The sequence below is a fragment of the Algoriphagus kandeliae genome, assembly GCF_004571135.1.
Lineage (GTDB): Bacteria > Bacteroidota > Bacteroidia > Cytophagales > Cyclobacteriaceae > Algoriphagus > Algoriphagus kandeliae.
Map to the genome: position 1 here is coordinate 807,400 of NZ_SPSB01000002.1, position 57,037 is coordinate 864,436.

General features: G+C 41.0%; 56 protein-coding genes and 1 tRNA gene (2 of these 57 running past the window's edge). 32 read left to right on the forward strand and 25 right to left on the reverse strand.

Annotated elements, in window-relative coordinates; all coding sequences use genetic code 11:
- A protein-coding gene (locus E4S40_RS08085) for a DsrE family protein (RefSeq protein ID WP_135072836.1) crosses the window boundary here: on the forward strand, positions 1-72 show its end. The gene continues 507 nt to the left of window position 1, outside the view; 72 of the gene's 579 nt are visible here — the last part of the coding sequence; its start codon lies off the left edge, out of view; it ends in the stop codon at positions 70-72.
- Between the two features lie 70 nt (positions 73-142).
- On the opposite strand, the gene E4S40_RS08090 is transcribed toward E4S40_RS08085, so the two are convergent.
- The 4 genes from E4S40_RS08090 to E4S40_RS08105 form a co-directional block, all read right to left on the reverse strand.
- On the reverse strand, positions 143-3,082 hold the full coding sequence (locus E4S40_RS08090) for a S9 family peptidase (protein ID WP_135072838.1): 2,940 nt from the start codon (positions 3,080-3,082) through the stop codon (positions 143-145).
- A gap of 187 nt (positions 3,083-3,269) precedes the next feature.
- Positions 3,270-4,127, reverse strand: a complete 858-nt coding sequence (locus E4S40_RS08095; RefSeq protein ID WP_135072841.1) for a hypothetical protein — start codon at positions 4,125-4,127, stop codon at positions 3,270-3,272.
- A gap of 203 nt (positions 4,128-4,330) precedes the next feature.
- Entirely contained in the window at positions 4,331-6,034 is a 1,704-nt protein-coding gene (locus E4S40_RS08100; protein WP_135072843.1) for an amidohydrolase, read from the reverse strand.
- 63 nt (positions 6,035-6,097) lie between these two features.
- Entirely contained in the window at positions 6,098-8,164 is a 2,067-nt protein-coding gene (locus tag E4S40_RS08105) for a T9SS type A sorting domain-containing protein (protein WP_135072845.1), read from the reverse strand.
- A gap of 93 nt (positions 8,165-8,257) precedes the next feature.
- Here E4S40_RS08105 and E4S40_RS08110 point away from each other — a divergent pair, with 93 nt between their 5' ends.
- Both E4S40_RS08110 and E4S40_RS08115 read left to right on the forward strand, forming a co-directional pair.
- Positions 8,258-9,553, forward strand: a complete 1,296-nt coding sequence (locus E4S40_RS08110; protein WP_135072847.1) for a UDP-N-acetylmuramoyl-tripeptide--D-alanyl-D-alanine ligase — start codon at positions 8,258-8,260, stop codon at positions 9,551-9,553.
- 56 nt (positions 9,554-9,609) lie between these two features.
- The gene (locus tag E4S40_RS08115; RefSeq protein WP_135072849.1) at positions 9,610-10,287 is read left to right on the forward strand and encodes a DUF2461 domain-containing protein; all 678 of its coding nucleotides are present in this window, start codon (positions 9,610-9,612) and stop codon (positions 10,285-10,287) included.
- Between the two features lie 10 nt (positions 10,288-10,297).
- Here the strand turns inward: E4S40_RS08115 and E4S40_RS08120 are convergent, their stop codons facing one another.
- From E4S40_RS08120 to E4S40_RS08140, 5 genes are all read right to left on the reverse strand, one after another.
- Entirely contained in the window at positions 10,298-10,558 is a 261-nt protein-coding gene (locus E4S40_RS08120) for a hypothetical protein (RefSeq protein ID WP_135072851.1), read from the reverse strand.
- 18 nt (positions 10,559-10,576) lie between these two features.
- A complete protein-coding gene (locus E4S40_RS08125) occupies positions 10,577-11,002 on the reverse strand; it encodes a hypothetical protein (protein WP_135072853.1) in 426 nt (141 codons plus the stop codon).
- Between the two features lie 159 nt (positions 11,003-11,161).
- Positions 11,162-11,238: transfer RNA gene (locus E4S40_RS08130), tRNA-Ala, on the reverse strand.
- 128 nt (positions 11,239-11,366) lie between these two features.
- Positions 11,367-11,987 carry a recombination mediator RecR gene (recR, locus tag E4S40_RS08135; protein ID WP_135072855.1) on the reverse strand — a complete coding sequence of 207 codons (621 nt, stop codon included), beginning with the start codon at positions 11,985-11,987 and terminating at the stop codon, positions 11,367-11,369.
- A 12-nt stretch (positions 11,988-11,999) separates the two neighbouring features.
- The gene (locus tag E4S40_RS08140) at positions 12,000-12,284 is read right to left on the reverse strand and encodes an ATP-dependent Clp protease adaptor ClpS (protein ID WP_135072857.1); all 285 of its coding nucleotides are present in this window, start codon (positions 12,282-12,284) and stop codon (positions 12,000-12,002) included.
- A gap of 63 nt (positions 12,285-12,347) precedes the next feature.
- Here E4S40_RS08140 and E4S40_RS08145 point away from each other — a divergent pair, with 63 nt between their 5' ends.
- Positions 12,348-13,793: a sodium:solute symporter gene (locus E4S40_RS08145; protein WP_135072859.1), complete on the forward strand. Its 1,446-nt coding sequence runs from the start codon at positions 12,348-12,350 to the stop codon at positions 13,791-13,793.
- Here E4S40_RS08145 and E4S40_RS08150 read toward each other — a convergent pair.
- Positions 13,790-14,128 carry an MGMT family protein gene (locus tag E4S40_RS08150; RefSeq protein ID WP_135072861.1) on the reverse strand — a complete coding sequence of 113 codons (339 nt, stop codon included), beginning with the start codon at positions 14,126-14,128 and terminating at the stop codon, positions 13,790-13,792. The genes E4S40_RS08145 and E4S40_RS08150 overlap by 4 nt on opposite strands.
- Positions 14,129-14,212: 84 nt before the next feature.
- On the opposite strand from E4S40_RS08150, the gene E4S40_RS08155 reads away from it, so the two are divergent.
- The 7 genes from E4S40_RS08155 (at position 14,213) to E4S40_RS08185 (ending at position 22,061) form a co-directional block, all read left to right on the forward strand.
- The gene (locus E4S40_RS08155) at positions 14,213-14,890 is read left to right on the forward strand and encodes an SDR family NAD(P)-dependent oxidoreductase (protein ID WP_135072863.1); all 678 of its coding nucleotides are present in this window, start codon (positions 14,213-14,215) and stop codon (positions 14,888-14,890) included.
- Positions 14,877-15,350, forward strand: coding sequence for a nuclear transport factor 2 family protein (locus E4S40_RS08160; RefSeq protein WP_237563149.1), 474 nt, complete (start codon positions 14,877-14,879; stop codon positions 15,348-15,350). Before E4S40_RS08155 ends, E4S40_RS08160 begins: the two co-directional genes overlap by 14 nt.
- A gap of 2 nt (positions 15,351-15,352) precedes the next feature.
- On the forward strand, positions 15,353-15,808 hold the full coding sequence (locus E4S40_RS08165; RefSeq protein ID WP_135072865.1) for a GreA/GreB family elongation factor: 456 nt from the start codon (positions 15,353-15,355) through the stop codon (positions 15,806-15,808).
- 364 nt (positions 15,809-16,172) lie between these two features.
- A complete protein-coding gene (gene thrA, locus E4S40_RS08170; protein WP_135072867.1) occupies positions 16,173-18,620 on the forward strand; it encodes a bifunctional aspartate kinase/homoserine dehydrogenase I in 2,448 nt (815 codons plus the stop codon).
- Positions 18,620-19,552, forward strand: a complete 933-nt coding sequence (locus E4S40_RS08175; RefSeq protein ID WP_135072869.1) for a homoserine kinase — start codon at positions 18,620-18,622, stop codon at positions 19,550-19,552. The genes thrA and E4S40_RS08175 overlap by 1 nt, the downstream gene beginning before the upstream one ends.
- A 4-nt stretch (positions 19,553-19,556) precedes the next feature.
- Positions 19,557-20,855, forward strand: coding sequence for a threonine synthase (gene thrC, locus E4S40_RS08180; RefSeq protein WP_135072870.1), 1,299 nt, complete (start codon positions 19,557-19,559; stop codon positions 20,853-20,855).
- Positions 20,856-20,984: 129 nt separating this feature from the next.
- On the forward strand, positions 20,985-22,061 hold the full coding sequence (locus tag E4S40_RS08185; RefSeq protein WP_135072872.1) for a glycoside hydrolase family 43 protein: 1,077 nt from the start codon (positions 20,985-20,987) through the stop codon (positions 22,059-22,061).
- 22 nt (positions 22,062-22,083) lie between these two features.
- On the opposite strand, the gene E4S40_RS08190 is transcribed toward E4S40_RS08185, so the two are convergent.
- Complete coding sequence (locus E4S40_RS08190; RefSeq protein WP_135072874.1) at positions 22,084-23,058, reverse strand: polyprenyl synthetase family protein; 975 nt, start codon at positions 23,056-23,058, stop codon at positions 22,084-22,086.
- Between the two features lie 145 nt (positions 23,059-23,203).
- Between E4S40_RS08190 and E4S40_RS08195 the strand changes: the two genes are divergently transcribed.
- The 3 genes from E4S40_RS08195 to E4S40_RS08205 all read left to right on the forward strand — a co-directional run bounded on the left by E4S40_RS08195 (position 23,204) and on the right by E4S40_RS08205 (position 26,494).
- Entirely contained in the window at positions 23,204-23,683 is a 480-nt protein-coding gene (locus E4S40_RS08195) for a DUF4199 domain-containing protein (protein WP_135072876.1), read from the forward strand.
- 77 nt (positions 23,684-23,760) lie between these two features.
- Positions 23,761-25,458: a 1-acyl-sn-glycerol-3-phosphate acyltransferase gene (locus E4S40_RS08200; protein WP_135072878.1), complete on the forward strand. Its 1,698-nt coding sequence runs from the start codon at positions 23,761-23,763 to the stop codon at positions 25,456-25,458.
- Positions 25,436-26,494: an NAD(P)H-dependent glycerol-3-phosphate dehydrogenase gene (locus E4S40_RS08205; protein ID WP_135072880.1), complete on the forward strand. Its 1,059-nt coding sequence runs from the start codon at positions 25,436-25,438 to the stop codon at positions 26,492-26,494. The genes E4S40_RS08200 and E4S40_RS08205 overlap by 23 nt, the downstream gene beginning before the upstream one ends.
- Positions 26,495-26,529: 35 nt before the next feature.
- Here E4S40_RS08205 and E4S40_RS08210 read toward each other — a convergent pair whose 3' ends face one another.
- Positions 26,530-27,690: a PQQ-dependent sugar dehydrogenase gene (locus tag E4S40_RS08210; RefSeq protein ID WP_135072882.1), complete on the reverse strand. Its 1,161-nt coding sequence runs from the start codon at positions 27,688-27,690 to the stop codon at positions 26,530-26,532.
- Positions 27,691-27,756: 66 nt separating this feature from the next.
- A complete protein-coding gene (fbp, locus tag E4S40_RS08215; protein ID WP_135072884.1) occupies positions 27,757-28,794 on the reverse strand; it encodes a class 1 fructose-bisphosphatase in 1,038 nt (345 codons plus the stop codon).
- Between the two features lie 57 nt (positions 28,795-28,851).
- Here fbp and E4S40_RS08220 point away from each other — a divergent pair, with 57 nt between their 5' ends.
- Positions 28,852-30,138 (forward strand): aspartate kinase, encoded by a 1,287-nt coding sequence (locus E4S40_RS08220; RefSeq protein WP_135072886.1) that lies wholly within the window; start codon positions 28,852-28,854, stop codon positions 30,136-30,138.
- A gap of 31 nt (positions 30,139-30,169) precedes the next feature.
- Complete coding sequence (locus E4S40_RS08225; protein WP_135072888.1) at positions 30,170-31,276, forward strand: Gfo/Idh/MocA family protein; 1,107 nt, start codon at positions 30,170-30,172, stop codon at positions 31,274-31,276.
- Between the two features lie 21 nt (positions 31,277-31,297).
- Here the strand turns inward: E4S40_RS08225 and E4S40_RS08230 are convergent, their stop codons facing one another.
- From E4S40_RS08230 to E4S40_RS08240, 3 genes are read right to left on the reverse strand one after another with little or no spacing between them, the layout of a single operon-like run.
- Positions 31,298-31,795, reverse strand: coding sequence for a GNAT family N-acetyltransferase (locus E4S40_RS08230; RefSeq protein ID WP_135072890.1), 498 nt, complete (start codon positions 31,793-31,795; stop codon positions 31,298-31,300).
- On the reverse strand, positions 31,795-32,667 hold the full coding sequence (locus tag E4S40_RS08235; protein ID WP_135072892.1) for a fructosamine kinase family protein: 873 nt from the start codon (positions 32,665-32,667) through the stop codon (positions 31,795-31,797). The genes E4S40_RS08230 and E4S40_RS08235 overlap by 1 nt, the downstream gene beginning before the upstream one ends.
- On the reverse strand, positions 32,660-33,145 hold the full coding sequence (locus E4S40_RS08240) for a low molecular weight protein-tyrosine-phosphatase (RefSeq protein ID WP_135072894.1): 486 nt from the start codon (positions 33,143-33,145) through the stop codon (positions 32,660-32,662). Before E4S40_RS08240 ends, E4S40_RS08235 begins: the two co-directional genes overlap by 8 nt.
- Positions 33,146-33,312: 167 nt before the next feature.
- On the opposite strand from E4S40_RS08240, the gene E4S40_RS08245 reads away from it, so the two are divergent.
- The 4 genes from E4S40_RS08245 to panB are packed head-to-tail and all read left to right on the forward strand — an operon-like array spanning position 33,313 to position 36,851.
- On the forward strand, positions 33,313-34,548 hold the full coding sequence (locus E4S40_RS08245; RefSeq protein ID WP_135072896.1) for a 3-deoxy-D-manno-octulosonic acid transferase: 1,236 nt from the start codon (positions 33,313-33,315) through the stop codon (positions 34,546-34,548).
- A gap of 1 nt (position 34,549) precedes the next feature.
- Positions 34,550-35,476, forward strand: coding sequence for a ribosome small subunit-dependent GTPase A (gene rsgA / locus E4S40_RS08250; protein ID WP_135072898.1), 927 nt, complete (start codon positions 34,550-34,552; stop codon positions 35,474-35,476).
- A gap of 56 nt (positions 35,477-35,532) precedes the next feature.
- The gene (locus E4S40_RS08255; RefSeq protein WP_135072900.1) at positions 35,533-36,024 is read left to right on the forward strand and encodes a phosphoribosyltransferase family protein; all 492 of its coding nucleotides are present in this window, start codon (positions 35,533-35,535) and stop codon (positions 36,022-36,024) included.
- Between the two features lie 5 nt (positions 36,025-36,029).
- The gene (gene panB, locus E4S40_RS08260) at positions 36,030-36,851 is read left to right on the forward strand and encodes a 3-methyl-2-oxobutanoate hydroxymethyltransferase (protein ID WP_135072902.1); all 822 of its coding nucleotides are present in this window, start codon (positions 36,030-36,032) and stop codon (positions 36,849-36,851) included.
- Between the two features lie 135 nt (positions 36,852-36,986).
- Here panB and lipA read toward each other — a convergent pair whose 3' ends face one another.
- Complete coding sequence (gene lipA / locus E4S40_RS08265) at positions 36,987-37,865, reverse strand: lipoyl synthase (RefSeq protein WP_135072904.1); 879 nt, start codon at positions 37,863-37,865, stop codon at positions 36,987-36,989.
- A 54-nt stretch (positions 37,866-37,919) separates the two neighbouring features.
- Positions 37,920-38,654 (reverse strand): hypothetical protein, encoded by a 735-nt coding sequence (locus tag E4S40_RS08270; RefSeq protein WP_135072906.1) that lies wholly within the window; start codon positions 38,652-38,654, stop codon positions 37,920-37,922.
- Between the two features lie 130 nt (positions 38,655-38,784).
- On the opposite strand from E4S40_RS08270, the gene sdaAA reads away from it, so the two are divergent.
- Positions 38,785-39,693, forward strand: coding sequence for an L-serine ammonia-lyase, iron-sulfur-dependent, subunit alpha (sdaAA, locus tag E4S40_RS08275; protein ID WP_135072908.1), 909 nt, complete (start codon positions 38,785-38,787; stop codon positions 39,691-39,693).
- On the opposite strand, the gene E4S40_RS08280 is transcribed toward sdaAA, so the two are convergent.
- The 5 genes from E4S40_RS08280 to E4S40_RS08300 form a co-directional block, all read right to left on the reverse strand.
- On the reverse strand, positions 39,682-40,140 hold the full coding sequence (locus tag E4S40_RS08280) for a hypothetical protein (RefSeq protein WP_135072910.1): 459 nt from the start codon (positions 40,138-40,140) through the stop codon (positions 39,682-39,684). The two genes, sdaAA and E4S40_RS08280, sit on opposite strands and share 12 nt — an antisense overlap.
- Positions 40,137-41,078, reverse strand: a complete 942-nt coding sequence (locus E4S40_RS08285) for a calcium/sodium antiporter (RefSeq protein WP_135072912.1) — start codon at positions 41,076-41,078, stop codon at positions 40,137-40,139. Before E4S40_RS08285 ends, E4S40_RS08280 begins: the two co-directional genes overlap by 4 nt.
- 6 nt (positions 41,079-41,084) lie before the next feature.
- On the reverse strand, positions 41,085-41,729 hold the full coding sequence (gene upp / locus E4S40_RS08290) for a uracil phosphoribosyltransferase (protein WP_135072914.1): 645 nt from the start codon (positions 41,727-41,729) through the stop codon (positions 41,085-41,087).
- Between the two features lie 69 nt (positions 41,730-41,798).
- Positions 41,799-43,100: an OmpA family protein gene (locus E4S40_RS08295; protein WP_135072916.1), complete on the reverse strand. Its 1,302-nt coding sequence runs from the start codon at positions 43,098-43,100 to the stop codon at positions 41,799-41,801.
- A 119-nt stretch (positions 43,101-43,219) separates the two neighbouring features.
- Positions 43,220-44,506, reverse strand: coding sequence for an OmpA family protein (locus E4S40_RS08300; RefSeq protein WP_135072918.1), 1,287 nt, complete (start codon positions 44,504-44,506; stop codon positions 43,220-43,222).
- A 171-nt stretch (positions 44,507-44,677) separates the two neighbouring features.
- Between E4S40_RS08300 and E4S40_RS08305 the strand changes: the two genes are divergently transcribed.
- The 9 genes from E4S40_RS08305 (at position 44,678) to E4S40_RS08345 (ending at position 52,703) form a co-directional block, all read left to right on the forward strand.
- Positions 44,678-45,586: an aminopeptidase gene (locus E4S40_RS08305; RefSeq protein WP_135072920.1), complete on the forward strand. Its 909-nt coding sequence runs from the start codon at positions 44,678-44,680 to the stop codon at positions 45,584-45,586.
- Between the two features lie 2 nt (positions 45,587-45,588).
- Positions 45,589-46,128, forward strand: a complete 540-nt coding sequence (gene hpt, locus E4S40_RS08310; RefSeq protein WP_135072922.1) for a hypoxanthine phosphoribosyltransferase — start codon at positions 45,589-45,591, stop codon at positions 46,126-46,128.
- Between the two features lie 12 nt (positions 46,129-46,140).
- A complete protein-coding gene (locus E4S40_RS08315) occupies positions 46,141-46,713 on the forward strand; it encodes an adenylate kinase (RefSeq protein WP_135072924.1) in 573 nt (190 codons plus the stop codon).
- 65 nt (positions 46,714-46,778) lie between these two features.
- Positions 46,779-47,774, forward strand: coding sequence for a GTPase ObgE (gene obgE / locus E4S40_RS08320; RefSeq protein ID WP_135073107.1), 996 nt, complete (start codon positions 46,779-46,781; stop codon positions 47,772-47,774).
- Positions 47,775-47,850: 76 nt separating this feature from the next.
- Entirely contained in the window at positions 47,851-48,423 is a 573-nt protein-coding gene (locus E4S40_RS08325) for a nucleotide exchange factor GrpE (RefSeq protein ID WP_135072926.1), read from the forward strand.
- Positions 48,424-48,429: 6 nt separating this feature from the next.
- A complete protein-coding gene (gene dnaJ, locus E4S40_RS08330) occupies positions 48,430-49,536 on the forward strand; it encodes a molecular chaperone DnaJ (protein WP_135072928.1) in 1,107 nt (368 codons plus the stop codon).
- 79 nt (positions 49,537-49,615) lie between these two features.
- The gene (locus E4S40_RS08335) at positions 49,616-50,503 is read left to right on the forward strand and encodes a hypothetical protein (protein ID WP_135072930.1); all 888 of its coding nucleotides are present in this window, start codon (positions 49,616-49,618) and stop codon (positions 50,501-50,503) included.
- Positions 50,504-50,509: 6 nt separating this feature from the next.
- On the forward strand, positions 50,510-51,403 hold the full coding sequence (locus tag E4S40_RS08340; protein WP_135072932.1) for an ABC transporter ATP-binding protein: 894 nt from the start codon (positions 50,510-50,512) through the stop codon (positions 51,401-51,403).
- Entirely contained in the window at positions 51,396-52,703 is a 1,308-nt protein-coding gene (locus E4S40_RS08345) for an ABC transporter permease (RefSeq protein WP_135072934.1), read from the forward strand. Before E4S40_RS08340 ends, E4S40_RS08345 begins: the two co-directional genes overlap by 8 nt.
- A 38-nt stretch (positions 52,704-52,741) precedes the next feature.
- Here E4S40_RS08345 and E4S40_RS08350 read toward each other — a convergent pair whose 3' ends face one another.
- Positions 52,742-53,212, reverse strand: a complete 471-nt coding sequence (locus E4S40_RS08350; RefSeq protein WP_135072936.1) for a Dps family protein — start codon at positions 53,210-53,212, stop codon at positions 52,742-52,744.
- Between the two features lie 148 nt (positions 53,213-53,360).
- Here E4S40_RS08350 and E4S40_RS08355 point away from each other — a divergent pair, with 148 nt between their 5' ends.
- Positions 53,361-54,596, forward strand: coding sequence for a sensor histidine kinase (locus tag E4S40_RS08355; protein WP_135072938.1), 1,236 nt, complete (start codon positions 53,361-53,363; stop codon positions 54,594-54,596).
- A gap of 172 nt (positions 54,597-54,768) precedes the next feature.
- On the forward strand, positions 54,769-56,349 hold the full coding sequence (locus E4S40_RS08360; protein ID WP_135072940.1) for a peptide chain release factor 3: 1,581 nt from the start codon (positions 54,769-54,771) through the stop codon (positions 56,347-56,349).
- Between the two features lie 38 nt (positions 56,350-56,387).
- Here the strand turns inward: E4S40_RS08360 and ade are convergent, their stop codons facing one another.
- Positions 56,388-57,037, reverse strand: partial view of an adenine deaminase gene (ade, locus tag E4S40_RS08365; protein WP_135072942.1) — the 3' end only. It continues 973 nt past the right edge of the window; the window shows 650 of its 1,623 coding nt (coding positions 974-1,623); its start codon lies off the right edge, out of view — the gene reads right to left on this strand; it ends in the stop codon at positions 56,388-56,390.

Sequence of the window (57,037 nt, forward strand, 5' to 3'; positions counted from 1 at the left end):
GCGATATCAGCAAAATTTTCCTTTGTCACCTTGGACAAACAAGGCTATACCTATCTGAATATTAGTAATTAGGTTCGGAAAACTTATTTAAAAAAAATCCCCCGATTTTACTTCGGGGGATTTTCATTTTTTAATCTTTTTATCAGAATGCTCTTTCCTTCAAATGATCATCTAGGTTTAGTAATTCCACTCCTTTTTCCAACCAATCTGGAGCAGCTTCACCTTTCAAGTGATGATTGAAGAATTCCATCATCCGTACGCTGTAGTCCTTTCGATTTTCCAGCTTACTCAAACCGTGGTTTTCCCCTTTGTATTGCACCAAAACCACTGGTTTTTTCAACCTTCTCAGGGCAGAATAATATTCGATTCCCTGCGTAAAGTCCACCGCTCCGTCTTTGTCATTATGAAGCATCAAAAGAGGAGTCTTGACATTTTTCACATGGTAAACTGGGCTGTTTCGCTCGTATGCTTCCCAGTTTTCCCAAGGTCCACCTCGGAATCTACCTTGTGAAGCTTCGAAGATGGACATATTTCCACTTCCTGAATTCCAATAGATCAAATCGTACATGGAAATCATATTGGTCAATGGAGCTCCTGCAGCGGCAGCCTTGAACATATCAGTTTGCGTGATCAGGAAGGAAGTTTGATAACCTCCCCAAGAGTGGCCATGAATACCGATGTTATTTTCGTCGATGACACCTGTTTTGATAGCTTCTTTTACCGCAGGGATTACACACCAAACTGCGGACATGCCTGGATCGTCGAGCTTGTAAACGATGTCTGGAATAAAGACTGCGAAACCATTGGAAGTATACACGTTTGGATTCCAACCCGTTCCGCTATACCCTGGATTGGACCAATTGTGACGGGTTTGGGAAAGCTTTTCGTAATAGTACACAACGGTCGGGTACTTTTTGCCCTCTTCGTATTCGGCTGGTAAGAAAAGCGTACCTTGAAGTTTATCCCCTTTATCGGAGACATAATCTACTAGCATAGTACCTTCAGACCAAGCATATTTTTTCGCATCAGGAGCATTTTCCGTTACTTGCTGAAGGGAAGAAATGGAGGCGTCCGTCAAGTAAACTTGGGTAGGCTCATTGAATTTCTCCTTGTATAGATAATAGGTTTCCGAATTCTTGGCTTTAGAGAGTGTTCCGAAATTAGCATCATCCCAAATCAATACCTTGGCTCCGGCCATCATTCCGCCTTTTTTCGCTGGAGAAAGCTGTGCAATTCCAGATTTTTTCGTCCATTCCCCATACATGCGGATATAGGCAGGCTTGCTGAGATCGATGCCTTTTTCCTCAGGATCCAAGGTGAATCGATACTGATAGCGGATTTGATCTTCTCTTCCGTTTACTGTCAAATTAACAGGGCTTTCTTTAGTAGAAGCCACTGGAACTTGCCAAATGTCCCATCCGTCTCGAAGAAGGACGTATTTACTGTCTGAGCTCCATCCCAAAGCACTGTATAATGGCTTTTCTACATTATGATCGTCTTCCACATTGACAAAGGAAACAGGCATTCCTTCGGTGATATTTTTGCTTTGCCCTGTAGGAATATCATAGATGTAGTAATGTCCATCTTGACCATAAATCAACTTCGTTCCATCAGGAGATTCTCTTGGGAAAGAGCCAAAAGAAGGCAAATAGAATTTTTTGAAAAGCTCTTTTCGCTCTCCAGTCTTCAGATCCACGATGTAAAAATCCCTGTAACTCTGACCGTTTAGATTTCCATCCAATTCATAAGCCTGAAAATCCGATCCTAAGGCATAACGCTGCTTATCCAAAATATTCAAGTCTCTCATGCTGCTATCCTGCAATTGGATATGTTTGCCAGCATTGACATCATACATGGACCAGAAACTATAATTTTTATCCTGATTCTGCATGACTTGTTGTCTTGATTGCAAGCGGGTGTCATTCCAGTGCCAGATGGTCATATCAGGCTTTTTCGCATCGTTTTCTTTTTTGCCATTCACCTTGCCAGAGTCCAATTTGGCGATAGCTTTTTGTAAATCTGAAATGGATTTGATGGTGGTGTCTGCCATGATTTTCTTCATGGCTTCGGCTTCGGCCTTTTTCACAGAGTCTTGATCTACTTCTTTTTTCTCCTCCTTTTTCTCAGCTAAAACCAAAGGATGGATGCCATAAAATAAGCGAGTCAAATCTTCGGACCACATCGGTCTTCTGTTTGGAGAAATGGTGTAAGCCTGATCAAAATTGACAGAGTCTTTTTCAGGATTATAAACCGTGACCTGAGGAGCAGCTAGATTTTTCACTCCCACAACCTGTCCCTTGTCTTGCTTATATTTCTTGTCCTTGACCATTTTTAAGGCAGCAAAAGCATCGCCTTTTTCAGTCCATGCAAGAGATCTATAGGAAGCCTTATCTGAATCCAAGATTTGCATGCTATTGCCTGCTACATTCATCAAATACAAACCATTCCCTGATTGATTGGCTGCATCGACTGTATAGGCTAGATAAGTTCCGGCTTTGTTGAAAACGAAATCTGCCACATTCCCCACATTTTGAGTTTTCTCAGAGGCAAGATGGTAGATCAATAAATCCGAACCGCGGGCATCTCCACCATTTCCATTTCCCTCTTTTGAAAGGTTGATGGCCAGATGGGTAGAGGCTTCACCATTAAATGAGTAATTGCTGACATTTTCGAATTCCTTCTTGTTATCAGTTCCGAGTTTTACCAGAATTGCCTTGTTCTTCAAAGGCTTCCCTTTGCTTTTCTCATTGGCCTTCTTCTGGGCAAAGGTTGGGTATTCGGTGTAGGCAAACCATTTTCCATCCTCACTAAATTGCATAGATGGGAAGTTGGTCGAACCAATTTTGAAAATTTTCTTACTGGATTCATCTCCTACTTTTTGGAGAATGATTTCACCGTCACCTTCGAGTTGGACGAGTCCATAAGCCATCCACAGTCCGTCAGGAGAAAGTCGGAAAGCTGAGCCTGGCATGTATTTCCAGGTAGGGATATCTTTCCAAGTGATGGGTTTGGTGTCTTGGGCGATTGCCAAACTGGCAACAAGGAAAAGTGCCCAGAATGTGAATAAGTGTCTTTTGATCATTGGTAAATCTTTTTTCTGAAGCAGGAAATTAGGGAAAATAAAGGATAGTCCTGTGCGATTTTGTAAGAACGGATGAAAAAAGCAACATTATTGCATCTTCGAAAATGAATTTTATACCGATATCGCCGAAAATTCTTAATTATCTCTTCCCGGTTTCATAGATTTTGCTGCTGTGTTGACTTTAGGCTTACTGATAATTGTACTTGTACAGGGCCTCCCGGGTAAGATTTCTCGTCTTTCGCTCGTAAAATCTTGAAAAAATATTCAGCCCAACTCCAGTGAATGTCAAGGGAATCAGGAGATCATTCTGACTGGAAGACTGGGATTCAAAACCTACTGCAAGAAAGAAAATCCCGATCCCTAGGGCTGAGTTGACTACATTCGCTACTGTGCTTACTTTTTCTCTTCTCAGAACCTGCTCATATAGCTGCAAAGCTTCCGGATTGGATTGAAACCGTGTTAAAACCTGATCCGTTTCCAGCTGCATGGGGCCTTCGGAGATATTGATTTTTGGACCCAAAAAACCGTCCATTACATCCATGCTTAGAAATGCATCTGCACCTCCAGAATAATGATAGGCATTGAAATCATTGATTGAACGTCGGATTCTTCTATCTGCATCCCGAATCAGAATACTCCCAGTCCCCTGTACAACCCCTCCACCAAAAGTCACCCAAAACCAAGGTCGGACATTGGCCGGGGTGATTTCATTGGTAAATAGATAGGCAACCGAACCGATGCTTACTGCCAAGCCTGTGAGATTGATGGCAGTACCCCAATTCTTTTTTCGCTGGTAGGCGGAAAATCTAAACTCTTCACTTTGCACAGAATTTATTAAGGCCGCTACCTCTGCGGGACTGGATTTTTGCCCATCCAAGTAGTATGTGGTTTGATTCAAAAAGCCTTCTTTGAAGGTGATGATGGGTTGTGTAGAATAATTTCCAGGAAAGTAGGTTCGGGACTCTTGGGTGTTTTGGGCTGAAGAAATGCTAATGCATAATGTTAAAAATACGGTGAGGAAGAATTTCACAAAATTATTTTCCATGACCTGAATCACTTTTTGTAGACTATTTTCACATTCAACGAAAAGCTTAACTGAAAGTTTCTGAATGGAGGGTTTTCATATCTGGAAATTTTAAAGTTAAAGAAGCCTTTCTGTGCTTTTAGGGGCATAAACAAAAAAACCTTCCAGGTTTTCAAATCCTGGAAGGTCACACAACTTACAATCTAAATTCAGATTTCTATCGATTACTTTTTAAAAACCACTTTTCCCCCCATCACCGTCATAGCAACTTGAGTTTTCAATATTTCATCCTCAGCTACCTCCATGATGTTTTGATCAAAGACCGTGAAATCAGCTGCTTTTCCCACTTCGATTGAGCCTTTGAAATCCTCTTCAAACTCCGCAAAAGCTCCGTCTAGGGTGTAAGACTTCAAAGCCTGCTCTCGGGTCATTTTTTGATCGCCTTCATAGCCTCCTTCTGGAAGACCTTCCAAAGTTTTTCGGGTTACAGAAGCATAAAATGAAGGAATTGCATCCACCGGTTCTACAGGAGCATCTGTTCCGTTGGCGATTCGAGCTCCTGTTTGAAAGAGTTTCTGCCAAACATACGCTCCGTCAATGATTCGCTTTTCACCCAATCTATCAATGGCCCAAGGACGATCCGAACTCAAATGAATGGCCTGCATAGCTGCGATGACTCCCAATTCTCCGAATCTTGGGATATCATCTGGATGCAAATGTTGGGCATGCTCGATGCGGAATCGATGATCTTGGATTTCTGGATTTTTGGCAAAAGCTGCTTCGTACCGATCCAAAATCTCCTGATTTGCGCGATCTCCAATAGCATGCGAGCAAACCTGAAATCCGAGTGGCAAAGCCTTTTCAGAAACTTCTGTTACCACGGACATCGGTAGAGTTTCATGTCCTCTATGTCCCGGTCTGTCCGCATAGTCTTCCAGCAACCAAGCTCCTCTAGGTCCTAAGGCCCCGTCGCAGTTCAATTTGATGGAACGGACTGTCAACAAGTGATCTTCAGAATCAATCATCGGGCCTTTCTTGTACCACTCTTCCAAAAGCTCCGGCTGACGCCCTGTAAGCATAATATACATTCGAGCGGTGAGTTTGCCTTCATCTTTGAATTTTTGAACCAAATCGATCACATCCTGACCTGATCCTGCATCATGAAAAGAAGTAATTCCCTTTTCTGCTAATTCCTGCAATGCCAAGGTTAAGGCTTCTTCTGCTCGCTCAGGGGTTTCTTCAGGAACTAATCGTGCCACAAGGCTTGATGCTCTTTCGGTCAAAACGCCTGTAGGATTCCCCAATTCATCCACGATAATTTCACCGCCTTCTACTTCTCCCGGACGCTCACCTTGTAAATTGGAAATACCTGCTAGTTCAAGTGCTTTCGAGTTGGCAAAAGTGGCATGCCCTGATGCATGGCGAAGAAATACCGGATTGTCAGGAGAAACTTCATTCAAAGCATCATTGGTTTGGAAGCCTTTGACCATTTTCTCAGGTTTTTGGATCCACTTGTCCTGATGCCATCCACGACCCGTAATCCAGTCTCCGGGCTTGGCTTTTGCGACAGCCTCGGCTACTTTTTCCACTAATTCATCATAGGTTTTGACATACATCAGATCAAGCTCCAGCTTGTTGTATCCGATTCCCATCAAGTGGGCATGAGACTCGATAAAACCCGGAGTCATGGTTTTCCCTGCTAAATCGATGACTTCAGTATTTTCTCCAACCAATTCCTGGATTTCGGCAGTGGTTCCCACCGCCTGAATCATTCCGTATTTGACAGCAACTGCTTCCACTTTGGGATTGGATTCATCAACTGTATAAATGATTCCGTTGATAAAAACAGAGTCAGCAGGATTTTCCGGCCCGGAGGTACAGGAAAACCCGAAAAATGCCACTAGGGCAAGGATATATAATTTTCTCATAATCGTTGATTTCTAGTACGAAAGCTAGTGCATTTATACCATCCGAACAAAACCCAGCGATAATTACCTAATCCAGATTTTTTTGGAAATAATGCTTCGATTCGAAGTCTCTAATTGAAAAATATACAGGCCCGGAGTCAAAAATCCAGCTTGAATTTCCAGTTCTAGTCCTGCATTGATAGAAATATCAGAAAGGAGAACCTGCCCCATGGCTGAAATCAATCTTCCTTTTCCATTTTGATTAGAGATTACTTTTATGGGGCCATCACTAGGATTTGGATACACTAAAAGCTGAATCGATTCGGAAGGAGGTGAGGAAGAAGCTAAAGCAGATAAGTAGATCAAACCACCGCCTCTGCTTCCTAAAATCAAGTCAGGATTGTCGCCCAGCAGATTCGGAACGAGTGCTATCCAAGTATTTCTGCCTAATCGAGTCGGGAAATCTAGGTTACCAATCCGGATTTTTACTTCTTCTCGCTGGCTGTTTTCCATGAAATTTTCGATAAATACAACAATCCCTCGTTGATCGACTGCATAGAGATTTGGTTGATTTCCTTGTTGCACCGAAATGCTCAGATTCCGATTTGCGGGATTATCCTGAAAACCCAAAAAATCCCTTTCTGAAAGTTGAGCTGAGAAAGAATCCCAATTCATTTCATAAAGATCCAGTCCTCCATTTTGCCGGGCAACCAAGAGGTATTCCTGATTTTCAAAGGAATAAAATTGAAGGTAATCTCCCCGATTGGGTTCATATCCTGTTAGTAAAGCTTCTTGCCAAGTCCCTTCTAAAAATCTAAAAAGTACCTGCTCGGGAATGTTCCCTTCAAATCGAATTCCGCTGATTAGCTTCTGCGAGTTGTTTTGGAGTTCTGAGTATTCCAAATATTGGATTTCTGTCAAATTCAACTCTCGGAGTTCTTGATTGCGGGATCTCAAATCAAATTCACCGTTTTGAAAAGAAAAGGAAGCCAATTCACCCAAAACTTCTCCCTCTCGGGTCACATTGGAAGTGATCCACAATTCTCCACCGTTTTGATTTCCTTTGAAAAAAGGCCGGCTGTTTTCTCCAAGATCCAAAACCTGATCCTGCAAAAATGGGGTTGTATTTCCATTGAAAAGAAAGACTGAGGATTCGTAATCAATTCCGTAAATAGTTGCTGCTTCGTTGGAATTGAGGCTTATCAGGAGTTGATCATCCACCCAAGAAGCATTATGAAATGAAGGAAATTGGGGAAGGGGACCAAAGGCGGGCAAGCTATTCGAAAATTCATCAAAGATCGGCTCCTTTTCTGTGCCTTTATTCGGGAAAAAATAGAGAATCTGACATTCATCTCTGCCCAGTAACATATCAGGAATACCATCTCCTGTAAAATCCTGATAGAGGATAGAATGTCCTCCGGCATGCTGAATTCGAAGGTTTTTGGTTTGATTTTGACTTAAATCGAAACCGCTACAGGTTTTTCCGAAGGAAATGTCTCCACAGGCACAAAATTCAAAATTCCCCCAATGGGTTTTGGGAAAAGCAAAACCATCCAAATCAGGAATTCCTGTTCGGTCTACCGACGTATTTTCATAGAATTCTAAATAATCACCCGAAGCGAAATTGAAGATCGCAAGGTCCAAATCCCCATCCTGATCCAAATCTCTGATTAATGGGGTATCCAAATTATTGGCTTGGATATTTGACCCATTATCCAAAGGGAGAAAATTTCGCTCCAGTTCCCAGGAAATTTCATTCTGTGTAGATGTGTTTTTATAGACCTTGATTCCTAAAGCCGTCGAGGTGAAAAGATCTTTTTTCCCATCTAGATCAAAGTCAGCCAAAACCAGAAACCCACTAATGTCGCTTGGGAAAAAATAAGCCCATTCGGGACGGAGAGTAAAGATTTCCCCTGACTTTTCAAACACACTCAATTGTCTGGAATTGATATCCCAAATCACCCATTCTTCGATTTCATCCCCATTCAGATCTATGGTTTGAATTTGTGCCGAATTGATTCCTCCGCTCCAAGCAGCAGGAAGAGTTTGGCCATTTTCTAGAATGGAAGGTGAATCACTCAGGGAAAAAGTAGTTTGCCCGAAAGCAAGCACAGAAGGAAGAAAAAGAAGAAGAAATAAAGTGCTTCGCATGCGTGATATGAAAACCAAAATTAAATATAAAACGATGTCTGTACTTCCAAGATGCGTTAGATTGGTTTATTTTGGGGAAAATTGATTGGAATCATGAATATTGTTACGCTTTACCAAGCATTTCTGAATAGCACTGGAGTTAGTACCGATACTCGTCAAATTCAAAAGGACAACTTATTTTTTGCCTTAAAAGGTCCCAACTTCAACGCCAATGAGTTTGCTGCCAAAGCTTTGGAAATGGGGGCATCTGCTGTAGTGGTCGATGAGGAGAATTATTATGTAGAAGGGGATGATCGCTATTTCATTTGTCAGGATGCTTTGGTTTGCTTGCAGAAGCTCGCCAACTACCATCGGCATCAGTTTGATATTCCGGTCATTGGTTTGACAGGATCGAATGGAAAGACCACTTCCAAAGAACTGCTGAATGCCGTGTTGAGTAAAAAATTCAAAACCTTGGCCACCAAAGGTAATCTCAACAATCATATCGGAGTTCCCTTGACTTTGCTCCAACTGAATGCTGAACATGAGATTGCCATCATCGAGATGGGGGCCAATAAGCAAGGAGATATTCAGGAACTATGTGAAATTGCTGAGCCAACCCATGGATTTATCACCAATATTGGAAAGGCTCATCTGGAGGGAATGGGTGGGCCGGAAGGTGTTTTGAAGACAAAAACAGAACTCTATCAGCATCTTCGGGAAAATAAGGGCACCGTTTTTATCAATTCTCAGGACCCAATTCTTTCGAATATGATTAAGAGATTCTCGGATCCAATTCTTTATCCGGCGAAAGGGGATTTCTGTGAAGTGAACTTTTTAGGAGCTGATCCTTATGTAAAATTTTCGGTTGAGGGTGTGGAAGGCGAGCATTTGACGTCTCTAATCGGGGGATACAACTTTGGGAATATTGCCACCGCCTTGACTATAGGGAAATATTTTGGCGTGCCGATGCAAGATTCAGTAGAGGCTGTAGTCAATTACAAGCCTGAAAACATGCGCTCCCAATTGATAGAAAAGCGAAGTAACTTGATCATTTTGGATGCTTACAATGCCAATCCTTCAAGTATGGAGGTAGCGATCCGAACTTTTGGAAGGATGACTGGAAAAAAGCATAAAATGATCATTTTGGGGGATATGTTTGAGTTGGGTGAGCATGCAGAAGAGGAGCACCGAAAGCTTGGGGAAATTGTGAGTGAGTATCCAATTGATAAAGTTTGCCTTACTGGAAAGCTTATCGTTTCAGCATTGGAAAAAGCCCCAAAGGCCTTGTACTTTCCCGATCCTTTTTCATTTAGAAACTGGTTGCAGGACAGTAAATTGGAAGATTACCTCATTCTTATCAAAGGAAGCCGAGGAATGAAATTAGAAACCCTGGTGGATTTTATTTAAACTCTCTTTACTTGAGGTAGTTAAGAAAATAGGGATCCATTAAATCGATAAAAATTATGAGGCCATATTTGAAATTCCTTTCTGAGCTTGCGCAAAACAATCATAAAGACTGGATGGATGCGAATAAGCCTTGGTATCAGGAAACCAGGAAGGAATTTTTGGCAGATGTGGAAGTAATGCTCAAAAATCTAGCTGAAATAGACCCTGTTTTTTCTTCTTTTCAGGCAAAGGATTGTGTGTTTCGACAAAATCGAGACGTTCGATTTTCAGCAAATAAAGATCCCTATAAGACAAATTTTGCAGCGTACTTTTCTCCAAAAGGAAAGAAATCCGAAGGACCAGGATGGTATTTACATATTCAACCCGGAAAATCTTTCATAGGTGGAGGAATTTGGATGCCCATGTCTGATACCCTCAAAAAAATCCGAAAGGAAATTGACTATTCCGGTGCTGAATTAGAGCAAATTCTTTCCCAGCCAGATTTTAAGAAGTTATTCCCAACAATTGAAGGGGAAAAGCTGAAAACCTCTCCTAGGGAATATGAGGCTGATCATCCTTATATCGAATTCCTTCGAATGAAAAGCTTTGTCGTCTCCAGTCCGATCAAAGATCAGGACGTTGGTTCTGGGAATTTTATCAATATGGCATTACAAGGATTCCGAACCATGCATCCCTTCCTCCAATTCTTAGAAAGAGCAGTGGAGGAAGTAGAAGATGGAAGCGGGATTTTATAAAAAAGCTTTTTTACCAGTCCATTTGATCTGAGAAATGGGTAAAAAAGCTTAAGCCTACGATCGAAATAATAATTACTCCAATAAGGAATCCGATTAGGCGGATTATTAATTCAGACTTTGCCCAATTTGCCTTGTTCGGTTCGGTGGACTTGTCAATAGCCCAAACAATCAAAACGATAAAGCCAATCAGGGGGATTTTTGAAATAATCAAATTAATGATCCAGTCACCCAAGGTTAGGGGTGGTTTTTTGAATTCATCAGGAAAATTCATAATGGAAAGGGTTTAGGGTTAGAAGAAATCACTCACCTGAAATTCATGCTCCTGGATGGCATAATTTTCCGGTTGATAGGGGTCAGTTTGTACAAATTGAATAATGATTTGTTCGTATTCCTGCGCATTGTCAAAATCACGAAGGTAGATTTCTGCACATTTTCGGGCTAAGATTTCAGGTTGGTTTGAAAGCTTTTTGGGGTCTCCATTTTCTAGGCGGAGGATTATAATTTTTTCGGTAGGCGTATTGGTTAAATTGACCTGCACGTTTTCAAATTCCCCCAAAGCCCGGATTTCATCAGAAGGGAGAAACCCATCTCCAACGATGGCTTCGATTCCAGTAAAAGCCACTTTGATAATATCTTCTGGATTACAGGCACAAGAAGAGAAAAGTCCTAAGACTGAAAAGAACAAAAGGCTAATTTGTAAAACCCTTATTTTCATTGGGAAAGCTTTTTCCCAAGATACGATTCCTCTTTTTTCTTTTCAAGGTGAAAAATCGTTTCGTTCAATCCTTGGCTTTGAAGTTTTGAGTGAAAAATAAAGGATACTTCAAGAGGTAAGGGGAGGAAAAAGAAAAGGCTTGCAGTCAAAGCAAGCCTTTGGTGGAGAATAACGGATTCGAACCGATGACCTCTACACTGCCAGTGTAGCGCTCTAGCCAACTGAGCTAATTCCCCTTGAATTTTTTGTTTAGAAAGTCTCAGATGACCTTCCCGAATGCTTTCGGGACGCTTTGGGTAAATGAGCCATTTCTTCTAAATGGATTGCAAATATAGAACAGGGATTGGATTGAACCAATAAAAAATTATTGACCTGAGTAATTTACCCTCGTCATTATACTTCGACCTAATGTCACCTCATCTGTAAACTCCAATTCTCCTCCTACAGGAATTCCTCGGGCAATAGTGCTGATATCAACTCCTTTGTCTTTTAGTCTTTTGGAAAGATAAAAAGCTGTGGTATCTCCTTCCATCGTCGCACTAAGAGCCAAAATTATTTCTTTGACAGGTTCTCCTTCTTTTGCGACATCAATTCGATTGATAAGCGATTCGATGTGTAACTCTTCCGGACCAATTCCCTGAATTGGAGAAATCACACCTCCAAGAACATGATATTTTCCATTAAACTGGTTTGTGTTCTCAATTGCTAGGACGTCACGAATATCTTCCACCACACAAATGATGGATCCATCCCTTCTATGACTTTTGCAAATGCTGCATTCTTCCTCATCCGAAATGGTATGGCAGGTTTTGCAATACTTTACCTCCTGTCTCATTCTGGTAATGGCAAGCGCCAAGGCTTCCGTATGTGCCTCGTGCTGTTTTAGGAGATGTAATGCGAGTCTTAATGCTGTTTTCTTTCCTATGCCTGGAAGACGGGATATTTCCGTTACAGCATCTTCAATCAATTTGGAGGGAAGATTCACAGATTAGTAGAATTAGGTGATGGTAGCTTGGATTCCGGCATCAAGAATGGCTTCGCACATGGGCTTCAATTCTTCGAAACTACCCTTTTTGACGGCGCATTTCCCTTTGTAATGAATGATAAGGGTACATTGTTCGGCCTGTTCTCTAGTATGTTTACAAACTTTTATCAGAATATTAATGACATGGTCAAAGGTATTGACGTCATCATTGAATACGACCAAGTCATGTTCCTCGAGATCCAACAGCTCCTCTAATACAATCTCTTCTTCTTCCAACTCAGGAAATGATGTCCTCATATCGATCATGTTGCAAAATTAAGAATTATGGTCAATTTTAGCGATTCACATCCCTTCTCTTTTATGAATCCGCAAATCGTCCTAATTGTTATTTCATTTTACTTTTTGCTGCTTTTTTTGATTTCATGGTTCACTTCACGAAAGGTAACGGCTGAAACCTTTTTTACAGGTGACCGACAATCTCCTTGGTTTTTGGTGGCATTTGGAATGATTGGGGCTTCTTTGTCGGGTGTGACATTTATATCTGTGCCGGGCGAAGTTGGGAACAGTAATTTTTACTATTTCCAGGTCGTTTTGGGTTATACACTGGGATATTTTACCATTGCCAAAGTACTTCTGCCGCTGTATTACCGACTAAATCTAGTATCCATTTATTCCTATTTAGAGGATAGATTTGGATTTTGGTCTTACAAAACCGGGGCTTTCTTTTTTATTCTTTCGAGGACTTTGGGTTCCTCTCTCCGCGTTTTTCTAGTCGCTTCTGTTCTTCAGTTAATTCTTTTTGACTCCTTGGGGATTCCATTTTGGGTTTCGGTATTGATAACGGTCGGATTGATTTGGATCTATACCCATAGAGGAGGAATCAAAACTGTCGTTTGGACGGATACCTTGCAGACGTTTTTTATGCTTGCCTCGGTAGTGGTATGTATCAAGTTGGTGGGGGATGAATTAGGTTTTTCAGGTGTGATGGATTATATCCAGCGAGTTTCGGAAGACCCACGATCTGATATTTTCAATTGGGATTGGAAAGCGGGTACCAATTTCTTCAAGCAGTTTATCTCTGGGGCTTTTATCACCATTGTGATGACAGGCTTGGATCAAGACATGATGCAGAAGAACCTGACCTGCCGAAATATTGGGGATGCCCAGAAAAATATGTTCTGGTTTACTGTCATTTTGGTGATCGTGAATCTTCTCTTTTTGGGTTTAGGCGTCATGCTTTACCTATATGCCGAGACGAATGGAATTTCTATTCCAGCCAGAACAGATGAGCTTTTTCCTATGCTTGCTACCCAACATTTTTCGGCCTTTGCAGGGATCATTTTTGTATTGGGAATCACGGCTGCAGCTTATTCCAGCGCGGATTCTACCCTGACTGCTTTGACTACCTCATTTTGTATTGACTTTTTGGAAATCGAGCGGAAATACCCTCAGGAAAAACGGGTTACAATTCGCAAAAAAGTCCACCTAGCGTTTACCTTGGTGATGTTTGTAGCAATCATGGTCTTCCATTGGATAAATGATCAAAGTGTAATCAATTCTGTATTTGTGGTTGCTGGCTACACCTATGGGCCACTTTTAGGACTTTATTCCTTTGGATTGTTTACCAAATGGAATGTTAAAGACCGAGTTGTCCCTTACTTAGCGGTGGCCGCTCCAACGCTCACTTTCATTATCAGTTCCAATTCAGAAGATTGGTTTTGGGGGTATAAATTCGGATTTGAAGCCCTAATTTTAAATGGTTTGCTGATGTTTTTGGGGCTTTATTTGTTCCGCAAAAAATCCTAAAATCCCAATTCCTTCTCAGGGTCCCAAAATAGCTTGTCGAAATTCTGAACCTTGTCATTTTTTACAACAATGCCTTCGGCTTCTAATAGCTCTTGCATTAGAGTGGGAGTTTGGAAATGGTGCTTTCCGGTCAATACTCCAATTCGATTGACTACTCTATGGGCAGGGACATCTGGAAGTGTATGGGCTGCATTCATGGCATATCCTACCATTCTTGCTCCTCTTTTGAGTCCCAAATAATGGGCGATGGTTCCGTATGTGCAGACCCGACCGGCAGGGATCTCTCGGACAACTTGATAAACCAAGTCAAAATAATTCACTTTTTCATCACCCATATCACTTGGAGAGTTTTTGGTGTATTCCTCAAGGATTCGAAAAATAACAGCTAATTTTAGGAATTATCAACCGATAAAATTCAAATGACACGAAATATCATCATCACTGGTGCAGCAGGAAATTTAGGATCAGCAGTTGTTGGGAAATTCAAAAGGGAAGGATATAAGGTGATTGCCTTACTCAATCCCGGAATGGATGAGGAAGTAGAAGATGCAGATGATAGCTATGAAGTGGATGTGACCAATGAAGAAGCCGTTGCCGAATTCGTAAGGGAATACCAATTGCAATACCAGGATTTAGATGCCTTGGCGATGTTGGTAGGTGGTTTTGGTACAGGTACCATTGAAGAGACTTCACAGGAAGATCTTGAAAAAATGATCCAACTCAATTTTTTCAGTGCATTTCACCTTGTAAAAGGATTTCTGCCTGTGATGAAAAAGCAGAATAAAGGCACTTTTCTATTTGTAGGTGCAAGACCTGCTCTTCAATTAGAAGACGCTTCTTGGGCGGTAGCTTATGCGATGAGTAAAGGGATGGTGATGAATTTGGCGGAGATTGTTGCTGGACTTACTAAAGAAACTTCCATTCGTTCTCATGTTTTTGTGCCAAGTATCATTGATACTCCTCCTAACAGAGAATCAATGCCAGATTCTGACTTTTCCAAGTGGGTAAGACCGGAAGAAATCGCAGAAGCCATGCATTATGCAGTCAACAATTCTGCACTTAGAAACATGACATTCAAATTATATGGAGAAGTTTAATATGAAAAATTGGGTGGCCTTATTGGGATTGATTTTCCTAATGCTTTTCTCTTTTCAGATTCAGGCTCAGTCCTCTGAGGAAGAAGTTAAGGCGGTCATTGAGCAATTATTTGATGGAATGCGCGCTAAGGATGGGCAACAAGTTGGTGCTGTGTTTTTAGAAAATGCTCCAATGCAAACTGTAATAGCTGGAGAAAACGGAAGCAAAGTCGATAGCAATTCAGTGGCAGATTTCGTAGCAAGGATTTCCCAGACACCAGAGGATGTTCAGCTTGATGAACGAATTCTGGATTATCAAATCCAAGTTGACGGGGATATGGCTGCTGCTTGGACTCCTTATGAGTTTTATGTCAATGGCAATTTTAGCCATTGTGGTGTCAATTCCTTCCAATTGGTTCGTACAGAGGAAGGTTGGAAAATTGTATATATCATCGATACTCGACGCAAAGAGGGCTGCTAATTATGAACTTAAATAAAGAAGAGATTTTTCAGAAGGCGGTGTCCTTTTTGAAGGATAGGCTTAATCAACTCCGGGAAGAGCGAAAAGCTATATCGGAAGGGATTTTGGAAGATGATAAGAGTAGCGCCGGAGATAAGTTTGAGACTGGGAGAGAAATGCTCACGCAAGACCTTCGTCAAGTAGAGGGTCAAATCAAATCCAATTCAGACCTTTTGGAGGAACTTTACCGCATTCAAAGTATCAAGGGAATCGGTGAGAAGGTCCGGGAAGGAAGTTTGGTGAAAATCGGAGATGATCACTTCCTGATTTCTGTGGCATTGGGAAAATTACCCTTACCTGAAGGAGAAATTTTCTTGATCAGTCCTGTTTCCCCCTTAGCTCAGCAAATAATGGGGAAAGGTCATGGAGAGACCGTTCTTTTTAAAGGCAAGTCTCAACAATTCGAATTGATCGCTTAGATCTTGCTCTTCAGTAAAAAGAAATTTTCAGAGGTAAAGCCCAAGGATTTTAAAATTTTTGGGCTTTATTTTTATAAAATTTCATCAAATCGATGCTTTTTCTAACAAATTTCAACAAAAAAGGCTTGGAGTTTGGCAAAAAGGAAATAGCTGATTAAACTTGTGGAGTCGTGTGAAAAAGATGAAAAATTCCAACAACACCTTTTTTTATTTTTTCGATAAGGCTTCCATGAGCATGGAAATGCCTATTACTTTTATGATGACGACTGGTTGGACAACCATTACGGGGTGATCCCGTGCTAGCTAATTGATTTCCGCCCCTTTAGGCTTTTGCCTTTTTTATCATTAAACGCTCCTATTTACTATGAAAATTATCAAGTTTGGAGGTTCGTCCATTGCGAATCCCGATACGATCCAAAAAGTTTTTTCCATTATTCAGGAAAAGCTAAAAAGACAGGATTTAGCCATTGTTTTTTCGGCATTTGGTGGAGTCACGGAGACTCTGCTAAGTATCGCACGAATGGCTCGTGAAGGGGATCAGGTGTACCGGGATTTGTTGCAAAGCTTGGAAGAAAAACACTTGGATATGGTTCGGCAACTCATTGCTGTTCAGAATCAATCCACAGTCATGACCTATGTAAAAGTCAGGTTCAACGAGCTGGAGGACCTGTTTCATGGGATTTTTCTTATCAAGGAAAATTCTCCCCGAACTTTGGATTATGTGGTCAGCTTTGGAGAGCGTTTATCGGCATTTATTTTAGCAGAAGCGCTAGCAGCAAAAGGTATGAAGACCAAATTTTTGGATGCCCGAGAAGTTATTCGCACTAATGATCGATTTGGACAGGCACGCGTGGATTTTGAGAAAACCAATGCGCTTATCCGAGAATATTTTCTTAACCATGATGGAATCAAGGTAATCACCGGTTTTATCGCGGCCACAGAAAAGGGGGAAACTACTACGCTCGGAAGATCCGGGTCGGATTACACGGCTGCGATTTTTGCTTCTGCGTTGGAGGCAGAGGATTTAGAGATTTGGACAGATGTTTCTGGAGTTTTGACCTCTGACCCTAATTTGGTTTATACTGCTTTCACCATCCCACAGCTCAGTTATAATGAGGCGATGGAGCTTTCCCATTTTGGTGCGAAAGTAATTTTCCCGGCTACTATGCAGCCGGCAATGAAGCGGAATATCCCGATTCGTATCAAAAACACCTTTGATCCTTCCAATCCAGGAACTTTGATCAATGGAGAAGTGACCAAAGAAGCCTTGATCAAAGGGATCAGCTCCATGTCCAATATTTCTATTGTGACGGTGCAGGGAGCAGCTTTATTGGATGGGACGGCCGGTAGTCGGGTTTTCAAAGCTCTGGCAGAAGCCAAAGTGAATATTGTCCTGATTTCACAGGCATCTTCTGAGCATAGTGTTTGTTTGGCAATCAAAACCACTGAGTCATATTTGGCAAAGGAAGTTGTTGAACAAGAATTCTATTATGAAATCAAATCCGGGGAAATGGATGAGGTTTCATTACTTCATGGATTCTCCACCATCGCAGTGGTTGGGGAAAATATGAAGCATAATCCAGGTGCATCTGGCAGAATGTTCCGTGCATTGGGAAGAAATAATATCAACGTTGCGGCGATTGCTCAGGGAAGTTCAGAGCTTAACATTTCAGCAGTAATTCCTCAAGCAGACCTTCAAAAAGCTCTCAATGCTTTGCATGAGGCATTTTTCTTGTCAGAAAATAAAGTTCTCCACGTATTTCTTGTTGGTACAGGCTTGATTGGAAAGGCATTGACCAAGATGATTGCCAATCAGCAACTAAAGCTTCGGGATGATAGCGAGTTGGATATTCAGATTCATGGCTTGGCCAATAGCCGATATATGGCCTTTCATGAGGATGGATTTAATCTCAAAGAAGGTTATGAGCTTTCTGATGCCGATCAAAAAATGGATTTAGGAAAATTCATTCAGCAAATGGAGGACATGAACTTCTCCAACTCAGTGTTTGTGGATTGTACAGCAAGTCAGGAGGTGGCAGATGCCTATTCCCGAATTTTGGAAGCAAAAGTCGCTATCGTTACTCCAAACAAAAAAGCAAACTCCGGCTCGATGGAGCAATATCTATCTCTGAAGCGTTTGGCAAAGAAACGAGGCGTAAAATTCCTTTACGAAACCAATGTGGCAGCAGGACTTCCTGTGATCAACACCTTGCAGGATTTGATGCTTTCCGGAGATCGGGTTATTCGGATTGAGGCAGTATTGAGTGGGTCCATGAATTTCATTTTTTCTGAATTGGAAAAAGGAGATCCTTTTTCTGAGGTGGTTCGAGTTGCTCGCGAAAAGGGATATACTGAGCCTGACCCTCGAGATGATTTGAGTGGAATGGACGTAGCTCGAAAGATTTTGATCCTGGGAAGAGAAGCCGAGCAAAAGCTAGAGTTTGATGATATTTCCATTCAAAGTATGGTTCCTGAAGATTGTCGGGATGCGGCTTCCGTGCATGAGTTTTTCGAAAAACTCAAACATCATGATACCTATTTCAAGAAGCTTTTGGAAGAAGCAGAGGCAAAAGGTGAGAAGCTTCGGTTTATGGCTACTTTAGAAAATGGAAAGGCAAAAGTCGGCTTGAATTCCCTTCCCAATTCCCATCCTTTTAGTAGTTTAAGCGGTAGCGATAATATGATTTTGCTGACTACTGAAAGGTATTTGGATAGGCCGATGATTATCCGAGGACCGGGAGCTGGAGCTGATGTGACTGCAGCTGGAGTATTTGCAGATGTAATTCGAATTGGTAACTATACTCGGGAATAATGAAATCAGTCCAAGCATTTGCCCCGGCCACCGTAGCCAATGTTTCTTGCGGCTTTGACATTCTAGGTTTTGCCATTGAAGGAATGGGAGATCGGGTGACTTTGCGGGAAAAAGAGACTCCCGGTTTAGTCGTGTCATCTATCCAAGGAGATGGAGGAAAACTTCCAAAAGATCCAATCAAAAACACCTGTTCAGTGGCTATCCAAGCTTTGCTAGATGAGTTGGGACAAAATGTTGGGATGGAGATTTGTTTAGAAAAAGGCCTGCCTTTGGGTTCGGGGATGGGATCGAGTGCTGCTAGTGCGGTAGCAGCTTTGGTGGCTGCCAATCATTTGTTGGGGAATCCATTTGAGAAAAAGGATTTATTGCCATTTGCTATGGCAGCAGAGAAGGCTGCTTGTGGAGCAGGTCATGCTGATAATGTAGGACCAAGTTTGTTGGGGGGCTTTGTTTTAATCCGGGATTATCACCCCTTGGATGTGATCAAACTCCATGTGCCTAAAGATCTATATTGCACCTTACTTCATCCTCATTTTGAATTGAATACAGCCGATTCAAGATCGGTCTTGCGAGATAGTATTCCTTTAAAACACGCCACGATTCAATCAGGGAATGTTGCAGGTTTGGTTGCTGGCTTGTACGAGGAAGATTTTGATTTGATTTCCAGGTCCTTGAGGGATGTAATTGCGGAGCCTTACCGAGCTGTATTAATACCTGGATTTTATGAGGTTCGCGAAGCAATCAAAGGTGCAGGAGCACTTGGAATGGGGATTTCAGGTAGTGGGCCAACCTTATTTTGCTTGTCAAAAGGAAAAGAAAAGGCAGCTAAAATTGCGGAAGCCGCAAAGGAAGTATATCAATCGATTGGTTTGGGTGTGGATGTATACTTTTCGGCGATCAATACTGCTGGGGGGTATGTTTTAGAAGGTTAATTTTATGAAGTACTACAGTACAAATAATCCGTCCCATCAAGTCTCCCTTTCTGAAGCAGTCATCAAAGGGCTTGCTCCTGATAATGGCTTGTACATGCCGGAGCGAATTCCTGTTTTATCCCCTGAGCTTATAAATCGAATGTCAGAAATGAGTTTTCGGGAAATAGGCTATGAAGTGATTAGTGCTTTATTCTCCGAGGATCTCAGCGATCATCAAATCCAAGAATTGGTAGATCATACCCTTGCTTTTGATGCGTCAATTGTCAAAGTGGAGGAATATGTTTACAGCCTGGAACTTTTTCATGGACCAACCTTAGCATTTAAGGATTTTGGAGCACGCTTTTGCTCCAAATTGATGAGCATGTTGGATGAAGAAAAGGCTCAAAAGATCTATGTTCTTGTTGCTACTTCTGGGGATACGGGAAGTGCAGTTGCCAATGGATTTCTTGGGGTAGATGGGGTAGAGGTGATTATTCTTTTTCCAAGAGGGAAGGTGAGTCCACTACAGGAAAAGCAGTTTACTACTTTGGGAAAGAATATTACTGCTTTGGAAGTTGAGGGGGTATTTGATGATTGTCAAACCTTGGTCAAACAGGCTTTTTTGGATGAAGAATTGAATCAAAAGTTGCTTTTAACCTCTGCTAATTCTATCAATATTGCCCGATGGATTCCTCAGTGTCTATACTATTTCTACGCTTATTCAAGATTGCCTAAAAATGGAAAGAAGGTCGTTTTTTCGGTTCCGAGTGGGAATTTCGGAAATATTGGAGCTGGAATTTTAGCAGCGCGAATGGGCCTGCCGATTGATCATTTTGTAGCAGCTACAAACTTGAATAAGGTTGTTCCGGAATACCTTAAAGGTGCTGAGTTTTTAGCACAACCTTCCATTCAAACCCTATCCAATTCCATGGACGTGGGTAACCCAAGTAATTTTCCTCGTTTGAAGGCATTGTTTGGGGACGATGAGTCATTTTTTAGAGAAAAAGTAAAAGGGTATTTCTACACCGATGAAGAGACGGTGCGGGCTATTCAACAAGTCAAAGAGCAGGGTTATATTTTAGATCCTCACGGAGCTGTAGGGTATTTGGGTTTGAAGGATTTTATGGCAGAAAACCCCGGATATGTGGGAGTCTTTTTGGAAACAGCCCATCCGGGTAAGTTCAAAGATGTAGTGGAAGAAGCCTTAGGCGAAACGCTGGTTTTACCGGATCGATTAGCCGCTTTTTTAAAAGGTGAAAAAAAGGTGATCCCAATGGAGAAGGATTTTGAGAGGTTTAAGGCGTTTTTGAAAAACTTAGGATGAATGGATTCTTGAACTATGGAATAGAGTCACTATTGAAATCAATCATTTTCCTGCTTTAAGATTTTTTCTTGAATTTCGTTTTTGCCTTTCCCTTTACTATTTTCAGACCCAATCAAACCTAAATTAACCATGAGAATTTCTGCTTATTTGCTGGGATCTTTGCTTTTGGCTTTTGCTTGTTCTCAACCGAAGCAGGTCACCGAAACTGAAGAAATAGAAGAGCTATCAGTATTTGCTCATTCTCCACTCGTAGAGCATATCTACACCGCAGATCCTTCGGCACATGTTTTTGAGGGAAAAATCTACGTCTACCCTTCACATGATATAGAAACTGAAGTCAGCGAAGATGATATGGGCTCCCATTTTGACATGAAGGATTACCATGTTTTTTCGATGGATCAACCTGGAGCTGAAGTGGTTGATCATGGGGTTGCTCTTAAGTTAGAAGATATTCCTTGGGCAAGTAGACAGCTTTGGGCCCCGGATGCCGCTGAGAAAAATGGGAAATATTACCTCTATTTTCCAGCTAAGGATAAGCAGGATATTTTCAAGATTGGTGTAGCAGTGTCAGATAAGCCTGAGGGGCCTTTCGTGGCAGAACCTGAGCCAATAGCTGGAACTTTCAGCATGGATCCCTCCGCATTTCAAGATGGTGAAGATTATTATTTGATTTGGGGTGGAATCTGGGGAGGTCAACTTCAATGGTATGATGATCAAAAATTGGTAGAAGGTAGAAAAGGGCCTACAGATGGGATTCCCGCACCGGACCAAGCGGCATTGATGCCATACATTGCCAAGCTTTCGGACTCAATGACCGATCTGGCAGAGCAACCTCGAGAGGTTTTGATTTTGGATGAAAATGGGGAGCCTATTAAGGCGGGAGACCATGATCGAAGATTTTTTGAAGCTGCGTGGATGCATCGACACAATGGCAAATATTATTTGTCCTATTCAACAGGAGACACGCATTTCATAGCATATGCCATCGGTGATTCTCCATATGGTCCTTTTACTTATCAAGGAAATGTTCTAGAACCGGTACAAGGCTGGACTAATCATCATTCTATTGTGGAATTTGAAGGAAAGTGGTATCTCTTCTACCACGACACCGAGTTGTCTGGAAAAACTCCACTTCGAAATATCAAAATGACGGAATTGACCCATCTCCCGGATGGGAAAATTCAAACAATCAATCCCATGAAATAAAATAAGCCGGAGAAATTCCGGCTTACTTTTTTCGCTCGATTGAATAACTTACTAAATCCCTAAGAGAGGTTTTGTAGTCTGATTCGGGGAATTCATCCAAAAGACTTAAGGCTTCCTGATAGAAGCTGTTCATTTTTTCTTTTGCGTATTCTAATCCACCACTACTTTTCACGAAGTTTATTACCTCGGCTACTGCTTTTTTGTCCTCAGATTTATTTTTGATTAGACTGATAATTCTTCTTTTTTCCAACCAATCTGCATTTCGAAGTGCATAGATAAGCGGTAAGGTCATCTTTTTCTCTTTGATGTCAATACCTACTGGCTTGCCGATTTCATCTTCTCCATAGTCAAACAAATCATCCTTGATCTGGAAAGCCATCCCCACTTTTTCACCGAAATCCCGCATTTTGCTGACTTTCTCCAAATCTCCATTGACGCTAGCAGCTCCAACTGCACAGCAGGATGCTATTAGACTTGCAGTTTTTTGTCGGATGATCTCATAGTAAACCGATTCGTCCACATCCAACTTTCGGGCCTTGTAACTTTGCAGAAGCTCTCCTTCAGACATTTCCTTGACGGCATTGGAGACTATTTGCAACAGGTGGAAATCTCCATTATCGACCGATAATAACAAACCTCGGGAAAGCAAGTAATCTCCGACTAAAACCGCGATTTTGTTTTTCCAAAGGGCATTAACCGAAAAAAATCCTCTTCGATAGTTGGCGTCATCGACTACATCGTCATGTACTAATGTTGCCGTATGAAGCAATTCAATGAGTGCAGCACCTCTATGGGTTGAGTCATTGATTTTTCCACAGATTCCCGCCGTTAAAAAGACGAACATGGGGCGCATTTGCTTCCCTTTTCGCTTGACAATGTAATTGGTGATGTGGTCGAGGAGTTTGACTTTACTCTTCATGAAATCCCGAAACTTCTGCTCGAAAACGAGCATTTCGGAAGCTATTGGGACTTGTATTTGTTTGAGGTCAGGTTTCATCAGGAATTGCTGGCGTAAAAATAACAGGCTTTCACTCTAGGACAAGCGATTCTTACTTCATAACTCACAAACTTGAAATAGAAGGTTTCGTTTCGGGATTTTGTGTATTTTGATGAATTAATTCAAAACCCAAGTCCCCTGCACTATGAAAAATCTGCGAATTGAAATTAAATGGGCCATTGTCTTTTTGGTGATGACCCTGCTCTGGATGATGTTCGAAAAATCTATGGGCTGGCACGACGAAGCTATTGCCGACCATGCTTCCTACACCAATCTCTATGCAATACCTGCAATTATGGTCTATGTTCTAGCCTTATTGGATAAAAAGAAAAATTTTTATGGAGGGCAGATGACTTATAAACAGGGATTTATGACAGGCCTAATCATTACCTTGATTGTGGCGATTTTGAGTCCTCTGAATCAATACATAATCAGCACCTTTATTACTCCAGAATATTTTACCAATGTGATTGAATACTCCGTTTCCAATGGGATGATGGAACAAACAGAGGCAGAGGCTTATTTTAGCCTGAAAAATTACATGCTTATATCAGTGATTGGCGCATTGATGATGGGTCTAATCACCACCTTGGTGGTTGCCTTGTTTGTTCGTTCAAGGAAATAAGTGCCATTCCAAAACCAAGTTCCTAGAATTTGTAATTCTTTATCTTTGCCTTCTCATTTTAAAATGAAGTAATCCCCTTGGAGGAAAAATATATTAAACACCGGTATGAACCAATCCTTCCCAGTAAGGATGAGTGGCCTGTGGTCAAATTGGCTAGGGAGAGGAAGGATTTTGTCAAAAAAGTTTCCGAGAAGTCACAGCGAAGAATCTTAAATCAAACCGGAAATAATCCAGAAATTTTAAAAGAAGAGCTTGAAACGACCTTGTATCGGGAAAAGCTTCGGATTAAACAAAATCCTTGGGTCGTTGATCCGGATGATGAGGCAGAGTTTTGGGGGAAAGTAAAGGCTTCCCTTTTGCATATCAATAGCGAAAATAAGCTGAGTGATGCCCAACGAATTCATGAGTATCAGCAAATTCTTGAATCCATCACTACCCGCTATTCAGAGGAGATTGCGAGCAATTTCAAGCATCAGCATTATAAATTCATCCGGAGTGTTGTCACCTTTGGGTTTGCCCGGCTTTTGAATGCAGCTCGGGTAAAGGGCTTTAAGTCCATATTTTCCAATCAATATTCTCTTCAGGATAAGATTCAGATTACCGGAGAGACGGATCAACTTCGTGATTTAGCGACTAAGGGCACGATTGTCATGGTTCCGACCCACTTCTCCAATTTGGATAGTATCTTGATTGGTTGGATTATTTCAGTTTTGGGCCTACCTCCATTCATTTATGGAGCGGGACTGAACCTGTTTAATATTTCGATTTTCGCTTACTTCATGGATGCCTTGGGTGCTTACAAGGTGGATCGCCGGAAGAAAAACTTGGTTTATCTGGAAACTCTCAAAACCTACTCCAAAGAAGCGATCCGTTTTGGCTGTCATTCCCTGTTTTTTCCGGGAGGTACACGAAGTAGAAGTGGAATGATAGAGAGCAAATTGAAGTTAGGGCTCCTGAGTACAGCGATTGAAGCTCAGCGAAGTAATTACCAGCATGGCTTAGATGAAATTAATGGGAAGGTATTTATCGTCCCTGTCACAATCAATTATCATTTTGTACTGGAGGCTCCTAGTCTTATCCGAGACTATTTGAGCATTACTGGACAGGAGCGCTATTACAAGGAAAATGATGAGTTTTCTACCTCTTACAAAATCTCAAAGTTTTTGATAAAGTTTTTTACTAAGGGGTCAGATATTTCTGTTTCCGTTGGGAAGGCGATGGATGTGCTTGGTAATTATGTAGATGAAAATGGGGATAGCCTCGATCAACATGGCCGTGTCATCAATCCGAAGCATTACTTCATGTCAAATGGGGAAGTGAATGTGGATCATCAGCGGGAGGAAGAATATACACAAATGCTTGGGAAGCGGATCGTGGAGGAATTCCATCGAATCAATCGCGTGTTTAGCTCCCATTTAGTGGCATTTACGGCTTTTGAGATGATTCAAGCAAGAAACTCCAAGTTGGATTTATTCGATTTGATTCGCTTGCCCGAAGAAGAGATTTTCATCGACTACCAGGAATTTAAAGATGACTGTCAACGAGTGTATGATCAAATCATGCGTTTGCGGGAAGAGGGGAAAATTAAAATTGCTCCCCATATGAAACAGGGAATGGACGAGATTATTGCTCACGGGTTGGATAATGTGGGTATGTATCATGCGAAGAGGCCTTTGATTCAAAATAAACAGGGTCAAATCGTTACCGAGGACATCAGTTTGCTCTACTTTTATCACAATAGATTACATGGCTATGGACTTGAAAAACTTTTCTAAAGACGCTGTGGTAGGAGTAGTTGGTGTGGGGAGCTTTGGTACAGTCATAGCGAATATGCTGGCCGAGAAAAATAAGGTGCTGGTTTATGCCCGCAAGGAAGAGGTGGTTGAGGAAATTAATCAATTTCATCGTGCTCAGAATCGGGAATTTGATCCAACCATTCTAGCTACACATGATCCAGAAGAACTCTGCAATTCTTGCCATACCATATTTTTTATGGTTCCTAGTTCGGGTTTTCAGGAGGTAGCTAGAAAATTTGCTCCTTTTCTACAGCCTTATCACTTGGTAATTCATGGCACCAAAGGCCTTTGCTTGGATTTACCTGAAGGAAAGGATTTGGATTCATTGAAGAGTATCAATCGTCGCCGAATCTTAACCATGAGTGAGGTGCTTCAAAAGGAAACGGTTGCTGTTCGGGTGGGCTGTTTGGCAGGGCCTAATATTTCTAAAGAATTAGCACTTTCTCAACCTGCTGCCACCGTAATTGCTTCAAAATTCAATGAGGTGATTTTGGAAGGGCAGCGATTGCTTCGATCGGAGCGATTCCAGGTTTATGGAAATTCCGACATTATTGGCGTCGAACTCAGCGGGGTTTTGAAAAATATTATTGCCATCGCTGCTGGGGCTTTGGCAGGCTTAGGTTTGGGAGAAAATGCCAAAGGCCTATTGATCTCTCGTGGAATGGTCGAGATGATCCATTTGAGCAAGGCTTTGGGAGGAAGTGTCAAATCGGTTTTTGGATTGGCAGGAGTGGGTGACCTTGTTACTACTTGTAATTCTGTCAATTCTCGAAACTTTACCGTAGGTTATCGCTTGGCCAAAGGAGAAAAATTAAGTGAGATTTTGGCTGATATGGAGGAAGTAGCTGAAGGCATCAATACCGTAAAAATCATCAAAGGATTTCTGGAATCAGCTGATTTAAGGGCTCCGATTACGGAAAATTTATATAGAGTTTTATTCGAAGAGCTTGAAATAGAAGAGGCCCTCCAATTCCTTATGAAATACCCCTTCAATGTGGATGTAGACTTTGTATAAAAAAAGCTCTTCGTTTTGAAGAGCTTTCTTGATTTTTATTGTACCGGAAGTAATTTCACCAGAAGACCAGTTCCTTCGGTTATTGCATACAAATAGCCATCAGGGCTTTCAGAAACCTGTCTTACACGCCCCAAGTCTTGGAACATGATTTCCTGAGAAAGTGCATCAGTACCTTCCATATCCACACGGTTAATGTGCATTTTCGCCAAAGCACCAATTAAGATGTCTCCTTTCCAGTTTGGATATCGATCGGAGGTAACTAGTGTCATTCCGCAGGTTGCAATGGAGGGAACATAATAGGTTACAGGTTGTTCCATGCCTTCCTTTTCGGTGATGTCAGTAATTGGTGTACCATTATAGTTGACGCCATAGGTGATTACTGGCCAACCGTAATTCTTGCCTTTTTCAATCAAGTTCAATTCATCACCACCCATGGGTCCGTGTTCAGTTTCCCAAAGTCGATTATTGACCTTGTCGAAATACAAACCTTGAGGATTTCTATTTCCATATGACCAAATGGAGGCAAATGCATTCGGCTCATTTACAAAAGGATTGTCACTAGGAATACGGCCATCATCATGGATTCGGTGAATTTTTCCGTGTGGATTGGTTAGATCTTGGGCGTTCTCAGGCTTGTTTCCTTTGTCTCCATTTGAGAAATAAAGATAGCCATCATTATCAAAAACGATTCGGCTTCCAAAGTGTCGGCCGCCTTCCCATTCTGGAAGGGCTACAATTAACTCTTCCTGATTGATAGCCTGATTGTTGTCATCCAGCTTAAATCGCATGATGGTCAAAGCTCCCTTATTATCCGGAAAAGGTTTGGCATAGGCGATATAAATCCAACCGTTTTCTTCATAATCCGGATGTGCAGCAACGTCGAGAAGGCCAGCTTGGTTTACCTCGTGAACCTCAGGTAGTCCCTGAACTTTTTGTCCTGTGAATTGGTCATTTTCGAAAATCAAGATTTCACCTTTTCTCTCCGTGATAAGCATTCTACCATCAGAAAGCCAAGTCATTCCCCATGGGCCTTCCAATTCGGTGAAAAGCGTATCTACTTTGATCAAATGCTTCTCTGTTTGCGTAGCAAAAGTAGGGTCAATCGGCTTGGAAGCTTCAATTTCTTCTTTTTGAGAACATGAAGAAAAGGCCATAATAGTCCCTGCGAAAAGAAATAGAATATGCGGTTTTTTCATAGTTAATTAGTCTTCAATATGAAGCGCAAGTTAGTACATATCTAGTAATCAAGACCGCGGATTCTTTCAAATGGTCGCCTGCTCTTTAGCTAGTTGGATATGATGCATAGCCTCGTCGACCAACTCAGCGGATCCAATCAATAAAGGAGTGCGTTGATGAAGGGATTCCGGGACAATATCAAGAATCCTCCTTTTTCCATCACTCGCTTTAGCGCCCGCCTGTTCTGCAATAAAAGCCAATGCATTTGCTTCATATAAAAGGCGCAGTTTCCCAGTTGGGTTTTTCTTGGTAGCAGGATATAAATAGATGCCTCCTTTAAGAAGATTTCGATGAAAATCAGCTACTAATGAACCAATGTATCGGGCAGCGAATCTATTTTCTTTGCATTGGTCTACATAGCTTTTTATTCCGTCTTGCCAATCTTTTTCCAAACCCTCATTTATTGAATATATGGTGCCTGAGGTCGGAGCCTGAATTTGTGGATGGGAAAGGAAAAATTCTCCTAAGCTGGTTTCATAAGTGAATCCATTGACCCCGAATCCAGTCGTGTACACTAGCATGGTGGAAGACCCATAAAGCACATATCCGGCAGCTACTTGTTCCGATCCGGGCTGCATGATGTCTTCCTGCTGAATGGGGCTACCAATTGGTGTTTTTCTGCGGTAAATAGAAAAAATCGTTCCGATACTAATGTTCACATCAATGTTGGAACTTCCATCTAAAGGATCGATGGCTACCACATATTTTCCGGAATTATTCTGCAAATCCACCACTGCATCCTCTTCTTCGGAAACTATGGCACAGACTTCGCCACCTTTACTCAAGGCTCGCATAAATCGAATGTTGGCAATGACGTCCAGTTTTTGCTGTTCTTCACCTTGCACATTTGTTTGACCAAAGGCTCCTCCGATATTTGCTAGGCCAGCTCTGTTGGTTTCGCGATTGACGATCTTTGCGGCAAGTGCAATGTCCCGGAGTAATTGTGAGAGTTCACCGGAAGCAAAAGGGAAATCGCTTTGTTTGAGTTTGATAAAGCGATCTAAAGTAGTCCCAACCGAATAGGCCATGCCTGATTGGTCAGGTTGGTAAGGATTGATTTTCATTATTAGAAAAGTACAATATTTGGGTTTATATCTACCCGAAATTAGGAAGAAAATTGAATGACAAAAACAATCATTTTCAAATTTGGAGGTGCATCTGTTAAAGATGCGGATTCTATCAAAAACTTAGCTGAAATTTTGCGTAATCGATTGCGAAATCGGATGGTTTTAGTGATTTCTGCTATGGGGAAAACGACAAATGCCCTTGAAAGTCTGATTCGGCAGAGAATGGAAAATTTAGAATATTCTAAGGAATGTACAATTATTAAGAATTTTCATTTGGAGATTTGTCAGAAGCTTTTTCCAGAGGATCATTCTATTTTCCCCCGAATCGACAACTTATTTACCCAACTTGAAAATCAGTTTCATGCTCCTATCAATCAGAGTAATTATGACGAATCTTACGATCGGATTGTGTCCTTTGGGGAGTTAATTTCGACTCGCATAATTTCTGAGTATTTATGTAGTCAGGGATTATTGGTTGTTTGGCAGGATGCACGCGAGCTGATTCGGACTTCTTCTGATTTTCGTTTTGCCCTAGTGGATTGGGAAAAGACCCGAAAACAAAGTCAACGAATCCTGAATCCTATTTTGGATCAATTCCCTGTCATCACGCAGGGATTTATAGGAAGTGATGGAAAAGGTCGAAGCACCACTTTGGGAAGGGAAGGATCGGATTTTACTGCAGCTATTTTGGCCTCTTCACTAAATGCCAACTCTGTCACCATTTGGAAGGATGTCCCCGGAGTTTTGAATGCAGACCCCAAGATTTTTTCACAAACCCAAAAGTTTGATGAATTGGGCTATAAGGAGGCAGCTGAGATGACCTATTTTGGGGCTTCTGTCATTCATCCCAAAACCATTAAACCACTTGCGAATAAAGGAATTCCCCTTTTTGTAAAGTCCTTTTTAAATCCTGAAGCTTCGGGGACCAAGATTCATGGCCAAGCTCCCAATCAGGAAATTCCTGCATTTATCCTCAAGAAAAATCAAATTCTGATCACCTTCAAAGTGACTGACTTTACATTCATTGGGGAGGAACATATCCATCAGATTTACGATCAATTGAAGAATTTAAAGCTTCGTGTCAATATGTTGCAATTGTCGGCAATCAGTGTCTCAGTAGTGATCGACGATGAATTGTTTAAGCTCGACCGATTGCTCAAGTATTTGAAAAATGATTTTGAAATTCGTTTCAATTCGGGCCTGGAGTTATTGACGATTTTGAACCATAAAAAAGTAGATTTTGAGCCTTTTCTTGATGGCTACGATCTTTTGCTAGAGCAGACGACAAGAAACACCTTTCAAGCCGTACGCCGGAAAATCGTAGAGCAAGAAAAAGTTTAGTAACTTAAAGAGTTATTAAAATTTCTAACCCATGCAAACTCGAAGACAATTTATTCAGAAGGCAGGCCTAACTACTTTGGCGGCTGTCAATTTACCTTTTGCAGATAGTTTTTCAAGGTCTGTTTTTCCCAAAGAAGATAAAGTTCTTCGGGTAGCGATAATGGGGCTTGGAAGTTATGGAACTCGCGTAGCCGAGGCTATGCGGGATTGTAAGCGGGCGAAATTGGTAGGAGTGATAAGTGGTACGCCTTCAAAAATCGAGAGCTGGAAAGAGAAGTATGATATCCCCGCTAAGAATTGCTACAACTATGAAAATTTCGACCAAATCAAAGATAATCCAGACATTGATGCGGTTTATGTAATCACTCCCAATTCTTTGCATAAGCCCTATTCGATTCGAGTAGCTCAAGCGGGAAAGCATGTCATTTGTGAAAAACCCATGGCTCTTAATGCTGCTGAAGGAAAAGAAATGGTAGATGCCTGCAAAAAGGCAGGAGTTCATTTGCTGATTGGTTATAGAATGCACTTTGAAGCAAAGACTTTGGAAGTAGTAAAAAGGCAAAGAGCTGGTCAGTTTGGGAAAACTCTGTTTTTTCAGGGATTGAGCGGGTTCATTATTGGTGATCCCAATCAGTGGAGGCTGAATAAGGAATTAGCAGGTGGAGGCTCGATGATGGATATTGGAATCTATTCAGTAAATGGAGCACGCTATATGTTAGGTGAAGAACCGATCTGGGTGACCGCACAGGAAGTGAAAACTGATCCCGTCAAATTTAAAGAGGGAGTGGATGAGACGATTACGTTTCAAATGGGCTTCCCGTCCGGTGCTGTAGCATCCTGTCTTTCCACCTATTCTCTCAATAATTTGGATAAATTTTTCTTAAACGGAACAAAAGGTTTTGCTGAAATGCAACCATCGACAGGCTATGGGCCCATTCAAGCTTGGACAAATCAAGGGCCTATTGAGGCTGAACATATCACTCATCAGACTACCCAAATGGACGAAATGGCTCAAATAATTTTGGAGGGGAAAAAGCCAATTATTCCAGTGGATGGAGAAGAAGGTTTACGAGACATGGTGATTATTGATGCCATCTATGAAGCGGTACGAACTGGAAAAAAAGTAGAGCTTGTCTAGTTTTTAAACACTTAAAAAATTTTAATCCAAAATCAATTGCATAAAGACAAGAGTTAGCCACTTGTCAAACTTGAATGCTACTTCAGGAATTCGAGCGACTTCCCGAAAGCCCAATCGCTCATGAAAGCGATAGCTGCCCGTGTTTTCAGAGTCCATTCCCGCAACCATCACATGATAACCTTGGGATTTGGCAATATGGATGAGCTGTTTCATCAATTCAGTTCCAAATCCTTTTCCCTGAGCATCCGAATTCAAATAGATGGTATGCTCAAGGCTTCGATTATATCCGGGTTTCGCTCTGAATTTACCATAGGTAGCATAGCCACAAACTTTTCCATTTAATGTTCCCACTAATACCGGATATCCCTCTTTGATTTTACTCTCAAAGTTTTGCTGAACTTCCTCTAGGGTTTTTGGAAAATAGTCATAGTTGTGAGAGGTGTTTTCAATGGAGTCATTAATGATCCCCAAAATGGCTTCAGAGTCGGCAGGTTGATATTCTCGGATTTCTAGGCTCATTATTGAAAGCGATTGACGATCTTTTCTATTCCGGGAAGGTAGGCTGTTCCAAATAAATTGAGATGAACTAGAAGCGGATAAAGATTATATATACCCATTCGATTTTCAAAACCCGGTTCTAAAGGAAATACAGATTCATAGGCTTCATAAAATTGCGAGTCAAAACCTCCAAAGAGTCTGCTGAATGCTAAATCCATCTCGCGGTGGCCAAAATAAATGGCAGGGTCGATAAGACAGGGTTGACCATCTTCATGGATGATCACATTTCCAGACCACAAATCACCATGAACTAGGGAGGGAGACTCTTCAGGAAAAATTCCTTGAAGTTTGGGATAGATCTCCTGGAATTTTTTTAGAAAATCCAAAGGAATGAGCCGGTCAAAATAGGCTTTTCCCAGAAGCGGTTCCAAGCGCTGTTCGATAAAGAAGTCAAGCCAATTTTCTGTATGAAGATTTTTCTGGTAAAGAGATGCAATAAAATTATCTTGATGTAAGCCGAAGTAATCCTGTTGGGTGAGATGAAGGTGGGCGAGACCAATTCCTAAATTTTCCCAGTAATTTGGCGCTTTTCTTCCTCCAGGAATGAATTCAGTAAGGAGATAATTGTAATCTTCAACTCTGCCGAATCCATAAACTTCCGGAACCTTTAAAAAGGTCGATTTTCGAAGTAAATCAAGACCTTGGGCTTCTCGAACAAGGATGTCTTTTTCATGATCAAAATTCAATTTGAGAAAAAAAACACCTTCTGAACTGCTGAGTCGAATTCCTTGATTATGATTTCCTGCTGCAATTAGGGTAGCAGATTTAAACTCCGCCATGGGACCTAGGCTTTGAAAAAGTACTTGCTCGTAGATCCCGTTCAGGTCAAGCATAAATGCGGTGACGTTCCTGGATTGTATTTAAAAAATGGTTAATCGCTTCATCAAGGATGCTGTAGATTTCATGGAATCCTTCCTCCCCACCATAGTATGGATCAGGTACAGGTTGACCTTCGCTTCCTTCCACAAAATCTCGAATCAAGTAAATTTCCTTTTCCCCAAAGCCATACTTTGATTTCATATGGTTGAGGTTTTGGATATTTTGATGATCCATGGCCAAAATGTAATCAAACTCTCTAAAATCCACCCGGTTGACTTGTCTTCCCCGATGTTGGATTTTGATATTATTGGCGTTTGCGCATCGAATAGTACGTTCATCCGGTAATTCACCTATATGATAGTCGGAAGTCCCTGCACTGTCACTTTTAAAGTAGGATTCAATGCCGAGTTTTTTGACTTTATCATTAAATATGGCCTCCGCCAAAGGGGATCTACAAATATTACCTAGGCAAACAAATAGTACTTTAATCATTACAAAATTTCGATTCGCGTTGGACTAGTCTAAAACGGTAACTTTGAAAATAGAAATTTTTGTTCTGAATCAACAAATTGTACGCTCATTTTTTGAAAAATATCTGAGCTTTAACTTTTTGAGTCCTTTGAGGACCTTACTTGTCTTGATAAAAGCTAATTTTAGCCATGGTTTGGATTTACCGATTGGTGCTCTGGATAGTTGATGGGCTATTGCCATTTGCATCCCTATTTTCTCCAAGACTGGCTCTTTTTGTTAAAGGCAGAAAGGATTTGTTTGGAAAGCTGAGTGACTTCCGTAAATCCCATGATGGAAAATTGGTTTGGTTTCACGTGGCTTCTCTTGGAGAATTTGAGCAAGCAAAACCTTTAATTCATTTGTGGAAGCAAAAAAAGCCTGAAACCAGGATTTTGGTAAGTTTTTTTTCTCCTTCTGGCTATGAGCCAGTAATAAAGCGACAAGATCAGGATTTAGATGGGGTGGTGTATTTGCCTTTGGATCGAGTGGGTTATGTCCGTAAGTTTTTAGAAATCCTACGTCCAGACATCGTGTTTTTCGTCAAATATGATCTTTGGTTCAATTTTTTGAAAGAAATAGCATATCGTCAAATCCCCTTGTATTTGATTTCCGCGAGTTTTCGGGAAGATCAAGTGTTTTTCAAAAGGAGAGGATTCTTTCGGAAGCCTCTGTTTTTTTTCGATCAGATATTCACCCAAAATGAGAAAAGCGACAAGTTATTGTCACAAATTGGTTTTTCGAGATATACAAAGGTTGGAGACACTCGGTTTGATCGAGTGGCTGCTACCGCAAATTCCCCCAAAGCCTTTCCTCAAATAAGAACTTGGATAGGTGAGAAAAAAACGATCGTATTAGGTTCTGTTTGGGAAGAAGATATGGAGATTCTTATTCCACTTATTAATTCTCATCCTGATTATTCTTGGCTGATTGCTCCTCATAGTATGAATCCAGAACCTATGGAAAAATGGAAGGCAAAAATCATCCTTCCTTCTCAATTCTATACCGGTTGGGACTCAACAAAGTCTTCCTCAGTTTTATTTGTCAACACCATTGGGATGCTTTCTTCTCTTTATCAATTTGCCCATGTGGCTTATGTGGGAGGAGCTTTCGGAGCAGGGCTTCACAATATTTTAGAACCTATCGGATTTGGAGTGCCTGTTATTTTTGGGAAAGTGAGGAAAGCCGGAAAATTTCCAGAAGCCATGGAAGCTGTTGAAAAAGGCTGTGGATTTGAAGTAAAAGATCACAAGGAATTGGAAGTGGTTTTTGAAAGTCTTGCTTCTTCAGAATATTATTCCCAATCTCAAAAAGCTGCTAAAGAATGGGTAAAATCGAATCTGGGTGCGGCGGAAAAAATCTACGAATTAACCAGTAAATTGCAGTGAAATGAAAGGAAGAGTCATAAAATCTACTGGTAGTTGGTATACAGTCATGGTTGAAAACCAACATGTTCAGGCAAGGCTAAAGGGGAAATTCAAACAAGACGACTTGAAATTAACAAACCCGATTGCGGTTGGAGATTGGGTTGAAATGGAAGAGGAGTTAGGTCAAGCTACTGCGGTGATTCGTTCTATTCTTCCCAGGGAAAATTACATTATTCGAAAGTCTACGAGGAAGCAGCATTTTTCACACATCATCGCTAGTAATTTGGATCAGGCCATGCTTTTAGTAACCATGGAGCAACCAAGGACTTCCTTTGGTTTTATTGATCGATTTTTAGTCAGTACAGAAAGTTTCCGGATTCCAGCCCTATTGGTAGTCAATAAAATGGATTTATATGGTAGCACTGAGAAGGGAAAAAAATGGCTGAAAGAATTACATGAAATTTATGAACCTTTAGGTTATCAAGTAATTGAAATATCGGCTGAAGAGGATAGGGATTTGCCTCAAAAATTTCAGGATTTGCTGAAAGACAAATCCACCTTGATATCAGGTCATTCGGGGGTAGGGAAGTCTACCTTGCTAAATAGATTGGTTCCTCAAGCTGCTCAACCTACCAAACAAGTATCCAAATTTAGCAGTAAAGGGGTTCATACGACGACATTTGCCGAGCTTTTTGAATTGCCAGCCGGAGGAGATATTATCGATACACCTGGAATCAAGGAGTTTGGAATTTTAGACATTGAAGAGAATGAGCTATCGCATTATTTTCCTGAAATGCGAGCTTACCTTGGTCAGTGTAAATTTCATAATTGCCGACATGTGAATGAACCTGGATGTATGGTGATGCAAAAACTGGAAGAAGGGCTCATTCATCCCAGCCGTTACACAAGTTATTTGAACATTTTACACGAAGAAGATACCCATCGATAGTTAAGGATTTTGATTGCAAATCAAATAGGCCTAATTTTCAAACTTAATTATTACCCATGAGCGAAGTTCTCAACGACAAACAAATCCGGCAGAAAGTCACCCGAATGGCTTATGAGATATATGAGCGAAATCTCCATACTTCAGGAGTTGTCTTTGCCGGAATTTCAGGGATGGGTTTGATTCTCTCCGAGCTTCTTGCTAACGAGCTGAAAGTGATATCTGATCTTTCGGTTGAGGAGTTGGAAGTACAACTTGATAAATCCAATGTTTCTCAATCAAATATCACGCTTTCAAAAGAGCTTGTATTAACTGGTAAGACATTGATTTTAGTGGATGATGTTCTCAATACGGGAAGGACTGTAGCCTATGCTATGAAGCCATTTCTTGAAGAGGATATCAGTAAAATGGAACTGGCGGTACTCGTTAATCGGGAGCATGGGCTTTTCCCTTTAAGACCTGATTATACTGGTTATGAACTTGCCACCACACTCAATGAACATATTCGTGTGGATCTTTCTGGTCCACAATTTTCAGTACATCTTCTCTAATAAATATGTCTGTTCACGCAACCTCATCAATTAAACGGGTGACGACCCATATCCTTCAGGAAATGAAAGATAGAGGGGAGAAAATATCCATGTTGACAGCCTATGACTTTTCGATGGCATCAATCGTGGATCGTGCAGGAATTGATATTGTTTTGGTGGGTGATTCAGCCTCCAATGTGATGGCCGGTCATGAAACTACCTTGCCCATTACCTTGGACCAGATGATTTACCACGCATCATCTGTCGTTAGGGCAGTTCGTCGGGCATTTATTGTAGTGGATATTCCCTTTGGACATTATCAGGGGAATAGTTCTGAGGCTTTACGATCCGCTATCCGGATAATGAAAGAGTCGGGTGCTCATGCAGTCAAAGTTGAAGGGGGATCGGAAATTAGAGAATCGGTTAGTAGAATTTTAAGTGCAGGGGTACCGGTCATGGGACACTTGGGATTGACCCCTCAGTCTATTTATAAGTTTGGGACTTACACGGTTAGGGCAAAAGAGGAGGCTGAAGCTCAAAAATTATTGGAAGATGCCAAGTTGCTTGAGGAGTGCGGTTGTTTTGCAATTGTACTTGAAAAAATCCCAGCTTCTTTGGCCAAAAAAGTAGCCGAAAGTGTACGTATTCCTGTAATTGGCATTGGAGCCGGTCCTGATGTAGATGGTCAAGTTTTGGTGATGCACGATATGTTAGGAATAACTCAGGAATTTAAGCCTCGGTTTTTACGTCAATACGCCGACTTGCAGTCTATTATGACCGAGGCATTTCAGAATTATATAAAAGATGTCAAGGGTAGAAAATTCCCGAATGAATCTGAGAGCTACTGAATAGTAGCTTTTTTCATTTAAAGAATAGGAGATTGCTAATCTGGTTATGCTTACCTAAATAAGGAGGGTTAAAGATTTTCGAATCAAAAAGAAATGAAAATGAAGAAAGCCATCTATTTAGATGGCTTTCTTGATTTATACATTTACGTGACGTTCGGCATGGTATGAAGAGCGGACTAGGGGTCCAGACTCTACATATTTCAAACCTCGCTTCAATCCTTCTTCGCGATAGTGCTCGAATAGATCCGGATGGATGAATTCAGCAACCTCAATGTGCATTTTGGTTGGCTGTAAATACTGTCCCAAAGTCAAGATGTCACATCCGTGTGCTACCAAGTCGTCCATCGCTTTATAGACTTCCTCTTTGGTCTCTCCAAGGCCCAGCATGATTCCTGTTTTGGTTCGCTTGCCATATTCCTTCGTAAGCTTAATTTGCTCAAGGGAGCGGGTGTATTTGGCTTGAGGACGGACTCTTCTGTAAAGGCTCTCTACAGTTTCCATATTATGAGAAACGACCTCTTGGCCACCACTGATCATTCTGTAAAGTGCATCCCAATTTGCTTTTACATCTGGGATAAGTGTTTCAATGGTAGTTTCCGGAGAAAGCTCTTTCGTCTTTACCACCGTTTGATACCAAATTTCTGCGCCTCTATCTTTCAGTTCATCACGATTGACTGAAGTAATGACAGCATGCTTTACCCCCATAAGTTTGATGGCTTCTGCTACTCTTCTCGGTTCGTCTTCATCATATTCAGGTGGCCTGCCAGTAGCTACAGCGCAAAAAGAACAAGAACGTGTACAAACATTTCCTAAAATCATGAAAGTAGCTGTGCCAGCTCCCCAACACTCTCCCATATTGGGACAGTTTCCACTTTCACAGATGGTGTGGAGTTTATGCTGGTCTACCAATTTGCGGACTTTTGCATACTCTTTACCCACAGGAAGTTTCACTCTCAACCAATCTGGCTTTTTTCTTCGAGTTGCTTCTTCGGATATTACGGGTAATTCTATCATGTCAGTAGATTTTTCAGGTCAAAATTATGCGATATTCTGGGAAAAACCAGTTCCTTATTTTCTGAACCCATAGTAGAACGTAAAATAGACGGATTGGAAGACCTGTCTATTTTCTGTAGTAGGGATCAGTGGAATTTCTTTGTTGAAACCCTCAATCATGTATCCAAGTTCCAAGCCAGTCACATTGCTTCGAAATACTCCAAATTCCAAGTTTACAGCAGCTTTTGCATTCGCTCCTATTGCCAACTGGGATTGTCCCAGTCCTTCAAACAAACGACCGGTTCCTAAAATATTGAATCGACTTTGATGGATTTCGTGATCATATTGTTCCCGAACAGTTTCTAATCGATTGATGGCATATTCGATGTAGTATGGGGCAATTAATCCTATGCTAGGACCTACTGCAGCTAGGGCAGAGACTTGGACCCCCTGGTTGGGAGCCTTTTTAAATAAAATTACTTCCCGGCCATATTGGGGACGGATGGAATAGAGGTAATTGGATTTTCCGAAAATGTAACTATTTCCCAAAACGGTATTATATCGGACTTCTTTTGGGTTTTTGACGTTTGAAAGTTCAAGGGCAAAGAAGCTGAATTGTTCGTCCGTTATTCTAGTACCAACTTTGAATGAAAACCCTCCTATAAGTCCTCCGTTTGTGTTTTTGTTTAAGCCAAAAACGAATTCTTTGTCATAGTCATAGTTTCCGGCATCTTCGCGCTGAGCATAAGCTTCCGATAAAAATAAAAAGGGAGCGATTCCAAACAGCAATAATGATTTTAGAAACTTCATAAAATATTAACCTATTTTTGGTTAAAGTATTAAACTCAAATTTAAAAGTAAGAGTTTAGAATCGTGATAAAAAGTACGGCTAATTGAATTTTCCAATGAGATTTGCCTGAAAAGATAAACCCAAATAGATATGTGTTTTTTGTTTACCAGTTTTAAGGATTGGAAATCCTACTGTGAGTCTCATGATGAGAGCCTGGATGAATCTGTTATAGCTTATGAATGTGAGCAAAAAGGCTCATCTCCAGAAAAGATACATGAAGGACTAATGCATGCCTATCGGGTTATGAAGGATGCTGTCCATACTGGACTTGAAAAAGAAATGAAATCCCGCTCTGGAATGATTGATAATGGTGCAAAAAAAGTTTTCAATTATCCGCTTAGCGTTTTGTCTCCTGAATTTCAAAAGCTGATTGGAAGAGCTTTAGCAGCCAAAGAAGTAAATTCCTGTATGGGAAGGGTGGTTGCGGCACCAACGGCAGGTGCTTCCGGAATCCTTCCTGGAACCATGGTGACATTGCAGGAAATTCATGGCCTATCAGATGATCAGATCATCAAAGGTTTGTTGGTTGGAGCAGGGATTGCATTGATCATCGAGCAAAAAGCAAGTTTGGCAGGTGCAGTTGGTGGCTGTCAGGCTGAGACGGGCTCTGCTGCTGCTATGGCGGCAGGTGCAATTGTTTTTTGTTTGGGAGGAACCATTGACCAGGTATTTAATGCAGTTGCGATTACTATTCAATGTATGTTGGGCTTGGTTTGTGATCCGGTGGCAGGATTGGTGGAGGTGCCTTGTGTGGTAAGAAATGCAAGTGCTGCGAGTATTGCATTTAGTTCGGCTCAAATTGCCCTTGCAAATGTAAGTGCGGTGATTCCAGTTGATGAATGTATAGAAGCTATGGGAGAAATCGGAGCTTCAATGGAAAGTAGATATAAGGAAACAGCTCTTGGAGGCTTGGCTGCAACTTTGACTGGGCAGGAGATATCGAAGCGGGTTTTAATTCAGGATATTGAAATTCTTCCTGATGAACAATTACCCCAATAAACTGTTTAAAATGGGAATTTGGAGGAGTTTGTCAATCGAAAAACTAAATATTGTCGCCCAAAAAAGAGCACTCCAGAACATGTGAAAGTAGATCCTGCTTTTTTTACTTCCAAATGAAACCAAAATCAAGGTTCCTCCAATAGGAGTTAATACCAAGGGGGTAAGAAAGGCAATTCCAATTTCACCATATTTTTTCCAGATAGTTACAATTTTTCTATTTCTAGAAGTGAATACTGGTTTTTTCTTTCGAAACCGGAGCATTAGCTTTTTCTTGAATTTTTTACCTATCAGCGTAAAAATAAAAACACTGGACATCATGCTCGATACGGTAATGAAAATGGTAGTTCCTACTCCGAACCCAGCTGCAGGAACAAGAATCGGCCCGGCGATAAATTTGAAATAGCCTAAAAAGTAAATCCCAATTAAGCTAATTATGGTCTCATTCATAATAGGAAATACATGTATGCAAGGTAAGCCACAAGCAAAATTGAACCCTCAAACTTTGAAATTTGCATCTTAGTTCTCATCAAAGGAAAGAGCAATACCGTAATACCCAGCATCCACCAAAAGTCCACTTTGATGAATGCCTCAGCTACTCCAATTGGTTCGATCATGGCTGTTAAACCAATGATTGATAGAATATTCATGATGTTACTACCAAGAATATTCCCTAGGGCCATATCTGTTTCTTTAGCTATGGCTGCCATCACAGAGGTGATTAATTCCGGAAGACTTGTTCCAATGGCAATGATAGTGACACCAATGATTCGCTCAGAAACTCCGTAATTTCTGGAGATCAGAACCGCATTTTCAACCAAAAGTTCTGAACCAAAATATAATCCAACGATCCCACCAAAGAAGAGGCCTAAGGCCATCCACCAAGAGAGTTTTTTTACTTGCTCAATTTCTTCCTCTACCTCTTTAAATTGTTCTGCAGCACCCTTTTTTTCCAACCAGAATAGGTAAAAATTGAAAATGATAAATAGACAAAAGAGAAGGATCCCTTCCCATCGTTCTATACTTCCATTTAGGCTTAATAAGAAGAAAAGTCCAGTAACCAAAAGGGTGATTAGGTATTCAAAACGAATATGTCTTCGGTTGATTTTCGTGGGATAGAATAACCCACTTAATCCCAAAACTAAGCCGATATTGGCAATATTTGAACCCACTACATTCCCAATGGAAATCTCACTATTTCCTTTTAGAGCTGCATTGACACTTACTAAAAGTTCGGGCGCAGAGGTTCCGAAAGCCACAATAGTCAATCCTATCAAACCGGCGCTCATACCGAGTTTGACAGCAATTCCGGAGGCACCATCAACCAGGAATTTTCCACCAAGCAAAAGAATGCCTAAACCTACAGCTAAGAGAAAATACGCCGACATGATTTTTTATAATTTGGGGCCAAAGGCAAGGTCTCCGGCATCGCCCAAGCCTGGAAGAATATAGGAATGGTCATTCAATCCTTGATCCAAAGCTCCGATCCAAAATTGATGAGGGATGGAAAGATTTGATTTTATATAATCGATTCCTTCAGGAGCAGCCACAGCACAGGCAATATGAATCTTTTTCGGAGTACCGTTTTTCAATAGATTTTCAATGGAAGTTATAAAGGATTTACCTGTTGCTAGCATGGGATCAGCAAAAATCAGCGTCTTACCTTCTAAAGAAGGACTTGCACAATAGCCTAAATGAACTTCAATAGAATCTTTGGATTCTTCAGCTCGAAATGCACCAATAAACCCGTTTTCTGCAGAATCAAAAAAATCTAGAAACCCCTGATAGAATGGAAGAGAAGCTCTCATCACAGCTACCAATACCAATTTTTCATCCAAATGAAGAACATTTGTCTTCATAAGTGGAGTCTCAATCTCGTGAACTTTAAAGGAGAGTGTTTTCGAAATCTCATAGGCTAAAATTTTGCCTAATCGTTGAAGATTAGTTCTAAATCTCAATTGATCTTTCTGAACAGTTTTGTCTCTCAGTTCGGCCAAAAATTGATTGGCAATAGATGGGGTATTGGCTAAAACAAACATAGGACGAATTTAATAGAAAAAACCCAGCTTCAGATAGGCTGGGTTTTTTCAAATTTCTAGAATCAATGATTAGTCGATCTCAAAAGAAACTCTTCTCGCCATTTGTCTTGCATCAGGTGAGTTTTTATCTACGCTAGTGTCTTCACCATAGCCTTTATAGCTAATTCGACTTGAGTCTATGCCTGATGCGATTAGCAAATCATAGACCGACTTAGCTCTTCTTTCTGAAAGTTTTATATTGTAATCCTCAGAACCTAATTCATCTGCATATCCTTTAACTTCAAGTGAAGTACCCGGATTCTTTTTCAAGAAATTGGAAATAAATTGAACAGCAGAAACTGAGAATTGAAGAGGTTTCGATGAATCGAAAGCAAAGTAAACATTCAGGTATTGGTCATCTATTGCCTTTCGTATATAATCTACGGGTTCCGCTATTTCTTCAATTGGGCAACCTCCATTTGAACTTGGTCCAGGAAGGAATGGACAATTGTCCTGATGATCCGGCATTCCATCCCCATCTGAATCTAGTGTAATACCCGATGCATTCACTCTTGCGCCAGCTGGGGTATTAGGTTCTTTATCCAAATAATCTGGAATTCCGTCCCCATCTGAATCCTTAAGCATGTCCTTAATTTCTCCGATTTGGGATGCAAGTTCTTCTTTTGTGGCATATCGGTCGGCAGCAAAATACCAATCAGCATGTTCTTCTTTGGAGCCTAGGTAAAAGTTTATTCCGAGCGTACCAGTCCACCAGGTACCCGGTGCATGGACGAAAGGGTTAGAATTTGGTTGTGTAATGGGTTCGGGAGCATTATATAATCTTCCGTCGAAAGTGTAGGTTTGTCGACCATTGAAAATCATTGAAATGTCTCCAATTAATGCGATTTTGTTGCTTAATCGGTATTGTCCTGTAAATCCTGAGATGATATTATAGTGAACATCTTTTTCTGATGTAAGAGGAATCGCTCCTTCATCAAATGACATTAAACCAAATCCTGCTCCTAAATGTCCCAAAAATCCCAATTTTGGTGCAAAAGATTCAAAATTTAGCATTCTGCCAAAATTTGCAACACCTTGAATATTCATACGAAAATAATCAGTTGAAAACTCTGGGCTAATACCTCTAACTTCTCGGAAGTTCCCAAAACCCAAATCACCTTTCACACCAAAATATTCATTGAACATGTATCTGGTTCCTAGATTAATATGCCCAATATTCAGTGTAGGAGAAAGGTATCCTGGAGTGAGCGGTGACATGGGTTTATTGAAACCCGCATCAATTTCTATAGACCAACGGTTAAAATCTTTTTGGGCATAGATGATCTGGGTTATACCTAATGCCAAAAAAGCAGTTAATAGTAATTTTTTCATAATAGTTACTTGATTGAAAGGATGACGATTCAAAAGTATTGATTTTATTTTATCCTTTCATCAAGCAAAAAAAAATCCCGTTCGGTAGGAACGGGATTAATTTTTTTATGGGGCTTTAATTATTTCACTTCAAAAGAAGCTCTTCTTGCCATTTGTCTAGCATCAGCAGAAGACTTATCTACACTAGTGTCTTCTCCATATCCTTTATAAGAAAGTCTAGATGCATCAACACCTGCAGCGATCATTAAATCGTAAACTGCTTTAGCTCTTCTTTCAGATAGTTTGATGTTATAATCTTCAGGACCTAACTCATCAGCGTATCCTTTGATTTCTACACTAACACCTGGATTTCTCTTCAAGAAGTTTGCAACATAATTTGCAGCGCTTACAGAATAACCTAGCGGTTTGTCGCTATCAAATGCATAGTAAACATTTACATATCCATCATTGATAGCTTTTCTCAAGTAATCAACTTCTTCTCTTTCCTCAACAACTGGACATCCATTTGTGGAGGCAGGACCTGGCTGGAATGGACAATTATCCATGTGATCAGGAGTACCGTCACCGTCTGAATCCAAAGTTGTACCAGCAGAGTTTACTCTAGCACCTGCAGGAGTATTTGGTTCTTTGTCCAAGTAATCAGGCACACCGTCACCATCAGAATCCTTCAACATATCTTTGATTCCGTTGATCTGAGAAGCTAACTCTTCTTTTGTAGCATATTTGTCAGCAGCAATGTACCAGTCTGCGTGCTCATCATTAGATCCTAGATAAAAGTTAAGACCGATAGTTCCAGTCCACCAAGTACCATTAGCTCCATAGAAACCATTATCGACTGATGGATTAATGAATTCATATCCGTCCCAAGTTACAGTCTGACGACCGTTTAGGATGGTAGAGATATCACCAACAAGAGCAATGTTTTTAGATAATTTCAACTGAGGAGTCACACCGAACATAATGGTGTAAACATTGTCATCGAAATCATTGAAAGTATTCATCTCAGGGTTCACCAAACCAATACCTGCACCACCGTGCAATAAAAGTCCGAATGAACGGCTAAAAGATTCAAAATTCATGATTCGGCCGACGTTAGCAACAGCTTGAAGGTTTAGTCTGTTGTATTTGGTGTCGAATTCAGGGCTTTGAGAATCGCCACCTCTTGCTTCTCGCATAGAGCCAAATCCATAATCCAACTTTACGCCGAATTTTTCATTGAACATGTAACGCGCACCAAACTCAATATGACCGAGATTTAGTGTTGGAGATAGGAATCCTCCAGATAATGGAGCCATTGGTTTGTTAAAACCACCTCCAACTTCAAGTGACCACTTATCGAAGTCTTGGGCGTTTGCACCGAAAGCAAGAGCTCCGGCAAGCAGGGATGAGAGTATTAGTTTTTTCATAACAAAAAATTTTTGTCCAAATTTTAAGTGTTTGATTGATGTGAGTACAAATTTATAAACTTTTAACTTACTGCAAATCTAGATGAATTATTTAATTGTCGATTGTACAATTAAAATTTTCCATCGCTTTTTTTAAATAATCTTCCAAAATCTAACATAATTTATGCCAGAATGAAAATTTTGTTTGACCTTTTAACTATACAAAGTGTCTCTGGGGACGAAGGAGGAGTTTCAAAATTTCTCCTTGAATACATCCAAAAACGACAAAAACACTGGAAGGTTCGGCCAATTATTTATTCGGGGGAGGAATTCCATGATTGTATTCTTCTGAAATTCGGAAAGCCATCTACTGCCCTTTTTGCCCATATGGATACTATTGGTTTCATGACTCGATATGAAAATCAGTTAATTCCTGTGGGGGGGCCAGAATATATAGATGGAGCTTTTTTGGTGGGGAAAGATAGTTTGGGAGATATTCGATGTCGATTGAAAGTCGAAGACGATCAGCTATTTCATGACTTTCCCCGAGCCATTGATCGAGGAACCTATCTCTCATTCGAACAAAATGTTCGTCTAGACGAGGAATCTATTCAAGCTGCTTACTTAGATAATAGGTTAGGCGTTTTTACAGCTTTGAAAGTATGTGAAACTTTAGAAGATGGCTGGGTGATATTTTCTACCTATGAAGAGCATGGAGGGGGTAGTATGCCTTTTTTATTGAGGTTCATTCAAGAAAATTATCCGATTCAACAAGCTTTGATCGCTGATATTACTTGGGTCACTGAAGGAGTGAGACCACATGAGGGTGTAGTAATTTCTCTTCGGGACAAATACATTCCTAGAAAAAAATTTCTGAATCGAATCCTTGATTTGGCAGAAAAAAGCGAAATTCCCTTCCAATTGGAAGTGGAGGCATATGGAGGAAGTGACGGACGTGAAGTTCAATTTTCATCTTATGCCATCGATTGGTGCTTTGTGGGAGCAGCTGAAGAAAATGTCCATAGCCCGGATGAAAAAGTCTCGCTGCTTGACCTGAACTCAATGATTGAAATGCATCAATACCTAATGAAAAACCTGTAAAAATGAATCAATTCATCCATGATAAAGAGTTTGAACCATTCGTTTCTGAATCCAAAATTCAGGAAAGGGTAAAGGTATTAGGTGCACAAATCACTCAGGATTTTCAAGGGAAAAAGCTGGTTTTACTCGGGATTTTGAAAGGCTCATACATGTTCCTTTCTGACCTTTGTAGGGCAATTGAATTACCTCTCGAAATCTCTTTTTTAAGAATTTCTTCTTACGAGGGAACTCAAACAACTGGAGAGGTCAAGCAGGTTGCAGGATTTCATGATGACTTGTCGGGAAAAACAGTCATTATAGTAGAGGACATTGTGGATACTGGAATAAGTATGGATTACCTATTGAAGGAAATCAAAAAGTATCAACCGGCTGATGTAAAGATTGCTACATTTTTATACAAACCGGATGCTTTTCGCTTTAAATACTCGCTTGATTATGTCGGTTTTGAAATTCCCAATAAATTTGTCGTCGGTTATGGGTTGGATTACAATGACCTAGGTCGTAATCTACCTGAACTATATCAATTAGTGAATTCTCAATAAATCTAAATACGGATGCGTAATATCGTCTTATTTGGCCCTCCGGGTGCAGGCAAAGGTACTCAAAGCGAAAAGTTGATTAAGAAATATGGGCTGACACACCTATCCACCGGTGACCTTTTCCGAAAGCACTTAGGAGAAGGAACGGAGCTTGGAAAACTTGCTCAGAAATACATGGACGAAGGCAGGTTGGTTCCCGATGAAGTTGTTATCGGAATGGTTGAAGATAAAATCGCAGCTACCGAAAATAGTCATGGATTTATTTTTGATGGATTTCCAAGAACTACTGCACAAGCTGAGGCCTTGGATAAAATGTTGGATAGCCATCAAATGGAAATAGCAGGGATGATCGCTTTGGATGTTCCTGAGGATATCTTAAAAGAGCGAATCAAACTGCGAGGAAAAACATCCGGTCGAGCAGATGACCAGGATGATCAAAAAATCCAAACTCGAATAAAAGTTTACTTGGATGAAACTTTGCCGGTTGCGACTTATTATGAAAAGCAGGGAAAGTTCACCAAAATCAATGGGGTAGGAGAGATTGATGAAATCTTTGATGCCATCAGTGAAGTAGTGGATAGTTATTAAGTAGTTGATTTTCCTTACTTTTGCACCAAAATGAGCTAAGCCAAATGCTTAGCTTTTTTGTTTCTATGGCAGAGTCAAATTTCATCGATTACGTAAAATTTTGTTCCCGATCAGGGGCAGGTGGTGCTGGTTCCCTTCATTTTAGAAGAGAAAAGCATGTGCCAAAAGGTGGACCTGATGGGGGAGATGGTGGCCGGGGAGGTCATATCATCCTTCGGGGGAATGCACAATTGTGGACCCTCCTTCACTTGAAATACAAGAAACACGTGATCGCGGAAGCGGGAAAACCTGGTGAAGGTGGTAGAAGGACGGGAGCCAATGGGCAGGATGTAATCCTTGATGTCCCATTGGGGACGGTTGCCAAAGATGCAGAAACCGGTGAAAAGCGCTTCGAGATTACGGAAGATGGTCAAGAGGTTGTCTTGACCAAAGGTGGTAGAGGTGGTCTTGGTAATCACCATTTTAAAACTTCAACCAATCAAGCTCCTCACTATGCCCAACCAGGTGAGTCAGGGATTGAAGAATGGATCATTTTGGAGCTCAAGCTCTTGGCAGATGTGGGTTTGGTAGGCTTCCCAAATGCTGGGAAATCCACGCTTTTGTCCGCTCTTTCTGCAGCCAAACCAGAAATTGGAGATTACCCTTTTACTACTCTTGTTCCTAACCTTGGAGTTGTTAGCTATCGAGACGACCGATCCTTTGTAATGGCAGATATTCCGGGAATTATAGAAGGAGCCGCGGAAGGTAAAGGGCTTGGGATAAGATTTCTTAGACATATTGAGCGGAACTCAATTTTACTATTTCTTATTCCTGCAGATACTGAGCTTATTTCTAAGGAGTATCAGATTTTGTTGGGAGAATTAGAGAAATACAATCCTGAGCTTCTGGACAAAAAGCGACTGCTAGCCATTTCCAAATCTGACCTATTAGATGAGGAGTTGATGAATGAAATGAAATCTGAAATACCGGAAGGAATCCCTTACGTTTTTATTTCATCTGTGACACAATTTAATCTTGAAAAGCTGAAGGACATGATTTGGCAGGCCATTCAGTCAAGTTGAGGTGTCAGATTGTCAGAAATATTCTGATGGCAAAAATATTGTGACTAGAGGCTGGACCAGCTATTGAACTAGATCTATGGAAAATAATAAAGAAGAATTACGCGAAAATGAAGAGGTGCTCGATCAGCAAGAGCAAAACCAAGAAAATTCCGAAGAACAAGAATTAGATCAGGAGCAAGTGGAACAAGAAAAGGTAGATCCAATAGTCAAATTGGAAGGTGAGTTGGCAGAAATGAAGGATAAATATCTACGCCTTTATTCTGATTTTGAAAATTTCAGAAAGCGAAACGCCAAGGAACGATTGGACTTGATCAAAACCGCATCCGAGGAAGTTTTGAGGGACTTGCTTCCGGTAGTGGACGATTTTGAGCGGGCATTCAAAGCCAGCGAAAATGAAGAAGACGCTCAAAAGGTTCGAGATGGAAACCAGCTTATTTTCCACAAGCTTGTTAAAATTTTGGAGTCCAAAGGGCTAAAAGTAATGGAAGACTTGATTGGAAAGCCGTTTGATGCAGATATGCAAGAGGCAATTACTCAAATTCCAGCCCCAAGTGAAGATATGAAAGGAAAAGTGATCGACGTGGTAGAAAAAGGTTACACCTTGGGTGACAAGGTAGTGCGCTACGCTAAAGTCGTAACTGGAGCATAATTTAGTATGGCAAAGAGAGATTATTACGAAGTACTAGGAGTCAGTAAATCCGCTACGGCTGAAGAAATAAAGAAGGCCTATCGGAAATTGGCCATTCAGTACCATCCTGATAAAAACCCTGATAATCCCGAAGCGGAAGAAAAATTCAAAGAAGCTGCTGAAGCTTATGAAGTTTTAAGCAATCCGGAAAAACGTCAGCGATATGACCAATTTGGCCATCAAGGCTTAGGCGGAAATGGCGGCTTCGGAGGAGGCGGAATGAACATGGAAGATATCTTCGCTCAATTTGGAGATATTTTCGGTGGGGGAGGTTTTAGCTCTTTCTTTGGTGGAGGAGGCGGAGGCCGACGAACCAAAAAGGGCACTAATCTTCGTGTAAAATTAAAACTCAACCTTCAGGAAATCTCTAATGGTGTTGAGAAGAAAATCAAAGTAAAACGCCATGTAGTCGCTCCTGGTGTGACTTTCAAAACGTGTTCTACCTGTCAAGGTACCGGACAAGTGAAGAAGGTTGTTAATACGATGTTGGGTCAAATGGTATCTGCTAGTACCTGTGCAGTCTGTGGAGGTAGTGGTCAAATCGTAGATAAAAAACCAGCAGAAGCAGATTCACGCGGATTAATCATTAAAGAGGAAGTTATTACTATCAATATTCCTGGAGGAGTAGCTGAAGGAATGCAACTCAGCATGTCAGGAAAAGGAAATGAAATTCCAGGTGGAATTCCCGGTGATTTATTGATTGTCATAGAAGAGATCGAAGAAAAGACTCTTCAGCGTGATGGAAACAATGTGATTTATGACTTGTATGTTTCCTTTGTGGATGCGGCATTGGGTGCTTCTGTGGAAGTTCCTACAATTGACGGTCGGGTGAAAATCAAAATAGACCCGGGAACTCAAAGTGGAAAAATGCTTCGCCTGAAAGGAAAAGGTATCAAAGATATTAATGGCTATTCCCGCGGGGACCAGTTGATTATGGTTAATGTATGGACACCGACTCAATTGACTAAGGAGGAAAAGCAAGCTTTAGAAGCTTTAAGGGAGTCTCCGAATTTCAAACCGGATCCCGGGAAGTCGGAAAAGTCCTTTTTTGATAAAATGAAGGAGTTCTTCTAAAAATTACAAGCCAGATGCAATTCTGGCTTTTTTTATATTTTTAAAAACCTTTTCAGATTCCAAGTCGTAACCTATCCGTATGCTGCAAAAATTCTGTCTGCTTCTTCTGGGTGTTTTCAGTGGGATAGGCGTCAGTCAGGCACAATTGGTCAAAGAATTCCGGGCTCCAGAGAGGGATGGCTTCGAAGTTGTCCAACTGGACTTTTCCACCTATAAAAGCACCACTCACCTGAAACGGATGAGAAATTCCGATCCTGTCTATATCCATGGACATTTGGAAGAGGTGAATATTCTCCCTGTTTTTGACCATAAAGTTGAAAATCAAACTCTTTATACTTCCCTTTCTCATAAAAATATCGAGTCTGATAATTTAGGCAGGAGCATTACAACCAAGCTTTTTTCTCCTTCCAAAGATGATTTTGGACATTCTTGGGATGTAGGTTTGGCTTCTAATTACCTTTATCATTTGAATTTCAATTTAGGCATTGGAATGGCCGACTTTGACCTTTCACAGCTTCCTGTCGGGCAGTTGAAAGTGCATAGTGCAAGTGCCGATGTCTTGGTACATTATGGAAGTCCTGAACCCAACCAAATCCAAATGGATACGCTTTTGGTCACTTTGAACATGGGGACCGTTGAAATCCAAAATGCCAACTTCTCCAATGCCAATAAGATGATTTTGGAGGTGAATTATGGTAAAATTGATTTGAATTTTAGTGATGGGATGTCCTCTTCTTGCCAGGTTATTGCAGCAGTTGGGGCAGGGTCCTTGTATTTAAAATTACCCTCGGATAATTACCCTATAAAAATCAAAATGAAGACCACCCCGATGTGTAGGACGTCTTTACCGAATTATTTGAAGTCGTTGGACAAGGAGACTTATGTGACAAAAGGTTACGCGCCGGATGATCCTAAACTACTAAGCCTGACCATCGATGTGGGGGTGGGGTCGCTCAAAGTAGAATAAAAATACATGTTAGAAATTGAGAAATTAAATAAATCCTATGGGCCCAATCGGGCTTTGACGGATGTTGATCTTTTTGTCCCGAAAGGAGTGATTTTTGGATTACTGGGACCAAACGGAGCAGGGAAATCTACTTTGATCCGAATAATCAATCAAATTATTGATGCCGATTCCGGTTCAATTCAAATTGAGGGGAGAAAGCTTTCACCAAGTCATATTTCCAAGATTGGATATTTACCCGAAGAAAGAGGGCTTTATAAAAAAATGAAGGTCTGGGATCAGATGCTTTATTTTGCCCGGCTCAAGGGTCTGAGTCAGATGGAAGCCAAAAAGCGGATTAGTCACTGGCTGGAAAAAATGGATATGGGAAGCTGGAGGGAGAAAAAAGTAGAAGACCTGTCCAAAGGAATGGCGCAAAAAGTACAGTTTATTTCCACTATTCTCCACGAACCGGCCTTATTGATTTTGGATGAGCCTTTTTCAGGATTTGATCCGGTTAATGCAGAAATTATCAAAGACCAGATTTTGGAGCTAAAGCAAAAGGGGATCACGGTTATTTTAAGTACCCATCGGATGGAATCAGTTGAATTGCTTTGTGACCAAGTAGCCATGATTAATAAATCCCGAAAAATTCTAGATGGTAGCATTCGGGAGGTGAAGAATTCTTATCGGCCAGATATATTTCATGTTTCACTTGAAAAAATACAATCTCCTTTGCCAGCTAGTTGGGAAGCTGTAGAAGAAGAGGGCCAATGGCACTTTTCAAAAGCACTGGATGGAAAAACTCCCAATGAATTACTGGCTGAATTGATGAATTATGGACAGATTTCAAGATTTCAGGAGCAGGTCCCAAGTATGGAGGAAATTTTTATCCACCAAGTAAAATCAAGCGCGCATGAATAAGATTTGGCTAGTTATACAGCGGGAATATCTTTCCCGGGTAAAGAAAAAGTCCTTTTTGCTTGCGACGCTTTTAACACCGTTGATTTTTCCAGCCATTATGGCAATTTTTATTTGGATTGCCGTGGAGGAAAAAGAGAATCAAGCGCTTCGGATTATTGAAGTAGTGGATGAAAATGATCTGTTTTTTCTTGAAAGCTCAGAACAATATGCTTTTTCATTTTCAAGCCGAAGTGTAGATGAGGCTAAGGACATGGTGAAAAATGGAGATCGCTATGGCTTTTTGTACATCCCGAAAATCAATCTTGAAAAACCTGAGGGAATAACTTACTACGGAGAAGAAAATCCCAATATGAACTTGATCTCCTATTTAAGGAGCAGTCTAAAAAAGAAAATCGAAGATCAACGACTCTTCGAGTCGGGTATCGATCCGGAAATACTATCTCAAATCAGAACCTCGGTAGATGTAAAAGCAATCACTTTGGATGAAGGTGGTGGAGAGCGGGTTTCTGATGCCACAGTTAATTACGCCATAGGATTTATTGCAGGGATTTTGATCTACATGTTCATCTTCATTTATGGTAATCAAATCATGCAGGGCGTAATTGAAGAAAAATCCAGTCGTATTGTGGAGATTTTGGTTTCCTCACTGCGTCCTTTTCAACTCATGATGGGAAAAATTGTCGGAATTGCTGGAGTAGGATTAACCCAACTTCTTATTTGGATTGTGTTGATTGGTACGTTGACGACTTTGGTGACGGGGATTTTGGGAATGCAGATGCCTCAGCAACAGGCAATGGAACTAGCACAGGGAGAAATGACTCAGGCTGTTCCGGATACTGAAATGGGTGAGATTCTAGCTGTGATCAATGGGATTGATTTCGTGACCTTAGTGGCTTCTTTTGTTTTTTATTTTTTGGGAGGTTACCTGTTGTATGGAGCATTATTCGCAGGTATCGGTTCTGCAGTAGAAGCACCATCGGATGCCCAGCAATTTATGCTCCCGGTGACTATTCCTTTGATTGTAGCCTATATGGGGTTATTTGTTTTTGTATTACAAGATCCAAATAGTACCACCTCTTTTTGGCTCTCCATTATTCCATTTACTTCCCCGATTGCCATGATGGGAAGGATTAGCTACGGAGTTCCTTTTTGGGAATTAGGACTTTCAATGGGTTTATTGGTCTTAGGATTTTTGGGAACTACCTGGTTAGCAGCAAAAATTTACCGAATCGGAATCCTTATGCATGGAACTAAGCCAAGTTATAAGACACTTTGGCGCTGGATAAAAAGTAGCTACTAAAAACAAAGCCAGATCGATTTCGATCCGGCTCTGTTTTTTTATCTCAAATAAGCTGATAGCATCCAAACTACCTTTTCTTTCGCAGTGATGTAATCACTCATCAGGGTTACAGTACCTTCGTCTCCTTGTTCGGAGGCTGTTTCCAAAGCTTCCCTTTCAAAATCTAAAAGCGTATTGATGTTATCCCGTGTGATGGAAACCATCTCTTTGGAATCATGCACCTCTTTTGCTTCTTGAATAGTGGAATTTTCGATGTATTCTCCATAAGAAGACAAAGGTCTGCCTCCTAGAGTCAGGATTCTTTCTGCAACTTCGTCAACGCTTTCATTGGCTGCAGTGTACAACTCTTCAAATTTCGCATGCAATTCAAAGAAGTTAGGTCCACTGACATTCCAATGGAAGTTTCGAAGGTTTTGATAGTAGACTTGATAGTTTGCTAGAAGCTTATTGAGCTTTTCTACCAATACGATGGTGTCTTTTACTTGTAATCCGATATCGTTCGTTTTCATGATTTTCTTCTCGTTTTTTGTGTTTTAATTATTAATTTAAATTTACTAAAAATTCCCCTCGGATGCCAACTGAAAATATCAATCCCAATGAGATACTATCTATCGTTTTGAGGAGTTAAAATAGGGATAGGCAACTGTAAAATTCTTCATGAAAAACCGCTTTCAGGATTTGACTTCCATTGATTTCTACCAAAATCGTCGCCAGGTAAAATGGCTGGTGGTATTGCTTTCCATACTCATTGGGGCCGGCTCCATTTGGTATACCAATCAGTTGGTGGAAGAACTTAAGTCTAGAGAGCGACGTCAAATTGAACTCCTGTCCAGTGCCTTGGAATATGCTGCCAGCAATGCAGATAATTTGTCATTCATTAACCAGGAGATTATTCAGCAAAACTACTCCATCCCCATCATTATGGTAGATGCGGAAGGAAACCCCTTAGAGTTCCGGAATATTCAATTTCGAAAAAACGCCACCTCTCAAGATTCGATTAAAACTCTTTCCGAAGAACTGGAAGAAATGAAAGCGGAGTATGAGCCCGTTTTACTACAGGAAGCAGATATTCAGATTTTTTATCGCAATTCAGAGTTGCTAACAAATCTTCGCTATTACCCTTATGTGCAGCTTGCCGTGATTATGATTTTTGGGGTATTAGCCTATGCACTTTTCAATCAAAGTAAAATAGCCGAGCAAAACCGAGTATGGGCTGGTTTGACGAAGGAAACAGCACATCAATTGGGAACGCCAATCGCTTCTCTTATGGCTTGGATTGATTACTTGCGAAATTCTCCCGTTTGGGAAGAAAATAAGGAGATCATCCAGGAAATGGATAAAGATGTGGTGAAGTTGCGGATGGTGACCGAGCGATTCAGTAGCATTGGAAGCAAGCCGGTAATTCAATCCGAAAATCTCTATCAGGCAATTGAAGAAACGATCAATTACCTTCGGCCTCGTATTTCCACCAAAGTAGATCTTCATATCAATGCCGATTCACAGGATTTAGATGCGATGATGAATAAACCACTTTTTGAATGGGTTATTGAAAACATCTGTAAAAATGCTGTAGATGCCATGAAGGGCAAAGGGACGATTACCATCGACATCATTCAGGATAGTGATAAGTTCGTGATCGTTGATATCACCGATACAGGTAAAGGAATTGAAAAAAGAAATTTCAAAAAGGTCTTTAATCCCGGTTTTTCAACTCGACAGCGAGGATGGGGCTTGGGCTTAACCTTAGCCAAACGTATCATTGAGGGCTATCATGGTGGAAGGATTTTTGTTAAGTCATCTGAGCCTGGGGTAGGAACGACTTTTAGAATTATCCTGCATAGCACTGTAGAAGGTGCTGAGCAATTTGTGACAGAAGGAATTTTGGAATACTAAGGGATTTACGAATTCAAATTAACGATTTACGAGGTTAAAATGGACTTCTAAGCTTTTTCCCCAAGTTTGAACCCAAGGAAGTAACAATGAGGTATGGTGTTGATATCGTAAATCGTATTTCAAAAATCGTAAATCCATTTTCCTTACCTTTGCCCCCTGAATTTTACTACCCATGAGTTTGACTGAGGAAATCAAAAAACGCAGAACCTTTGCCATCATTGCCCACCCGGATGCGGGTAAAACTACCTTGACTGAGAAATTGCTTCTTTTCGGAGGAGCTATTCAGACTGCAGGTGCAGTAAAATCGAATAAAATCGATACGGCTACCAAGTCCGACTGGATGGAAATCGAAAAGCAACGGGGAATCTCTGTGGCAACCTCGGTCATGGGGTTTGAATACAAGGGAATTAAAATCAACCTTTTGGATACGCCGGGTCACCAGGATTTTGCGGAAGACACATACCGAACTTTGACTGCAGTTGATTCGGTAATCATGGTCATCGACTGCGTGAAAGGGGTGGAGATTCAGACTGAAAAACTCATGGAGGTCTGCCGGATGCGAAATACACCGGTGATTTGCTTTATCAACAAGCTGGACCGAGAAGGGCGTGATCCTTACGATTTGCTTGATGAGGTGGAGGAAAAGCTCAATATCCAAGTAAGACCTCTTTCTTGGCCTATCGGAATGGGAAAAAGCTTTAAGGGAGTCTATAATTTGTATGATCAAAAGCTCAACCTATTTACCCCGTCTCAGCGGAAGTTGAGTGATGATAGAAAGATTTTTGAAAACCTGGAAGATTCCGAATTGGATCAATTGATAGGTCAAAATCCTGCTGACCAACTGCGTGAGGATGTTGAATTGATCGAGGGAGTATATCCTGAATTTGATGTTGCGGAATATTTGGATGGAAAAGTCGCACCGGTGTTTTTCGGTTCTGCAGTAAATAACTTCGGGGTCAACGAGATGCTGGATACGTTCATTCAAATCGCTCCACCTCCAAAAAGCCGAATGACGGATGTACGGGAAGTAAAACCTGATGAGTCCAAGTTTTCTGGTTTTGTATTTAAGATTCATGCGAATATGGATCCGAACCACCGAAACCGGATTGCATTTTTGCGTATTTGTTCCGGGAAATTTGAGCGAAACAAACCCTATAATCATGTGGGAGGACCTAAGCCACTTCGCTTTTCAAATGTGACGCAGTTTATGGCTCAAGATAAAGAAATTATCGATGAAGCTTTCCCCGGAGATATTATTGGTTTGTATGATACTGGCAATTTGAAAATTGGTGATACGCTGACAGATGGAGAAAATATGGTCTTTACTGGAATCCCTAGTTTCTCACCGGAGATCTTCCGAGAAGTTGTCAATAAGGATGCAATGAAGACCAAACAATTGGAAAAAGGTCTAAAACAGCTTATGGAAGAAGGGGTGGCCCAGCTGTTCACTTTTGATATGGGTTCACGAAAAGTGGTTGGTACAGTTGGTCAGCTTCAGTTTGAAGTAATCCAGTTCCGGTTGAAAAATGAATACAATGCCACAGTGGAATTCCACCCGATGAATCTATACAAAGCCTGCTGGATCAGTAGCAAGGATAAGAAGCAATTGGATGAATTCGTCCGATCAAAAAACCGACACATTGCCTATGACAAAGACGGCAAACTGGTTTTTATGGCCGAATCCAAAGCTTGGTTACAAATGGTTCAGGACAATTATCCTGAGATCGAGTTCCACTTCACTTCGGAGTTTTGATATTCACCCTCCAAGGGTTTCAATCCCTTGGAGGGTTTTTATTGGAATACCTCTGTAAATTCAAATTTTTTCCCATCAAACAATCCCTTATCACTCAATTTCAAATCTGGAATCACCAGCAAGGCCATAAAGCTTAGAGTCATGAAAGGAGAGTTTAGGGTAGAACCCATTTCCTTGGCCATTTTGTCGATTCGGGTGTAAGACTCGGCCACCTGATAGCCATCCTCTGGTGACATAATACCTCCAACGGGCAAAGGAAGTACTTCCTCCTTTTTTCCCGAAACAGCCGAAATCCCACCTTTCGCTTTTATCAAGAGATTCACTGCTCGACAAATGGTTTCATTATCCACTCCCACAGCGATGATATTATGGGAATCGTGGCCTACTGAAGAAGCAATAGCTCCATTTTTTAATCCAAAGTTTTTGATAAAAGCTACTGCAGGAGGGGCATCTTGATAGCGATTGACCACCGTAATTTTCAGGATATCCTTTTCAGGATTGGATTCTGCAAAACCATTTTTTATTAAAATATCTCCTTGAATTTCTGGAGTAATCAACTGTCCGTCGAGCGCTTCAATGATCCGTACTTGTGAGCCTTTAGCCTCGATCTTAAAATCTTCGGGCTTTTTTAAGCTACTAGTAAAATTGTTAATCACCATGTTATCAACACGATCAATTAGCGTGTTTC

Bases quoted from the DNA above. Each gene is read 5' to 3' on its own strand.
- E4S40_RS08315 (WP_135072924.1), top strand. From the start codon at position 46,141: ATGCGTAATATCGTCTTATTTGGCCCTCCGGGTGCAGGCAAAGGTACT.
- E4S40_RS08360 (WP_135072940.1), top strand. From the start codon at position 54,769: ATGAGTTTGACTGAGGAAATCAAAAAACGCAGAACCTTTGCCATCATT.
- E4S40_RS08240 (WP_135072894.1), bottom strand. From the start codon at position 33,145: ATGATTAAAGTACTATTTGTTTGCCTAGGTAATATTTGTAGATCCCCT.
- E4S40_RS08270 (WP_135072906.1), bottom strand. From the start codon at position 38,654: ATGAAGTTTCTAAAATCATTATTGCTGTTTGGAATCGCTCCCTTTTTA.
- E4S40_RS08280 (WP_135072910.1), bottom strand. From the start codon at position 40,140: ATGAATGAGACCATAATTAGCTTAATTGGGATTTACTTTTTAGGCTAT.
- E4S40_RS08115 (WP_135072849.1), top strand. From the start codon at position 9,610: ATGAGGCCATATTTGAAATTCCTTTCTGAGCTTGCGCAAAACAATCAT.
- E4S40_RS08335 (WP_135072930.1), top strand. From the start codon at position 49,616: ATGCTGCAAAAATTCTGTCTGCTTCTTCTGGGTGTTTTCAGTGGGATA.
- E4S40_RS08140 (WP_135072857.1), bottom strand. From the start codon at position 12,284: ATGAGGACATCATTTCCTGAGTTGGAAGAAGAAGAGATTGTATTAGAG.
- E4S40_RS08225 (WP_135072888.1), top strand. From the start codon at position 30,170: ATGCAAACTCGAAGACAATTTATTCAGAAGGCAGGCCTAACTACTTTG.
- E4S40_RS08125 (WP_135072853.1), bottom strand. From the start codon at position 11,002: ATGAAAATAAGGGTTTTACAAATTAGCCTTTTGTTCTTTTCAGTCTTA.
- E4S40_RS08105 (WP_135072845.1), bottom strand. From the start codon at position 8,164: ATGCGAAGCACTTTATTTCTTCTTCTTTTTCTTCCTTCTGTGCTTGCT.
- hpt (WP_135072922.1), top strand. From the start codon at position 45,589: ATGAATCAATTCATCCATGATAAAGAGTTTGAACCATTCGTTTCTGAA.
- E4S40_RS08110 (WP_135072847.1), top strand. From the start codon at position 8,258: ATGAATATTGTTACGCTTTACCAAGCATTTCTGAATAGCACTGGAGTT.
- E4S40_RS08090 (WP_135072838.1), bottom strand. From the start codon at position 3,082: ATGATCAAAAGACACTTATTCACATTCTGGGCACTTTTCCTTGTTGCC.
- panB (WP_135072902.1), top strand. From the start codon at position 36,030: ATGTCTGTTCACGCAACCTCATCAATTAAACGGGTGACGACCCATATC.
- lipA (WP_135072904.1), bottom strand. From the start codon at position 37,865: ATGATAGAATTACCCGTAATATCCGAAGAAGCAACTCGAAGAAAAAAG.
- E4S40_RS08220 (WP_135072886.1), top strand. From the start codon at position 28,852: ATGACAAAAACAATCATTTTCAAATTTGGAGGTGCATCTGTTAAAGAT.
- E4S40_RS08245 (WP_135072896.1), top strand. From the start codon at position 33,313: ATGGTTTGGATTTACCGATTGGTGCTCTGGATAGTTGATGGGCTATTG.
- E4S40_RS08340 (WP_135072932.1), top strand. From the start codon at position 50,510: ATGTTAGAAATTGAGAAATTAAATAAATCCTATGGGCCCAATCGGGCT.
- E4S40_RS08190 (WP_135072874.1), bottom strand. From the start codon at position 23,058: ATGAAACCTGACCTCAAACAAATACAAGTCCCAATAGCTTCCGAAATG.
- E4S40_RS08145 (WP_135072859.1), top strand. From the start codon at position 12,348: ATGAATCCGCAAATCGTCCTAATTGTTATTTCATTTTACTTTTTGCTG.
- E4S40_RS08165 (WP_135072865.1), top strand. From the start codon at position 15,353: ATGAACTTAAATAAAGAAGAGATTTTTCAGAAGGCGGTGTCCTTTTTG.
- E4S40_RS08185 (WP_135072872.1), top strand. From the start codon at position 20,985: ATGAGAATTTCTGCTTATTTGCTGGGATCTTTGCTTTTGGCTTTTGCT.
- E4S40_RS08205 (WP_135072880.1), top strand. From the start codon at position 25,436: ATGGACTTGAAAAACTTTTCTAAAGACGCTGTGGTAGGAGTAGTTGGT.
- E4S40_RS08150 (WP_135072861.1), bottom strand. From the start codon at position 14,128: ATGGGTGATGAAAAAGTGAATTATTTTGACTTGGTTTATCAAGTTGTC.
- E4S40_RS08295 (WP_135072916.1), bottom strand. From the start codon at position 43,100: ATGAAAAAATTACTATTAACTGCTTTTTTGGCATTAGGTATAACCCAG.
- E4S40_RS08155 (WP_135072863.1), top strand. From the start codon at position 14,213: ATGACACGAAATATCATCATCACTGGTGCAGCAGGAAATTTAGGATCA.
- E4S40_RS08255 (WP_135072900.1), top strand. From the start codon at position 35,533: ATGAGCGAAGTTCTCAACGACAAACAAATCCGGCAGAAAGTCACCCGA.
- obgE (WP_135073107.1), top strand. From the start codon at position 46,779: ATGGCAGAGTCAAATTTCATCGATTACGTAAAATTTTGTTCCCGATCA.
- dnaJ (WP_135072928.1), top strand. From the start codon at position 48,430: ATGGCAAAGAGAGATTATTACGAAGTACTAGGAGTCAGTAAATCCGCT.
- E4S40_RS08235 (WP_135072892.1), bottom strand. From the start codon at position 32,667: ATGCTTGACCTGAACGGGATCTACGAGCAAGTACTTTTTCAAAGCCTA.
- E4S40_RS08160 (WP_237563149.1), top strand. From the start codon at position 14,877: ATGGAGAAGTTTAATATGAAAAATTGGGTGGCCTTATTGGGATTGATT.
- thrA (WP_135072867.1), top strand. From the start codon at position 16,173: ATGAAAATTATCAAGTTTGGAGGTTCGTCCATTGCGAATCCCGATACG.
- E4S40_RS08195 (WP_135072876.1), top strand. From the start codon at position 23,204: ATGAAAAATCTGCGAATTGAAATTAAATGGGCCATTGTCTTTTTGGTG.
- E4S40_RS08120 (WP_135072851.1), bottom strand. From the start codon at position 10,558: ATGAATTTTCCTGATGAATTCAAAAAACCACCCCTAACCTTGGGTGAC.
- upp (WP_135072914.1), bottom strand. From the start codon at position 41,729: ATGTTTGTTTTAGCCAATACCCCATCTATTGCCAATCAATTTTTGGCC.
- rsgA (WP_135072898.1), top strand. From the start codon at position 34,550: ATGAAAGGAAGAGTCATAAAATCTACTGGTAGTTGGTATACAGTCATG.
- E4S40_RS08325 (WP_135072926.1), top strand. From the start codon at position 47,851: ATGGAAAATAATAAAGAAGAATTACGCGAAAATGAAGAGGTGCTCGAT.
- E4S40_RS08175 (WP_135072869.1), top strand. From the start codon at position 18,620: ATGAAATCAGTCCAAGCATTTGCCCCGGCCACCGTAGCCAATGTTTCT.
- E4S40_RS08305 (WP_135072920.1), top strand. From the start codon at position 44,678: ATGAAAATTTTGTTTGACCTTTTAACTATACAAAGTGTCTCTGGGGAC.
- E4S40_RS08355 (WP_135072938.1), top strand. From the start codon at position 53,361: ATGAAAAACCGCTTTCAGGATTTGACTTCCATTGATTTCTACCAAAAT.
- fbp (WP_135072884.1), bottom strand. From the start codon at position 28,794: ATGAAAATCAATCCTTACCAACCTGACCAATCAGGCATGGCCTATTCG.
- E4S40_RS08100 (WP_135072843.1), bottom strand. From the start codon at position 6,034: ATGAGAAAATTATATATCCTTGCCCTAGTGGCATTTTTCGGGTTTTCC.
- E4S40_RS08210 (WP_135072882.1), bottom strand. From the start codon at position 27,690: ATGAAAAAACCGCATATTCTATTTCTTTTCGCAGGGACTATTATGGCC.
- E4S40_RS08350 (WP_135072936.1), bottom strand. From the start codon at position 53,212: ATGAAAACGAACGATATCGGATTACAAGTAAAAGACACCATCGTATTG.
- E4S40_RS08095 (WP_135072841.1), bottom strand. From the start codon at position 4,127: ATGGAAAATAATTTTGTGAAATTCTTCCTCACCGTATTTTTAACATTA.
- thrC (WP_135072870.1), top strand. From the start codon at position 19,557: ATGAAGTACTACAGTACAAATAATCCGTCCCATCAAGTCTCCCTTTCT.
- sdaAA (WP_135072908.1), top strand. From the start codon at position 38,785: ATGTGTTTTTTGTTTACCAGTTTTAAGGATTGGAAATCCTACTGTGAG.
- E4S40_RS08345 (WP_135072934.1), top strand. From the start codon at position 51,396: ATGAATAAGATTTGGCTAGTTATACAGCGGGAATATCTTTCCCGGGTA.
- E4S40_RS08230 (WP_135072890.1), bottom strand. From the start codon at position 31,795: ATGAGCCTAGAAATCCGAGAATATCAACCTGCCGACTCTGAAGCCATT.
- E4S40_RS08300 (WP_135072918.1), bottom strand. From the start codon at position 44,506: ATGAAAAAACTAATACTCTCATCCCTGCTTGCCGGAGCTCTTGCTTTC.
- E4S40_RS08285 (WP_135072912.1), bottom strand. From the start codon at position 41,078: ATGTCGGCGTATTTTCTCTTAGCTGTAGGTTTAGGCATTCTTTTGCTT.